We start from the raw sequence: 57,671 nt of genomic DNA on the forward strand, positions 1-57,671 counted from the left end.
CCCTCTCTTCCTTACCCCCGGAATCATCAATCCGATTCTGTGCAAAGGCCTCCTTGTGGGAGAAGGTGGCCGAGCGAAGCTCGGTCGGATGAGGGTGTTCCGGGGACACCAACGTCTCATTCCTTCCAGCACCCCTCATCCGTCTCGGCGCTGCGCGCCGATCCACCTTCTCCCACAAGGGGAGAAGGAGAAGGTTGGCGCGCCTAAAGCGCCTTCACCGCCACCTTCACCGGCTGCTCGATTTCCAGCGGGTTGCGCAGCGGCAGGCCGAAATCCTTGGCCTCGATCTCGAAGACGTCGCCGGCCTCGGTCCTGACGCCGTCTGCGAAGGACAGTGTCGCGGTGCCGAACATGTGCACATGCACGTCGCCCGGCTGGCGGAAGGCCGAATATTTGAAGTGGTGATGTTCGAGATTGGCGATGGTGTGCGACATGTTCGCCTCGCCCGACAGGAAAGGCTTTTCCCACAGCAGCTGGCCGTCGCGGAGGATGCGCGAGGAACCCCTGACGTCGGACGGCAGCTCGCCGATCAGGATTTCCGGCCCGAACGAAGCGTTGCGCAGCTTGGAATGCGCGAGGAAAAGATAGTTCACGCGCTCGGTGACGTGATCGGAAAACTCGTTTGACAGCGTGAAGCCGACGCGGAACGGGACGCCGTCGTCGCCGATGACATAGATGCCGGCGACTTCCGGCTCCTCGCCGGCATCCTCGGCGAAGGCGGGCGACAGAAGTGCCGCACCGGGCGCCACTGCCATGGTGCCGTTGCCCTTGTAGAACCATTCCGGCTGCACGCCGGTCTGGCCCTTGGCCGGCTTGCCGCCCTCCAGCCCCATGCGGAACATCTTCATCGAATCGGTGAGCTGCTCCTCGCCGTCGCTGCTGAGCTTCTTGTGCATGGAATCGCGGGTCGCGGCAGAGCCGAGATGTGTCAGCCCGGTGCCGGTGAGGTGGAGATGCGCCGGGTCGGGATGGTTGATCGGCGACAACAGCCGCCCCTTCTTGTAGGCGGCATCGAGGTCGACCGCTTCACCAAAACCCTTGCGCTCGATGAGGGCGACAAGTCCGGTGCCGGTGCGCGCGGCCTCCATCGCCAGCGAATAGACGCTGCGGGCGCCGTTGATGATTCTGGTCTTGCCGCCGTTGCGGGCGACGACGCGGATGGTCTCCGCCTCGTCGAGGATTTGGGAAATCAGCATGACGTACCCTCTCTCAATTGCCTTGGCCGGCCTGCCGGTCTGGCAAGCTTTTCCTGGCGCAGCTCGGACGGTGTCCGCGCCACGGGTGAAATTCTTCGTCCGGATTGCGCTCGCGGGCCCGGTCCCCTGGGGGACTTCCTTGCGTCGCCCGGCAGCGCCGCGATGTGACCCGTGCCTCCTAAAAGCGCGCCGCGTTTGAAAACGGGCCCGCTTTAATCCTTGCTTTCATGCGTGCCGTTGTCCCAACACGCTGCACATCTTTGGCGACATGTATGAGTTCCCTCGCCCTCAAGCCTTGTTCTTGTTGTAGACGTCGAAGACCACGGCGCCGAGCAGCACCAGGCCTTTGACCACCTGTTGCCAATCGACATTGACGCCCATGATCGACATGCCGTTGTTCATGACGCCCATGATGAAACCGCCGACCACCGCGCCAACAACCTGACCGACGCCGCCCATCGCCGAAGCGCCGCCGATGAACACAGCGGCGATGACGTCGAGCTCGCTGCCGAGGCCGGCCGCCGGCACCGCCTGGCCAAGGCGCGCCGCAATAATCAGCCCGCCGAGCGCCGAGAGCACGCCCATGTTGATGAACACCATCAGGGTCAGCCGCTCGGTCTTGATACCCGATAGCTGCGCCGCCTTGGCATTGCCGCCCATTGCGTAGATGCGGCGGCCCACCGTCATGCGTTTGGTGACGAAGACGAACAGCGCGATCAGCACGCCCATCACCACGAGAACGATTGGCAGACCCCTGTAGGTGGCGAATTGGTAGACCAGAAACAGCGCCAGAGCGCTGGTCACCAGGGTCTTGACGACGAACAGCGAGAACGGCTCGGCTTCGTAGCCGTGCCGCTCGCGGCTGCGCCGTGCCCTGAGCCCGAAATAAGCATAGGCGACCACGGCAATGAGGCCGAGCACGATCGTCGTCATGTGCAGCGTCAGGCCGCTGCCGACGATTGTCTTGCCGGCGGCGTTCACGACCGGCGGGATCAGCGTCAATGAGCCGATCACGTCGGGAATGAAGCCGGAACTGAGCGCCTTGAAGCCGGCCGGAAGCGGCCCCACGGAAGACCCGCCACCCAGCAGCGCCTGGCAGATGCCGCGGAAGATCAGCATCCCCGCCAGCGTGACGATAAAGCTCGGTATTCGGTGATAGGCAATCCAGTAGCCTTGTGCCGCGCCGATTGCACCACCGACGATCAGGCAGATGATCGACACCACCAGCGGATTGCTAAACGGGCCGAGCGGCCAGATGACCATCATCATCGCCGCCAGCGCGCCGATGAAACCGGCGACGGAGCCGACGCTGAGATCGATATGGCCGGAGACGATCACCAGCAGCATACCCAGCGCCATCACGATGATAAAACTGTTCTGCTGCACCAGGTTGCTCAAGTTCACCGGCTTGAACAACGTTCCGGACGTCGTGTACTGGAAGAACACCATGATGGCGATAAGCGCCAGGATCAGGCCGTATTCGCGCAGGTTGGTGACCAGCGCCGAGACGGCAACGCGCGGCCCTTGCTGCACATCTTCGGCGACGCCGCTTTTCGGGACGGGACCGCTTTCGGTGCTCATGATGCTTTTCCTTCTCCGCGAACGATGGCGCGCATGATCTTTTCCTGGCTGGCATCGCTCGCCGCCATTTCGCCGACGATGCGTCCTTCGTTCATGACATAGATACGGTCGGTGATGCCGAGCAGTTCGGGCATCTCGGACGAGATGACGATGATCGCCTTACCCTCCGAGGCGAGCCGCGCGATGATCGTGTAGATTTCATACTTGGCGCCAACGTCGATGCCGCGCGTCGGCTCGTCGAGGATCAGCACCTCCGGATTGGCGAACAGCCATTTCGACAGCACCACCTTCTGCTGATTGCCGCCTGATAGATTGCCGGTCATCTGATAAACGCTGGACGAGCGGATGTTGGTCTTGGCCTTGTAGTCGTTGGCGACGGCGAGCTCGCGCATGTCGTCGATCACGCTGTGGCGCGACACGCCGGGAAGATTGGCCAGCGTGATGTTGTGCTTGATATGATCGATCAGGTTGAGACCGTAGGTCTTGCGGTCTTCGGTGACGTAAGCAATGCCGTGTTCGACTGCCTTGCTGACAGAGGAGACATCGATGGGCTTGCCCTTGAGCAGCACCTCGCCGGTGATGTGGCGGCCATAAGAGCGGCCGAACAAGCTCATCGCGAATTCGGTGCGTCCGGCGCCCATCAGCCCGGCGATACCCACCACCTCGCCCTTGCGGACATCGATATCGATACCCTTGATCACTTGCCGCTCGGCATGGATCGGATGATAGACCGACCAGTTCTTCACCTGCAGCACGACCTCACCGATGTCAGGCTCGCGCGACGGATAACGGTCGTCCAGCGAGCGGCCGACCATCGAGGTGATGATGCGGTCTTCCGAGATGTCCTTCTTCGCCAGCGTCTCGATCGTCCGCCCGTCGCGGATGATCGTGACCTTGTCGGCGACCCGGTTGATCTCGTTGAGCTTGTGCGAGATCAGGATCGAGGTGATGCCCTGCCGCTTGAATTCGAGCAGCAGGTCGAGCAGAGCCTGGCTGTCCTTTTCGGACAGGCTCGCCGTCGGCTCGTCGAGGATCAGCAACTGCACTTCCTTGCTGAGCGCCTTGGCGATCTCGACCAGTTGCTGCTTGCCGACGCCGATATTGGTAATCAGCGTCTTGGGGTCTTCCTTAAGGCCCACCTTCTTGAGCAGGGCGCTGGTGCGCGTCTCGTTGGCGTTCCAGTCGATGATGCCGTAGCTGGCGTGTTCGTTGCCGAGGAAGATGTTTTCGGCGATCGACAGCATCGGCACCAGTGCGAGTTCCTGGTGGATGATGACGATGCCGCGGCGCTCGCTGTCGTGGATGCCTTTGAACTGGCACTCATCGCCGCGATAGACGATTTCGCCGTCATAGGTGCCGGCTGGATAGACGCCCGAAAGCACCTTCATCAGTGTCGACTTGCCGGCGCCGTTCTCGCCGACCACGGCGTGGATCTCGCCTTCCTCGACGCTGAGGTTGACATTCGAAAGCGCCTTGACGCCGGGAAACGTCTTGGTGATGTCACGCATCTCCAAAATCGTCGAGGCCATCGGGAATACCACTCCTGCGAGATCCGGAAACATACCGGGGTCGTTCACTGACGAAAAGGGGCCCTGCGTTGCGCAGGACCCCGGTTTTACGTCTGCGGTTACTTCAGTTCTTCGGCCTTGATGTAGCCGGAATCGACCACCAGGGCCTGGTAGTTCGACTTGTCGACCTCATGCGGCGTCAGCAGGATCGAGGGGACGACCTTGACGTCGTTGTTGTAGGTCTTGGTGTCGAGGCCCTCCGGCTTGCCGCCCGAGAGCACCTTGTCGACGAGCTCGACCGTCGCCTTGGCGAGTTCGCGGGTGTCCTTGAACACGGTCGAGTACTGCTCGCCGGCGATGATCGCCTTGACCGAAGCGGTTTCGGCGTCCTGGCCGGTGACGATTGGCCATGGCTGATCGGCCGTGCCGTAACCAACGGCGCGCAGTGAGGCGATGATGCCGCGCGACAGGCCGTCATATGGCGAGAGCACGCCATCGACGCGGCTGCCATCCGAGTAGTGGGCGGAGAGCAGATTGTCCATGCGGGCCTGGGCGGTGGCTGCCAGCCAGCGGAGCGTGCCGACCTTGTCCATGCCCATCTGGCCGGACTTCACGACGAGGGTCTTGTCGTCGATCAGCGGCTGCAGAACGGACATGGCGCCGTCGTAGAAGAAGAAGGCGTTGTTGTCGTCAGGCGAGCCGCCGAACAGTTCGACGTTGAACGGACCCTTGTTCTCGGGATAGCCGAGGCCCTTGAGCAGCGATTTCGCCTGGATGACGCCGACGCCGAAATTGTCGAACGTGGTGTAGTAGTCGACATTCGGGGTTTTCTTGATCAGCCGGTCATAGGCGACGACGACGACGCCGGCGTCAGCCGCCTTCTGCAGCGCGTCCGACAAGGTGGTGCCGTCGATCGAGGCGATGATCAGTGCCTTTGGGCCCTTGGTGATTTCGTTTTCGAGCTGGCTGAGCTGATTGGGGATATCGTCCTGCGCATATTGCAGGTCGACAGTGTAGCCCAGAGCCTCGAGCTGGGACTTGACGGCGTCGCCGTCGTTGATCCAGCGCTGCGAGGTCTTGGTCGGCATCAGCACGCCGATGAGGCCTTCGCCTGCCTGCGCCGGGACCGTCATGGCCGCGATGCTTAGGGCCGCGACGGCGGCCAGTGTCTTGATGATCTTCACATTAACTCTCCCTGGTTGATGGACGCGCACCCTGGGTTTCGTGGGCCGCGCGATCGTGCAGGAGCGCCAAAACGCGCCGCTGCCGCCATATCGATCTCCGGTATCCTCCCAATCGGCCCTGAGACTCTGGTTCCGGTCGATGCGATTTTTCTCGCTGGCGACGGTCAGGTTTCAGGACGCGCAAAGGTGTGGCGCTTTGCCATAACTGTCAAATGCGATCTTTGGTAGTTGCTATACCCAAACTGGTATACTGAAAGTGGCCAAAAGAATTGAAAGTAGCCAAAAAGATCGGGCCGGGATTGCCGGCCGGCCACCAGCGAGGAGCAAACGGACATCATGGCGGCGCTCCGGGATTTTCACGGACTTTCAGAGGGTTATGGGGAACGTCCCGGCAAGAGTGAGACCTTGCTGCGCAGCGGCCTCAGTCTGCGCCACATGCGCATGATCGCAGCCCTCGACGACCATGGCCGGGTCAGCGCGGCAGCCCAGGTCATGAACATCTCCCAGCCCGCCGCCTCGCGCATGATCGCCGAGATGGAGGCGGTGCTCGACGTCAAGCTGTGCGAGAGGCTGCCGCGCGGCATCACGCTGACGCCCTATGGCAAGGCGTTGGCGAGGCGCGCACGTTCGATCCTGCTCGAGATGCGCGAGGTCGACCGCGAGATATCCGAGCTCAAGGCGGGCAAGGGCGGCTCGGTGTTCCTGGGCGCGGTGACGGCCCCTGCAATCGAGCTCGCCGTGCCGGCGATCCGCGAGATCCGGCGCATCTATCCGCGTATCGAGATCACCATGCAGGTCGAGACCTCCAATGTGCTGGCGCGCGAACTGATCGCCACACGTCACGATTTCATCATCGCGCGCATCCCCGAGGACCTCAATCCGCGGCTGTTCGAGGCCCGCGTCATCGGCGTCGAGAAAGCCTGCCTCATCGTGCGCCGCGGCCACCCGCTGGCCAAGGGCAAGGCGGTGCGGCTTGAGGAGACCGCCGCCTATGACTGGGTTTTCCAGTCGGGCGGCTCGCCGCTGCGCCAGGCGATGGAGAGCAATTTCCTGAACCGCAACATCGCGCTGCCGGACCGCATCCTCAACACCAGCTCGCTGCTGCTCACCCTGGTCATGGTCGCGCAGTCGGACGCCATCGCGCCGGTGTCGATCCAGGTGGCGAAGTTCATCCAGAACCCGGAGGGGCTGGCCGGCGCCATCGACGTCGTCCAGACCGAATTCGACATCGAGGTCAGGCCATACAGTCTGATCACCGTAAAAAATCGCGTGCTTTCGCCGGCGGCCAAGATGCTGCACGACTTCATTTTGCGCGAGGTGGGCTGACGGCGTTAAATCAAGCGATCCATTGCCAATCCACTCTTCGGCCATGTCGCTTCAATCCCGGGTCGCTTCAATCAGAATATCGCTCGAGCGAAGGAACCACACCGGGCCGTGCCGCGTCATAGAAGCGGGCTCCTGTTGCAGGGCCCAGGGAGCTATCGATGATCAGGCTTCTCCTCGTCTTCGCCGCGATGCTTGCCGTCGCGTGCGGCGGGGCGCGTTCGGCCACGCTGGACCTGGCGACCGTCAATCAGGCCCAATTCAGCGCTGGCGAACCGAAGGAGGTCGATCCGACGCTGCTCAAGGCGCAGATTCTTTTGGATCGCGCCCGCTTCTCGCCGGGGCTGATCGACGGTCGCCTTTCAGAGAACTTTGCCAAGGCACTCGCCGCCTTTCAGCAGGCGAACGGACTCCGATCCGATGGCAAGCTCACTGCGGAGACCTGGCGCAAGCTTACGGCGACCTCCGCCGACCCGGTGCTGGTCACCTATGAGGTGACGCGCAAGGATTTGCGCGGACCCTTCACCAGGCGCATTCCGGCTCGCATGGAGAGGATGGCCCGTCTGCGGCGGCTCGCCTATCGCAACGCGTTGGAGAAGCTGGCGGAGCGCTTCCATGTCAGCGAAAAGTTGCTCAGGATGCTCAATCCGGGCGCCGGCTTCAGGAAGCCAGGCAGGACCTTGATCGTGCCTGATGTTGGCCGCGGCGATCCTCCCGCGGCCGTTGCCGGCATTGAGGTCGACAAGGGCGCTCGCCTGGTGCGCGTGCTCGATGCTTCCGGCAAATGGCTCGCAGTCTACCCCGCCTCGATCGGCAGCGATGAAAAGCCGGCGCCAAGCGGCACGGCGGAGGTCAAGCGCGTGGTGCGCAATCCGACCTATCACTACGATCCGGATTTTGCCTTCAAGGGAGTCAAGACCAAGCGTCCCTTCACCATCGCTGCCGGGCCGAACAATCCCGTGGGATCGGTGTGGATCGATCTCTCCATCGAAAGCTACGGCATCCACGGCTCGCCCGAACCTGGCAAGATCGGCACAACCTTCTCGCATGGCTGCATCCGATTGACCAATTGGGATGTCGAAGATCTCGGCTCCATGGTGCAGCCGGGCACGAAAGTCGAGTTCAAGGACGAGATCGCCCGCCCCGTCGACGAGCTTGCTCCGTAGCAAAGCGGACTGGCCCGCCACCTGCTCTCGCAAGGCCCGGGCGCGCGCCGGCGACGGTGCCGGATGACATCATATGGACCAAGCGCGTCATTCAGGCTGGTGGCGACGCTATGTGGTGGTAGAAGACTCGTCCGACGACCCCGGCAAACGATCGCGAATGGCTTCCTCAGTTCTGTTTGCGGTCGATTCCACAACTTTGCCGACCTTGCCTGCTAGGGTGCCTGCACCCGAGCCTTGCCGGTCGGCCTCTTCCTTGACCGTTTCGTAGGCCTCGGCGGCAACTTGCTTTGCTTGCTCCAGGCCCGTTTCGAAAACCTCCTCCGCACTGTCGCGAATTTTGTCGCGGTAGGCGCCAAGTTGCTCGTCCTCTGTGGCTGTGTGGGGCAGCATCACCCCGATGGCAGTGCCCAGCGCAAGGCCGACAGCGGCGATAGCCAGCGGTTCGCGCTCGAAGAGGTCTTGTGCCGATTGGCGCGTCCGAGCCGCTATCTCGCTGGCGCTTGAGCCGAGCTGTCCGGCGGTTTTTGTCATCCTCTCCTTGGCGCCCGTTGCAGCGTTTGCTGCAGCTTCGGCCGCGTCGCTTGCTGCTGATGTAACCGAACCGGCGGTATCGGAGAGCATCGCCCCGATTCCGGACCCTTCGCTGCCCTGGCTGAAATCATCGCCGCGCAAGTTAGAGAAAGCGTCAGGAGCTGTGCCTGTCCGATAGGCGGCGGCAGCTGAGTTGGTTGCCGACGTGCCGTCGCCCAGCATCAGCCAGGCCAGGCCGGCTCCAATCAACGTCAATGGCAACGGGTTGTCCCTGACTTGCGACTTGAGGTTGCCAAGCATGGCAGATCCCTCGCCGCCTGCAAACATTCCGGTAAATTCGTCGAGCAATTGACCCGGTGTCATCTTGCTGCGGATCGATTCGGCGGTGTCTGCTACTTTGGCCCGGGCGATGTCGGCATCGCGTTCAAGCTCGGCTGCGGATTTGTCGCTCATCTCATTTGATCCTTGATCACGCGTGCATCGCGCTTCAGTTGGTCTTGTGTGCGATCGGGCGTCAGCTCGGAAGGAGCCATGCTTTTCGTGCCGGAGCGCAAGAGAATGACCCCCAATACCGCGACAATGATCCCGACCAGCAGCGAGGACCATCCCGCTCCCAGGCCGGCACTCGCCAGGGCGATTACAAGTGCTTGCAAAAGCACCATCAAGGCGGCGAGAAGGCATATTGCGCCGGCCAGAACCTCGGCGGCGCCTGCGCCGGCCTTGCTGATTTTCTCCGACATTTCGGCCCGCAACAGCCTACTTTCGGTTTGAAGCAGGGTTGTGACCTGCTGTGCCAGATCGCTGACGAGGGTTGCGAGGCCGCGACTTTCCTGGTTGTTGATCATGGCTTCCGCTCCGGGCTTTCGCCGGCCCAGTCGCCACCGGCCGGTTTTCCACCGGCCAAGTCATCGCCGGCCCTGTCGTCTCTCCTGTCGTCTCTAGGCTGATTGAAGGGGGGCGGCGTAGTGTCAGGTGCCTCTGCCGATCGCGTAGCGGACTGATCCGAGTTCGAAACCGTTTCTGAACCCCCGTCTGTTTGCGATCGACTCGGTGTCTCGGTCCGGGCAGATGGCGGCGTGCTCTTGATAAACCGCCCCAGCGCCAAGCCTGCCAATACTGAGCCGGCTATCAGCGCCCCTGAGTTTTCGCGGCCGAAAGACCGCATCTCGCCAAGAACATCTTCGAATGGTTTGTCCTTCAACGAAGATGAAAGGCGTTCAAGCGAGCCGGCGGCATCGAGGGTGAACTTCGAAGCGGTCCGTTGATTGTTATTGGCCAGATGCTCGCTTGCTGCTCGCAAGGCTCCGCTAAAGGCCTTCAGGTTGGAGCTGATATCGCGCTGTGTTCCCTCGGCTTTGTCGAACAACGCCTGCTTCGCTTCAGCAGCGTAGTCGCCCGCCCTCCTGGCGAGTTCGTCGCGAGCGTCGTGTAGCGCCTCTGTCGCGGTCTGCGTTTCCTGCTGGAACCGTTCGGACAGTTCGCTTTTGGCTGTTTCGAAATCGGCCGGCTTACGGCCCTGATCGTCTTCGCGCTGCATGGTATCTCCTAATGGAATCCGAGGAAGGAGAGGATCGCAAGCACGACGACGACAAGGCCGATGAGATAAATGACACTGTTCATGGTGGCAATCTCCTCCATTGCCTAACGAACTTGGCGGGGGCAAACAGGTTCCATCACTTCAAGCTAAAATAGCAATCGCTAACCAATCTCTGGGCCGGGTGAAGTCTCTGGGAACTTCGCACGCGCCGTGAGCCAAGACGCGGACCTAGGCGGGCCATGCGGAGCGCCTCGGTGCTCCGGACCTCAAAGGCTCATGGTCGGACTGCATAATGACGCGCCACGCCTAGCTCTCATTAAGGTCAAAGCTCACCGGAAGGTTGTAGTCTATTGCACGATTGGCAATCATGTTCGCCAGGTCGGAATCTGAGACCGAACATGCCGGTACGATCTGTTTGAGCGCCTTAACGGCGAGCCCCGTCGATATGAAACTATGGCGCCGCCTCCGACTATTTACATACTGTTCGATGAGATTTTCGAGCTCACGCATGTGCAATCCTTCTTTGACGTCAACTGTGCCAATTGAAGCCAGCCGTAATCGATCCGGAGCGAGGGCTCATTCACATTGTTTATTTGAAGAGAAATCTTGATGCCGCATCAGTGCGCCGACGCGTCTTGGCCGAGGGCGGTCACCGTGGCTCATGGAAGAGATTTAGGTAAGTCGTATCAAAGTCGGCCAGTAAGGCCAATCGCTGGAAATCAAGGATAACAATCCTGCGGTCTTTCCAGATAACCAGGTCCTTCGCTCGAAGCTCCTGCAGTGTCCGATTCACGTGAACTACAGATAGACCAAGCACGTCCCCCATTTCCGCTTGCGTCAGTGGAATAGCGAACTTCTGGTCAGAGGCCAATCCGACTATCTCTAATCGGACATACAACTCGCAAATTATATGTGCGAGATGCTGTTTGGCGGAGCGACGCCCGAGGCAGGTTATCCAGGTCCTTTGGATCGAGGCGTCGATAGTCGTCGAAAGCCAGAGCATCCGGGTGAGATGTGGACTTCCACCCATTGCTGTAAGCAGGTCTTTGTGTCGAATGAAAACTACATCGCACGAACCCAGCGCGCTCACGCTGTGATCCATCACTTTTAGCAGTAAACTATGCAGATCGACAAAGTCTCCCGGCACGTGAATTGCCGTTATTTGACGCTTTCCTTCCCGAATAGCCTGGTTTCGAACTGCGAACCCATTCGCGACAAGGCAGCTTTCGGTGGGGCGGGATCCCTCCCTGACGATCTCCTCATCGGGTCCGAAAGTTACCGGCCGAACCGGAAGAGCCTCAATGAGCGCGATCTCGTCTGGCGGCAGGGTGTCGCGGCGGTCGAGCATGTGAACCAGGAGGTCTTTGCCGAACATCGCGGTGCCTTTTGAGCAGATCAGGCATCGAGTTCCAGCGGCTCGTGCCAATTGACATGCCGCAGGTCCCGAGCATCTACGACTTGGCCTGTCGGACACAGATAGAAAAGGTCGCTCTCATGTTCGACTTCTTGGCTATGTCGCTTGCCGGTCATGGGCGGCCCTGGTTGTGAAACGTTCGGTCGTCGTTCGAGATCCGTTCTTGTGTGGTCACGGCGTTTCCGAGCTTCCGAGCCTCCCGATACAGGGTCTCGCGATCATTGCCGTGCTTGCCAAAAAGCTCGCGGATCTGCGGTATTGAGAGGCCGAACTTGGTAGCGAAATAGCGGAATTCATAGTCTTGGTCGCGCGCGACGCGGTTTCCGTCGCCAGAACCTCTATTGCTCTTGTCGTCGGCCATTTGGGTTCCTCCCTGGCTGGCCTTCAGATCAAGCGCAAACGCGGATCAGCGTCTTTTGTTGCCGCCGCTTATTAGAATCACGTTATGTTCTATCCGGCTGATGTTTGCCGCTCACCTGATGATGTGGTCCTGTGAGGTGCGGCGCCGGCCGGCCCGACTGGGCAAGCTGGAGCGGGTAGCGGGAATCGAACCCGCGCGTTCAGCTTGGGAAGCTGACAAGCTACCATTACATCATACCCGCGCAGCAGCCTCGTTACCACGCAAGCCGGCATTCGGGCAATCGTTATGCGTATACTCGTGTGCACTCGTGCCTTGCCAGCGGGCCGACTGTTACTCCGTCGTGGCAACGGCATCGTCTGTGGCAAAGGCCGGCCAGTATTTCGAAATGGCCAGAGTGGCCCCGATGGTAGAAAAATGGCCATAGTCGAAATAGAGGAACTGGCCTGCGTCGGCGTAAGAGCAGCGTCCGGCGCTACAGAGGAAATTCAGCGGATCGATAAAGGTGGCGCCTTTGGTAAATGCGCGCACACGGTTGTTGATGTCGGGATCCATGGCCATTGGCCACGACGTATCATCGAGATTTTCGCGCTTTGCGAAGAACGCGATTTTCCGAACATCGGTTATGAACTGCGGGGACTGGCCGATGACAAACACACGCACACCCAGACCACGAACGGTATCGATCGTTTGCTGGAGACCGTCGAAACTTCTGGCCTCATAATCGGTCCACCGACCGCTGAGCACGACCGTCTTGATGCCAGCGTCCTGGATAATCTTCAGGGCTTGCTGATTGAACCGCATGCAATCCGGGCGTCCATAGGAGAAGTAGGAGAGAATCGGGGGACAGCCCGCGTAGGTGTATTCCACGATATTGGCCCGGAGTTGATTTATGTTGGCGTCCAGGCCTGGAACATAGTGGGCGGCGAACGAGTCACCCCACAACAAAACGGTTGTAGGGAAGCCGCGTGTGCGCGTGCAATCCTCGATATTCCAGTTTTCGATCCGGCTGAAGCCCTCGTTGAAACAGGTGCCATTGCCCCAGTCCCCGACAGGAATCCGCTGTTGGACATAGTCTGGAAAGCGTTGCGGAAAGCCGTTGCCGAGCGCCCCCGCCGCCCCGCCAAGGCAAAGAACAGCGATTGCGCCCGCTGAAAAGGCGAAGATGGGCGCCGGGGCGGTGAAGCTCCTTTTCTGCCGAAACGGCTGCTCGACGTACTTCCAGGAAAACGCAGCCAGCGCGAGGCTTGCTACCGTCAACGCAACGGTCATCGACGGGTCGAATTCTTCTAGTGAGAGATAGTGCGCGAACGCATTGATCGGCCAGTGAACAAGATACAGCGAATAGGAGATGAGGCCGATCCATACCAGCGGTCGGACTTCGAGCAGGCGGGTAATCATCGTCGAGGGGCTGTTTTGGCCGACATAGATAAGCAGGACCGTTCCGACGCAAGGATACAAGGCGTTGTAGCCCGGGAACGGATCGCTCTCCGAAATCGTGAAGAACCCGATGGCAAGAAGGCCAAATCCGGCCAACCCGAGCAGTTCCATAACAAACCGGCTGCTCAGGGGCGGGGGGCGTTTCAGCATGAGCACGGCGCCCAGCATGAGCTCCCAGATCCGTGTCGGCAGCAGGTAGAATCCCGCGTTTGGCGCCAGCCACGTCGCCATGACCGCCAGCACGAAGCTGCCGAGGATGATCGGCAGGAGTATCGTCAGCCAGCGTTTGCCAAAATAGCGATAGATCAGGAACATCAGGATCGGGGCAAAGATATAGTACTGCTCCTCGACCGAAAGCGACCACGTATGCAACAGCGGTCGGAGCTCAGCATCGATCGAGAAGTAATTTGACGTTTTCCAGAAATAGATGTTCGACCAGAAAGTCGAAGCCGCTATGACGCTGAGACTGAATTCATGCAGATCCGACGGTAGAAGAATGAACAAGGCCGCAATACAGGTGAGAAGCGTGACAAAGATCAGCGCCGGCAGGATGCGCCGGGCGCGGCGCCAGTAGAAGCTGACGATCGAAAACTGGCCGCGTTCAAGGTCGTCCAGCAGGCTTCCGGTGATCAGGTAACCAGATATGACGAAGAAGATATCGACGCCGGTAAAGCCGCCTGGAATTGCCGAGATGCCGAAATGGAAGAGTACGACCGGCAGTACCGCAACGGCCCGAAGACCATCGATATCGCGCCTGTACTTCATTCAAGAAGCCCTGTGTTCGCAAGTCGCGGTGAGGCAGCGCAGTCCGTCCATCACCGGGCGATGAGTCTGGCAGTTCGATATCAACTGGTTACCCTCTGTCGCCCAATTTTGCTGCACTGCAACATAAGTGTCAAGAGCACAATTCGGCAAAGCGCCGCCCAGAGCAACTGAGTAGCAACTGAGCGATCGCCTTGATGCCGGGCGGCCAAGTGCGTATTTCTGGAGTTGTGCCCGAATCGGGGCAACCGAATCTGGAGACACGCCTTGTCCGCACTGACGCGCTTTCTCGGCGACACGCCGCTCCGGGTGCTCCTGAAGCTGCTGGTGCTGTCGTTCCTCGTCGGCCTTGTCATGAACGCTTTCGGCTGGTCGCCGATGGATGTGCTCTACGGCATCCGCAATGCCTTCGTCGATCTCTGGAACCTGGGCTTCCGCGCTATTGACCGTTTCCTCGGCTACATCCTGCTGGGTGCGGCGATCGTCATTCCAGCCTTCATCCTGCTCAGGATCGCCAACTACCGGAAATAGAGCAGACGCCGAACCGAAGGTCAGCGTGCGTCAGGCGAAGCCTGAGGCCGTTTCGAACAGGATGGCGTGGCGCGCGGCCAAAGCCGCCACGTCAGTCGAATAGCCGCCGCCGATAACGCCGCAGACCGGGATGCCGAGCGCGCGGAAATGACGGATCGCCATGTCGTCGCGCGCACGCAGCCCGTCGTTCGACAGCGACAACCTGCCGAGCCGGTCCTCGGCATGAACGTCGACCCCGGCATTGTAGAAAACGATGTCCCAGCGCGCCCTGGCGGTGAGTTCCGGCAGGATGCCGCCCAACCTTTCGAGATAGGCCGCATCGCCGATGCCGTCGGGCAGGGCGATATCGAGGTCGGAAGCGGTCTTGCGCGTCGGATAGTTACGATCGCCATGCATTGAAAAGGTGAAAACGCGCCTTTCAGCGCCCAAAATGTCGGCCGTGCCGTCACCCTGATGCACGTCGAGATCGACGATCAGGATATTGCCGGCGGCTGCTTCGGCAAGCAGCACCAGTGAAGCCACCGCAACATCGTTGAAGGTGCAGAAGCCGGCGCCTTGCGCGCGCCGCGCATGATGGCTGCCGCCGGCGGTATTGCAGGCGATGCCGTTCAGCAACGCCAGCCGCGCCGCCAGCACGGTGCCACCCGTTGCGAGCTGCGCCCTGAGCGAGACGCGCGGGCCTACCGGAAAGCCGATCTCGCGCTCGATTTTTTCTGGCACTTCGCAGGTCAGCACCTGGTCGACATAGCCGGCGGCATGGGCAAGCTTCAGCCATGATGCCGGGGCCGGCTCGGGCATGTTGAGCGCGGCGGGGCCGGCCAGTCCGCGCGCGCCCAAGGCTTCCATCAGCAGCTTGTATTTGCTCATCGGAAAACGATGGTTGACGGCAAAACCGGCGTCGTAGTCGGGATGATGAACGATCTGCAGGGGCATGAGCGGCAGCTTTTTAGAGCGACTTCGGGTTAGAGCGGCTTGGATGCCCATCGCTCGAGGCTGGTATCGCGCAACTCGCGCAGTGATTTGAGCCGTTGCATGTCGGCGAACCGGACCATACCCGCAACAATGCGGCCCGGCAGTGCCGGCCCGGCATAGATCATGCCGGTGTAGAGCTGGACGAGATCGGCGCCGGCGCGGATCTTTTCGAGTGCCGTCTCCGCGGAATCGACGCCGCCGACGCCGATGATGGCGGGGTCCGGGCCAAGCAGTTTGCGCATCTTTGCCAGCACGATGGTCGAGCGCTCGAACAGCGGTTTTCCCGAAAGCCCGCCGGTCTCGCCGGCAAGATCGGCGCTGCGCAGCCGCGGCCGCGCGATGGTGGTGTTGGAGACGATGACGCCGTCTATTGCTTTCTCGGTGACCTCGGCGGCGATATCCTCCAGCTCGGCCTCGACCAGGTCCGGCGCGATCTTCAGAAAGATGGGCGGCTGCGCGGCCGCTGCCGCACGTGCGGCCATGACGCGCGACAGCAACTCGCCAAGCTGTTCACGCGCCTGCATGTTGCGCAGGCCCGGCGTGTTCGGCGAGGAGATGTTGACCGTCAGATAGCTGGCGTGTGGCGCAAACCTGGCAACGCCGCGTTCATAGTCACCGACGCGGTCGGTGCTGTCCTTGTTGGCGCCGATATTGACGCCGACGATGCCGGCGCGGCCCTTGCGGGCGGCAAGCCGTTGTTCGGCGGCCGCGTGACCCTCATTGTTGAAGCCCAGCCGGTTGATCACCGCTTCGTCAGATGTCAGCCGGAAAATGCGCGGCTTCGGGTTGCCGGCCTGCGGCAGCGGCGTGATCGTGCCGATCTCGGCAAAGCCGAAGCCTAGGCCAAGCAGCGCATCGGGAACCTCGGCGTTCTTGTCGTAGCCGGCGGCCATGCCGAGTGGATTGGGGAAATCGATGCCGCAGACGCTGACTTTCAGCCAGTCGTCGCGCACGGGTCTCCCGCCTGTCGGCAGCCCGCATTTCAGCGCCGCGATCGACAGGCCGTGGGCGGCTTCCGGATCGAATGCGAACAGGAACCTCTGGCCGAGCCGGTCGAGCACGCTCATTCGGCCTCCAGTGTCGGGAATTGGTGCCGGCCATCGGTGCCGAGCGGCAATGGTTGCACCCAGACGACGGCGTTGAGGTCGAGCGGGCCGTAAAGATGCGGGAACAGCGCACCACCGCGCGAGACCTCGTATTTCAGCGCATCGCCCAGTCTGGCGTCATCGACGGCGACCAGCAGCAGCCCGGTCTGGCCGGCAAAGTGTTTTGCCGCGGTTTCCCTAGCCTGGCCGGCGGTGGAAAAATGAATGAAGCCGTCGGCGACATCGATCGGCGCGCCGGTGAAGCGGCGATTTCTTTCGGCCTCGCGCCACAGCGGTTCAGGCACTATCTTGTAGATAAGCTGAGACATGGTTGCGCTATAGTCCGAACCAATCGTACGGGGAAGAGGCAAGCAGGTTCCGGAAAAGTGTCACACGGTTTTCCGACAGGAACCTGCGTCAAGGTAAAGGCCAGGGTTCTTCCCCATTTCCGGCGCAAACATGCGATAAGATTGCGCTTACTGGCCTATGGAGGACAAACAATATGCGTCCGCAGCACGTCTTGATCCCTGCAGCCCTCGTCTCGCTCGTCGCGGCATCAGCCTTTTCCGAGGAAGCCGACCGCTACCGGTTGGAAAAGTCGGCGACCGGCTATGTCCGCATGGACACGCAGACCGGTGCGATGTCGATCTGCGAGGAGCGTTCCGGCCAGCTCGTCTGCAAGATGGCGGCCGATGAACGCGCCGCCTTCCAGGACGAGATCGACCGGCTGCAAAATTCGGTGAAGGCGCTCGACCAGCGCGTCGTCAAGCTCGAGAACTCGCTTGCCGCCCGCTTTGAGTCGACATTGCCCAGCGAGGAGGATTTCAACAAGACGATGAGCTACATGGAGCGCTTCCTGCGCGGCTTCATGGGCATCGTCAAGGACATGGAAAAGGACAGCGGCGAGGATGGCCTCAAGCCCAATTCGCAAAAAACCTGAGCACCGTTCACCGGGGAAGCCCGGCGCACCGGCTTGCCGCTTGAAAACGGCTGATATCGCCGCATAATCGTTCGACTGATCCCGCAAGAAGCAGACAATCATCAATGGGATTCGGGGAGGGCCATGTGCCGTCAGGCTATACTTTCGTCATCGCTGACGATCATCCGCTTTTTCGCGGTGCGCTGAGAGAGGCGCTTGCCGGCATCGGCGACGTCGCCGGCATTCATGAGGCCGGCGATTTCGAAAGCGCCAAGGCGCTGGTCGTGGCCAATGAGGACGTCGATCTGGTGCTGCTCGACCTGTCGATGCCGGGCGCGAGCGGCCTTTCCGGCCTGATCTCGCTGCGCGGCATCCATCCGACGGTGCCGCTGGTGGTGGTGTCGGCGCATGACGATCCGGTGACCATCCGGCGCGCGCTCGACCTCGGCGCTTCGGGTTTCATCTCCAAATCGGCCAGCATGGAGGAGATCCGCAGCGCTGTGCAGTCGGTGCTTGCCGGCGACATCGCTGCGCCCACCGGCATCGATCTCGGCGTCGAGCGCGATCCCGAGATATCCGATCTGATCAAGCGGCTGCAGACGCTGACGCCGCAGCAGACGCGCGTGCTCGGCATGCTGGCCGAAGGTCTGCTCAACAAGCAGATCGCCTACGAGCTCGGTGTCTCCGAAGCGACGATCAAGGCGCATGTCTCGGCCATTCTGCAGAAGCTTGGCGTCGACAGCCGCACCCAGGCGGTGATCCTGCTGTCCAAGATCGGCAGCGACCCGCTGGCGGCGGCCGGCTGACCCTCCGGCGCTACTCGGCTGCCGACGCCAGCGGTCTGACCCTCGCCATCATCGAGCGCAGCACCGCTGGTTTGAGCGGCTTGTTGATCACCGGCACGTCGAGCCTGCCGGCGCTGGCGCGCACCTCGCTCGAGCGGTCGGCGGTGACCAGCACCGCCGGCATGTCATGGCCATGAATAGCGCGCAGTTTGGCGATCGCGTCAAGGCCGGTCTCGCCGTCGAGATGATAGTCGGCAAGCACGATGTCGGGTCGACGCATGCCGGACCCCTCGAGGTCCCCCGAGCCGGCAAACGTGTCGACGCTGCAGCCCCAGCCTTCGAGCAGCAGCCGCATGCCGTCGAGGATGCGGGCGTCGTTGTCGATGCAGAGCACGCGGAGCCCGGCAAGCGAAGCAGCCGTGCGGACCGGCGCCTTGGCCTCGATCTCGCGCCGCGGCTCCTGCACTGCCGCGACCGGCAGGACGACGGAAAAGCGTGTGCCCTTGCTCGGGCTTGAAAATATCTGGAGTTCGAGGCGCAAGACGCGAGCGATGCGGTCGACGATCGAAAGGCCGAGCCCCAGGCCTTCGGCTTCGCGGGCGCCCTCATCGAGCCGGGTGAATTCGTGAAAGACCGTGTTCAGCTTGTCGGCGGCAATGCCGATGCCGGTGTCGATCACCTGTATCTCGGCCAGTTCGCCGCGCCGCCGCACGCCGACCAGGATGCGGCCATGGCGGGTGTATTTGATGGCATTGGATACGAGGTTCTGGATCAGGCGGCGCAACAGATTGCGGTCAGTCGTCACGCTGAGCGACGATGGCATGATCGTCAGGCTGAGTTTCTTCTCGGCGGCAAGCGGCTGAAAGTCGTTGCCGATCTGGCGCAGCAGTCCGTCCAGGCTGAAGGCCGTGTCGTCCGGTTTCATCGCGCCGGCGTCGAGACGGGAAATGTCGAGGACTGCGCCGAGAATGGTCTCGACCGATTCCAGCGAGGATTCGATGTTGATCGCGGCCTTGCCCGCAGGTCCCTTGCCGGCCTTTTCGATCAGCGACGAGCAATAGAGACGAGCAGCGTTCAGCGGTTGCAGGATGTCATGGCCGGCGGCAGCGAGGAAGCGGGTCTTGCCGAGATTGGCCTCCTCCGCCAGCATCTGCGCCTGTGCCAGCTCCTCGTTGACGCGGGTCAGTTCGACGGTGCGGTTCTTGACGCGCTGTTCGAGCGTTTCATTGGCGCGCTTCAGCGCCAGGTCCTGTTCAACGCGCCCGGAAATGTCGGCATAGGTGGCAACGATGCCGCCATCCGGCATCGGGTTGGAGCGCAATTCCAGGATGCGGCCGCTGGTCTTCAGCTCCATCTGCCAGGGGCTGACGAAGCTGGTGAGGCGGTTGAGCATCACCACCCGCTGGTCGGCCGGAATGTCGCCGCGCTCGGCAAGGTGGCGCAGGATGCGGTCGAGCGAGACGCCGACCTGGCCCATCTCGTCGGGCAGGTCGAACAGCGCCCGATATTGGCGGTTCCAGCAGATCAGCCGGAAATCCCTGTCGAAGACGGTGATGCCCTGTTCCATCTGGTCGAGCGCGATCTGCAGCAGGTCGCGGTTGTGCTGCAGCGCTTCGGTGGCGTCGTCGAGCAGGCGAAAGGCGTCCTTCGCCTCTCGATCATTGCGGCGCAGCAGCAGCGACAGGATGAGCCGCGCCGAAGAGGAGCCGACGGCACTTGCCAGAAGCTGCTCGGAGAAACGGATGACGTCCATGCTGGCCTGCTCGTTGCCGTGCAGCGAAGCGCCGTTGCTCTTTTCGAACGACTGAAACGACCGTTCAGTGCGTTCGACGCCGAGATAGCGCGCGATGGTGTCCTTGAGGTCGTTGACGGTGACGGTGGTGCGGAAGCGGCGCAGGCTCGGCATCGGGCTCGCCTCGCGCGGCACGAAAATCGACGCCTGGATGCGCTCCAGCGGCACCGACGCGCGCGACAGCGAACCTAGCACGAAGAACAGCGTGTTGACCGACAGGCTCCACAGGACACCGTGGTTCAGCGGCTCGGCGACGGTGCCGAACAGAGCTTGCGGCCGCAACGCTTCGAAACCGAACAGGCCGTGGACGACGATGCCGGTATCGGACGCGGCGAGCGAAGGAAGCAGCAGCGTATAGCTCCAGACGACGATGCCGGCGACCATGCCGAGCGCCGCCCCCCTGCCGTTGGCGCCGCGCCAGATCAGTCCGCCGATCAAGGCCGGCGCGAACTGCGCGATCGCGGCGAACGACATCAGGCCGATCGAGGAGAGCCGCGCGCTGTTGGTGCTCTCGCGATAATAGAGGAAGGCGACGAACAGCATGATGAAGATCGCCGCCCGTCGCACGTTGAGGATGAGCGCTGACCAGTCCTCGTTCTCGGATGTCGTGGTCTTGAGCAGGCGACGCACAAACAGTGGAATGACGAGATCGTTGGAGATCATGATCGACAGCGCGACGCTTTCTACGATCACCATCGCGGTCGCCGCCGACAGGCCGCCGATGAACGCCGCCATGGCCAACACATCGTGACCGCTGAGCAGCGGCAGCGACAGGACATAGAGGTCGCTGCTGGTCCTGGTGCCGACCAGCGCCAGGCCGGCGAGCGCGATCGGCAGCACGAAAAGGTTGATCGCCACCAGATAGAGCGGAAACACCCATGTCGCGGTGCGCAGTTCGGCCTCGCTGCGGTTCTCGACGATGGTGACATAGAACTGGCGCGGCAGCATGATGATGGCGAAACCGCTCAAACACGTCAGCACCAGCCAGGTTGCGAGCGAGGTGCTGTAGCTCATCGCTTGCTGAACTTGCGAATTCTCGGCGAGCTTGTCGACCATATCGCCCGGGCCGCCGAAGATCAGGAAGGTCACCATCAGGCCGATTGCCAGGAAGGCGGCGAGCTTGACCACAGTTTCGACCGCTACCGCCAGCACCAGCCCGTCCTGGTGTTCGGTGGCGTCGGCGTGGCGCGTGCCGAACAGCACCGCAAATAGCGCAAGCAGCGTGGCGACGACCAGCGAGATGTCGCTGACGAATGGATCGAACGAAGGCGGCGAGCCGGTATAATGCTCGACCATCAGGCTGACCGAGCCGGAAATCGCCTTCAACTGCAATGCCATGTAAGGCACCGCGCCGATCGTCGCGATCAGCGTGGCGATCGCTGCCACGGCAAAACTCTTGCCGTAGCGGGCGCCGAGGAAGTCGGCGATCGAAGTGATCTTCTCTGTCTTGGCCAGCCTGACGATGCGCCGAAGCAGCGGAAAGCCGAACACGAACACCAGCACCGGGCCGATATAGATGCCGAGGAATTCGAGGCCGCGCTCGGAGGAAAGGCCGACCGAACCGAAGAAGGTCCAGGAGGTGCAGTAGATCGCCAGGCTGAGCGCATAGATGAAGGGCCGGGCCCGGTCAGGCCCGGATGTCGTCGAGCGTTGGTCGCCGAGGCTGGCGATGACGAACAGCAACGTCACATAGGCGATCGCGATGATGACGATGAACCAGCCCTGCACGGCCTAAAAATCCTCCCTTGCCGGTTTTTGCATCCGGCATGCTGAGACGCAATCACAGCTTGGCGATCAAGTCCATCGCGGCTTTCGGCGCAGGATGGCTGCGGCTTCGGGAAATTTTGGCCGGAACCGGTCTTTTGCCGATGCTGCAACCGCAGGTTTTTGCTATTGTGCCAGTTGGGGGTACGAAGCGGGGCCGAACGAAGCGGGCAGAGGCGGCGGCCTGACCCGTCAGGACAAGGAGGGTCGGATGCTGAAAGAATTCCAGGAATTCATTTCCAGGGGCAATGTCATGGACCTGGCCGTCGGCGTCATCATCGGCGCCGCCTTCGGCAAGATCGTCGAATCCCTAGTCAACGACATCATCATGCCGATAATCGGGGCGATTTTCGGCGGACTCGACTTCAACAATTATTTCCTGCCCTTGTCCTCAGCGGTCAACGCCACATCGCTGGCGGAAGCCAAGAGGCAGGGCGCAGTCTTCGCCTATGGCAGTTTCATCACCGTGGCGCTGAACTTCATCATCCTCGCCTTCATCATCTTCCTGATGGTCAAAGCGGTGAATGATCTGCGCAGGCGGCTGGAGCGTGAGAAGCCCATTGCGCCTGCTGCCGCTCCGCCGGCCGATGTCGCGCTGCTCACCGAAATTCGCGATCTCCTCGCCAGGAAATAGCGCAGGGGCAAGATCTCTGGACCAAAACCCCGGTCGATTTCGGCCGGGGTTTTCTATTTTCGCCTGTCGCAAAACACGCTAGCTGTCCGGAAGGCGAAAAACGGATCCATCCATGACCCTGATCGAGAATTTGCGCGCCGAGGCCCGGGCCGCGCCCGAAAGCGGCATTGTCGCCGTCATGAACCGCGGCCGCGACCGCGACGGCATGATCCCGCTCTGGGCCGGCGAGGGCGACCTACCGACGCCCGCCTTCATCACCGATGCCGCTGCCCGGGCGCTGGCCGGCGGTGAAACCTTTTATACCTGGCAGAAAGGCATCCCCGAACTGCGGCAGGCGCTCGCCCGCTATTACATCAGGCATTTCGGCAAGAGCGTCGCCGAGCAAGAATTCATCGTCACCGGCTCTGGCATGCATGCCATCCAGCTTGCGCTCGACGCTGTCGCCGGCAATGGCGACGAGGTCGTCTATCTGTCGCCGGCCTGGCCGAACTTCGCCGCAGCCGCCGGCGTGGCGGGCGCCGTCCCGGTCGCAGTCACGCTCGACCAGTCCGGCAATGGCTGGTCCTGCGACATCGGCAAGATCGAGGCGGCGATCACGCCAAGGACAAAGGCGCTGTTCGTCAACACACCGTCCAACCCGACCGGTTGGACCGCCGACAGGCAGACGCTGCAGGCGATCCTCGACCTTGCCCGCGAACGGGGGCTGTGGATCATCGCCGACGAGATCTATTCGCTGTTCCACTACGGCGACAGCCGCGCGCCGTCCTTCATCGACATCATGGCCGACGAGGATCGCATCCTGTTCGTCAACAGTTTTTCCAAGAACTGGTCGATGACCGGCTGGCGGGTCGGCTGGATCAAGGTCCATCCCTGCCTGCAGCAGGTGTTCGAGAACCTGGTCCAGTATTCGACCTCGGGCGTTGCCCAGTTCATGCAGCGCGGCGCGGTCGTCGCCCTCGACGAAGGCGACGCCTTCATCGTCGAGCAGGTGGAGCGGGCGAGGGCGGCGCGTGACCTGGTCTGCGGCATCCTGGCTGCGACCGGCAGGGCACGCTTTACCGTGCCGCAGGGCGCGTTCTATCTGTTCTTCGCAGTTGACGGCATCACCGATTCACGCGCCGCCGCTTTCGACATCGTCGACCGCGCCAATGTCGGCCTGGCGCCCGGAACCGCGTTCGGTCCCGGCGGCGAAGCCTTCCTCAGGCTATGCTTCCACCGCCGCCTCGACCAGCTCGAGGAGGCCGCGCACCGGCTGGCGAAGTGGATGAAAAGTGTGTGAGGTTGTTGAGGTCCGCGCCAAGCCGGACAGCTGCGAACCGTTGCACTCCTTGGCCAACGTAACGGCATGGATGCTAGGGTCTGCGCCGCGTCGCTTCGCTCCTTGCTACGCCCTAGGAAGACGAAGGTAGCGGAAGCTCAGCCGCCGGACTTCGGCACCAGCAGCGGAATGACGCGGTCGCTTTCCCTCACCGCCGGCCGGCCCGCAGAACCGTAAGAGATGCCCAAGGCATCCCAGGTCTCGACCAGCGCGTCCTGAAGCGCCGCGATCAGCTGATCCGAATGGAATGGCGTCGGGGTGATGCGCAGCCGTTCGGTGCCGCGCGGCACGGTCGGGTAGTTGATCGGCTGGATGTAGATGCCGTGGACGCCGAGCAGGCGGTCGCTGGCCATCTTGCACAGTTCGGGATCGCCGACGAGCAGCGGCACGATGTGGGTAGCGGAGTCCATCACCGGCAGGCCCGCGGCGGTAAGAACCTGCTTCGTCCGCGTCGCCTGGCGCTGCTGCGCGGCGCGTTCGGCCTGTGAGCGCTTGAGATGGCGGATCGACGTGGTCGCCGCGGCGGCAATGGCCGGCGGCAGCGCCGTGGTGAAGATGAAGCCCGGCGCATAGGAGCGCACGGCATCGATCACCGCACTTGTGCCGGTGATATAGCCGCCGAGCGTGCCGAACGCCTTGGCCAGTGTGCCTTCGATGATGTCGATACAGTCGGCCAGCCCTTCGCGCTCGGTGATGCCGCCGCCGCGCGGTCCGTACATGCCGACGGCATGCACCTCGTCGATATAGGTCATGGCGTTGTAGCGCTCGGCAAGTTCGACGATCTGTTTGATCGGCGCGACATCGCCATCCATCGAATAGACGCTCTCGAAGACGATCAACTTGGCGCGCTCGCGGCCCGCCGCCTGCAGCAGGCTTTCGAGATGCGCAACGTCGTTGTGGCGGAAGATCTTCTTCTCGGCGCCCGAACGCCGCACGCCCTCGATCATCGAGGCGTGGTTCAACTCGTCCGAGACGATCAGGCAGTTGGGCAGCAGCCGCGCAATGGTCGAGATCGAAGCTTCGTTGGAGACGAAGCCGGAGGTAAAGACGAGCGCGGCTTCCTTGTCGTGCAGGTCGGCCAGCTCCAGTTCGAGCTCGACCAGCGGATTGCTGGTGCCGGAGATGTTGCGGGTGCCACCGGCGCCGGATCCCATCTTGCCGGCGGCGTTCTGCATGGCGGCGATGACGTCGGGATGCTGGCCCATGCCGAGATAGTCGTTGGAGCACCAGACGGTGATTTCCTGGGCGCGGCCGTTGGCGCGCCAGATGGCGCGTGGGAAGTTCCCCACGATGCGCTCGAGGTCGGCGAAGATGCGATAGCGACGCTCGGCGTGGAGCTGGTCGATCGCGTCTTCGAAGAACCGCTGATAGTTCATTTCGGCTTCCCAATTTTTGCGTGGGATCATAATCATTGCCCTATTCGCCGTCTACTTGGCCTTTTTGGTCAAAATGCCACGCCCCAAGCCTGTTCCTAACGGCCACGGATCATGGCCTATTCCCTTGATGTGGATCAATTTTGTTTCAGGACGATGCCATGCGCCGATGAGACTGGTTACCGCAGGCACTGATGGACATGGACTAATGGCCTGGTGGCAGGCTTTCCAGTAAGGCGGGTGTTGAGACAGCTTCCGACAAATCTTGAGCAGCGAGGACACGGATGACGGTTTTGGTGACAGGCGGCGCCGGCTATATCGGCAGCCATATGGTCTGGGAACTGCTGGACGCGGGCGAGAGCGTTGTCGTCCTCGACCGGCTTTCGACCGGCTTCGAATGGGCCGTGGCGCCGGAGGCAAAGCTTGTCGTCGGCGATGTCGCCGACAAGGAGCTGGTTGGCGGGGTCATCCGCGACAATCATGTCGATGCGATCATCCATTTTGCCGGCTCCATCGTGGTTCCCGAATCGGTCGCCGACCCGCTCGGCTATTACGAGAACAACACCTGCAAGACGCGCACGCTGATCGAGACCGCGGTGCACGAAGGCGTGCCCAATTTCATCTTTTCCTCGACCGCCGCCGTCTATGGCGGCGCCGGGCTGGAGCCGGTGCGCGAGGATGCGCGCCTTGCACCGGAATCGCCCTATGGCCTGTCCAAGCTGATGAGCGAATGGATGCTGCGCGACGCCGCAATCGCCCACGGCTTGCGCTATACGGCGTTGCGCTACTTCAACGTCGCCGGCGCCGATCCGAGGGGCCGCACCGGCCAGTCGACGCCGGGCGCCACGCATCTGATCAAGGTCGCCTGCGAGACGGCGCTCGGCAAGCGGCCCTTCATGAAGGTGTTCGGCACCGACTATCCGACGCCCGACGGCACTTGCATGCGCGACTACATCCATGTCAGCGATCTGGCGGCGGCGCATCGGCTGGCGCTGGAACGGCTGCGCGCCGGGGGGAAAAGCCTCGTCGCCAATTGCGGCTACAGCCACGGCTATTCGGTGCTCGAAGTTATCGACAGCGTGCGCCGCGTCTTTGGCCGTGATTTCGACGTGCGGATCGGCGAGCGCCGTGCGGGCGACGCGGCGGCGGTGGTCGCCAATTCGGAGCTGGCGCGCCGCGAGCTCGGCTGGACCCCGCAACGCGATGACCTCGACCGGATCGTCGCCGACGCGCTGGCCTGGGAGCGTATCCTGACCGGCAAGAATTCGGCGCGGAGCTGAAGTCCCGGTTTTTTCTCCGTGGGCTCGTAGGTCGAGCGTGGAAGCGCTATTGAAGGAACTGCGCGGCTGAAACGTGGAGGCGTTTCGGCCGCGTCTGATCCTTGGGGGCGGCATGAAGATATTGGTCCTTGGCGCTGGCGTCGTCGGCACGGCGGCGGCCTACTATCTGGCGAGCGACGGCCACGAGGTGACCGTGATCGAGCGCCATCCGATGGCGGCGCGCGGCACCAGCCAATCGAATGCCGGCCTGGTGTCGCCCGGCGACGCCACCGCCTGGGCCTCGCCCGCTGCGCTGAGGACGTTTTTGCGCGCGCTCTACAACCACGATCTCGGCATCAAGGTGCGGCTGCGCTTCGATCCCTATTTCTTCGCCTGGAGCCTGCGCTTCCTGCGCCAATGCACGCATGCGCGACTGCGCGCCAACACCGACATCAAGCTGCGCCTGGCGCTTTATTCGCGCGACTGCATCAACGCCATCTCGGCCGACACCGGCATTCACTATGACGAGCGCAAGAAGGGCATTCTCTATTTCTTCCGCTCGCAGCAGAGTTTTGATACCGGCACCGACAATTACCGCTATCTCGCCGAGCACGGTCTGCCGATCGAGATCGTCGGCCGCGACCGGCTGGTCGAGATCGAGCCCGGCCTTGCCGGGGCCAGGGACAAAATAGCCGGCGGCGTCTATTCGCCGATCGACCAGACCGGCGACTCCAGCCAATTCACCCGAAACCTCGCTGCCTATGCCGCCGAGAAACTCGGCGTCCAGTTCCTCTACGGCACGACGGTCGAAGGCCTCGACATCGAAGGCGATCGGGTGCGCGCGGTGATGACCTCGGCCGGCCCGATAACAGGCGACGCCGTGGTCATCTCGATGGGGCCGGAGAGTGGCCTGCTCGGCCGCCGCTACGGCATCGACCTGCCTGTCTATCCGGTCAAGGGCTACACCGCGACCGTGCCGCTGGAGGACGAGGGCAAGGGGCCGACCATGGGCGGCGCCGACGAGGATCAGCTTATCGGCTATTCCAGGCTCGGCAACCGGCTGCGGCTTGCTTCGACCGCCGAGTTCACCGGCTTCGACCGCAGCCACAAGCCGAGCGATTTCGCCGCCATGTTCAGGACCGGCAAGGAGCTTTTCCCGGGCGCCTTCGACGAGAACAAAGCCGAGCTCTGGGCCGGTCTGCGGCCGATGATGCCGAACTCGGTGCCGGTCATCGGCCGGGCGCGCTATAGCAATCTCTATCTCGATACTGGCCACGGCCATGTCGGCTGGACCATGGCCTGCGGCTCGGGAAAATTCCTTGCCGATGTGGTCGCCGGCCGCAAGCCGGAGATCGACCCGCAAGGGCTGGTCTACGTCAATTGAGGGAGAATTAATCGTCGTGTCGGCACCGGATCCATTCTCCCAGCACCCATTGGGCAAGCCAGCCGCATTCAAGCTCTCCAATCTGCGTCAGATTAGCTTGCCTGGCGGTGAGGTGCCTGAAGCCGACAACTTCGAAATCTTCGCAGTCTGCGAGATGATCGTGCTCGCCACAGGTTAGTTGCCACTCCCCATCGAGATGACGAATGACCAATGTGACTGGCCTCTCTGAGCGAAAGACATGCCCACACACAAGAGCCCTGGTTTCCGGCATGAACACGACCTCAATGCGGATTCATATTGATTGTCGCCAGCTAGGCGACGCCGAGAAGATTAATGCGTCTAATACCGTGCACAAATTCTGAGTAGAAAAATGTCGGGACCGCAAGTCGCCATCGATCTTGGCCGCATCGAGCGCAACGCGCGCACCGTCGTCGACCGCTGCGCCCTGTCCGGCATCAGGGTATTCGGCGTCACCAAGGGCACCTGCGGCATGCCGCAGGTGGCGCGTGCCATGCTGCGCGGCGGCGTCGCCGGCATCGCCGAATCGCGGTTCGAAAACATCCGCCGGCTGCGTGACAGCGGCATCACCGCCCCGATCATGCTGCTGCGCAGTCCGCCGATGGCACGCATCGAGGAGGTGGTGCGCACTGTCGACATCAGCCTGCAATCCGAGCTCGCCACCATCCGCGAACTATCGCGCATCGCCGAGCGCATGGGCCGCGTCCACGACATCATGCTGATGATCGATCTTGGCGACCTCAGGGAAGGCATCTGGCCGAACGACCTCATCCCCACGGTCGAGCAGATACTGGCGCTCAGCGGCGTGCGCATCGCCGGCATCGGCACCAATCTCGGCTGCTTCGGCGCCATCATGCCGACGCAGGAAAATCTCGGGCAGCTCGTCGCCCACGCCTACAAGACCGAGCGCCTGTCCGGCGCAAGGCTCGACTGGATCTCTGGCGGCGCGTCATCGTCGCTGACGCTGCTGCTCGAAGGCAGGCTGCCCGCCGGCATCAACAATCTGCGGGTTGGCGAGGCGATCCTGCAGGGTGGCGTCGAGACTTTTCGCGATACGCCATGGGCCGAACTCGAACCCGATGCCTGCCGGCTGACCAGCGACATCATCGAGGTCAAGCTGAAGCCGTCGCGGCCGATCGGCCAATCCGGCTACGACGCTTTCGGCAACCAGCCGGTGTTTGCCGACGATGGCGACAGGTTGCGCGCCATCGCCAATATCGGCCGCGAGGATGTCTTGATCGAAGGTTTGACGCCGATTGCCAAGGGCGTGCGGGTGCTCGGCGCCTCCAGCGACCACCTGCTTCTCGACGTGACCGATGCCGAGCCGCCACCCGCCGTCGGCGACCGTGTCGCCTTCCGCATGAGCTATGGCGCCATGCTGCTGGCGATGACCTCGGAATATGTCGAAAAGGCGCCAATGCACGATGTCGAGGATTTCTCCGGCCGCAAGATGGTGTCGATATCTGCCGAACCGGCGGCGGCCGGCATCCTCGCCAGGGAGGCGACCGGCGCCCGGCTGGAGGCGATGAATTTCGATGTCGTCGAACTGGCCGATATCGAGCGGCCGCCGTCCGGCCTGGTCCGGCTCACCGCCGGCAGCGACCGGCGCATCGCCCACAAGGCGCTGACGGCGACAGCGCGGGCGACGCACTCGTTTGGCCTGATCTGGATCGATTCCATCGCCGCGCTGATGCCCGAGGACGAAGACGGAATCGACCTGCCGGAACGTTCGGTGCTGGCGCGGGCGCTGGGTCTCGATCACAAGCCCGGCGCGCTGCAGCCACAACTGTCACCGGAAAACGTCGTCATTGTCGGTTTGCGCCATGCCGATCCGGCCGAGGCCCGGGTGCTGAAGGATTCGCGCGTCTGCGCCTTCACCATGACCGACATCGACGCCATGGGCATGCGCGACGTGATGCACGAGGCGATCCGCATCGCCTCCTCCGGCACGCAAGGCTTTCATGTCAGCTATTCGCCTGAGGTGACCGAATTCGCCGGCTGGGCGGCAGGCTCCGGCGGCATTACGGTGCGCGAAACGCATCAGACCATGGAGGCGATCGCGTTGTCCGGCGGGCTGTTGTCGATGGACGTTTCCGGCCTGACATCAGCTCTGGAACCGCGATTGGCGGCGGAAACGGTCAATTTCGTCATGTCGGCGTTTGGCAAGCGGATTTTGTGATCAGCCCTGTGCGTCGACCGCCGCGCGCCATGAACGTGCATAATCCGCCCAGGCCGGGTCGACCGGCGGTTCGAACCTTTCGCCGGCGCCTTGTACCGTTCCTTGGTCCGACGCCAACAGGGCGGCGCCGATGCTGGTGCCTGTTGCGGCCTCCGACGCGATGACGGCACGTGCGGTGGCTGCAGCGAGCATGCGCGTGAAAAGCCGATTGCGGGCGAACGGCCCCTCGACGGTCGTCGGGCCGCCGGCGTCGATCAGGTCGAGGCAGGTCGCGGTCATCAGCGCCAGGTAGAAAGAGATGGCGGCAAAGCGCTGGCCGCCGTTGATGCCGTCCGCGCCGAGCCAAGCGGCGCTGTGATGCGGGAACGGCCCCGAACCCTGTTGGGTCGAAGGCAGCAGGGACGTCTTCCGCGCGAGCACTGTGGCGATATCCGCTTCGGTCCAGTCTTCCGATTGGCCGTCCGTCAGCAGCGAAAACTCACGGCCGCCCATGAAGCGTGCCGAGGGCACTGGATCACCGAGCGCGTTGACGTTGACCAGCGTGTCGCGGGCCGGGTCGAGCGTGACCTTGTTGCCGCCAACCGCCATCGACACCACCCAGGTGCCGGTCGAGACGACCGAGAACGGCGGCGTATCGGACAGGAGATGCGGCAGCAGCGAGGCGTTGGAATCGTGCAAGCCGCAAAACACCGGCGTTTGCGGATCAAGCCCGGTCCGTATCGCAAGCGCGGGCAGGATCGGGCCAAGGCGATCTTTCGCCGGCCGCACCGGCGCCATCAGATGGCGCCATTGCATCTTGTCGACCAGCGACGAAAAATCGGCCTTCCACGGGTTCCACAGATCGGTGTGGCAGCCAAGCGAGGTCACTTCATTGGCGGTGACGCCGGTCAGGCGCAAGGCCCAGTATTGCGGGTACATCAGCATCGCGGCGGCCTTCGCGAACTCCGCCGGGAAGCGCTTCTGCTGCCAGAACAGCTGCGCGCCGAGATTGAGGCCGACCGGCAGGCGCGGCGTGCCCGTCTCGGCGAAGGCCGGACGGTTCGTGTCATAGTCCTCGGCAAGGGTGTCGGGCCCGGCAAATTCATAGTCGAGCACCGGCAGTGCCAATTCGCCGGAAGTGTCCACCAGCACGCCCGTCGCGCCATGGGTGGTGATCGATATCGCGTCGATGCGCTGTTCGCGATTGATCTCGGCGAGGCTGTCGAGGATGAACGACCACAGAAGCTCGACATCGTGGTGCGGGTAGCGACCGTCAAGGACAGGCGCGTTCGCCATGCGGCGCAGCGCAACTTCGCGCAGATCGGCGAGATCGACCAGCGCCACCTTGGCGTTGGTCTTGCCGATATCGATGACGGCGACGTGGCGGGTCATTCCATATGGAACATTGTTTCCAGCGGCACCGCCACCGGCTCGTTATCAGGCCTGGTCTTCATGATGTTGGCCATTTCAGCCCACCAGCGCTGCATCACCTTGTGCTTCGGCAGGTCGTCCATGCCGTGGCCGTCGCGCCGCCACAGCACGCCGAACAAGGTGTTGGTCTCATCGTCGAGATGGATCGAATAGTCGGAAACGCCGGCCTGTTTCAGCAGTGCGACCAGCGACGGCCAGATGTCGTCATGACGCCTTTTGTATTCGGCCTTCATGCCGGGATTGAGCTTCATCTTGAACGCGTATTTCTCGGCCATCAGGTAAAACGCTCCCGCCGCACCCGCCGCCAGACGATGGGCAGCGCGATGACGATGATCAGCAGCAGGCCGATGAAGATCGACATGACGATGCCGGGCACATTGAGCAGCCCCAGGCCGAAAGTCACCAGCCCCATGATGAAGGCAGCGAGCACCACGCCCAAAATGCTGCCGGCGCCGCCCAGGATGCTGACGCCACCCAGCACCACCATGGTGATGACTTCCAATTCATAGCCTTGCGCGATCGATGGCCGGGTCGAGCCGAGCCGCGAGGTGATCAGCACCGAGGCGATGCCCGCCATCAGCCCGGTCAGGCAGAACAGGATGAACTTGATGCGGCCGACACGCACGCCGGAAAACTGTGCCGCGACCGGGTTGTTGCCGATGGCGAAGACGCGGCGGCCGAAGCTGGTCCGGTGCAGAAGGAACCAGTAGATGACCGCCGCGACGAGGAACAGCGTCAGCTCGAACGACACCACCCACCAGACATAGCCCTGGCCGAAGAAGGCGAAGCTGGAGGGATAGCCTTTGTATGCCTGGTCGCCGAGGACGATGAAGGCGATGCCGCGAAACAGGCTCATCGTGCCGATGGTGACGACGATCGACGGCAGGCCGAGCCTGGTGACGAGCAGCCCGTTGAAGGCGCCGCAGCCGAGCCCGACCAGGATGCCGATCGCCACCAGCACCGGCGTGCCGGCGCCGGCCTGCACCGCCATGCCCATCATCGTCGAGGCCAGTGCAATGATGGCGGCGACCGACAGGTCGATCTCTCCGGAAATGATCAGCAGCGCCATGGCGAGCGCGATCAGCGCCTTCTCGGTGAAGTTGAAGGTCAGGTCCGACAGCGACCACGCGTCGAGGAAATAGGGCGAGGCGAAGCTGTTGACGGCAAAGATGGCGACCGCCACCGCGACCAGCAGCGCCTCCCACGAGAAGATCGCCGAGTTGAGCGGCGTGTCGAGCCGGTCGGGAATGTGGCGCGGGGCTGGGGTGTCGGTCATGCCGCTTCCGCCTTCTTGAGAATAATGCGGCCTTGCCGGCGTTCGCCGCGCGCATTGAGCACCACGGCCAGGATGATGGCGCTGCCCGAAATCGCCATCTGCCAGAACGGCGAGATGTTGATGACCGGCAGCGCGTTGGAGATGATGCCGAGGAACAGCGCGCCAAGCACCGCGCCGCCGACCGAGCCGATGCCGCCGGCGATCGAGATGCCGCCGATGACGCAGGCGGCGATGATGTTGAGCTCGTAGCCATTGGCGACCTCGACCGAGGCGATGACATAGCGTGAGATCCAGAGATAGCCGCACAGACCGGCGGCCATCCCCGAGATGCAGAAGACAATGAACTTGGTGCGGCCGACATCGATGCCGGCGTAGATCGATGCTGTCGGATTGACGCCGATGGCATAGATCGAGCGGCCGAGCGCGGTGCGCGTCATCAACAGGAAGAACAAGGCGATGACCAGTATGGCGATCCACGACAGCACTGGAATGCCGAGAAAGGCCGCGCGCTGCAGGCCGATGAAATCAGGGCTCATCTGATCGGCATTGACCCAGGCGCCGCCTGAAATGACGAAGGTGGCGCCGCGATAGATGGTGAGCGTGCCGAGCGTCACCACGATCGAGGGAATGTTCAGCCGCCATACCAGCAGGCCGTTGATCGCGCCGAGCACCAGGCCGACCAGAAGTGCGACGACGATCAGCAGCGGGATCGGGATTGCCGGATGCGCGGCGTTCAGCATCGCCACCACCATGCCGGTGAAGCACAGGTTCGACGCCATCGACAGGTCGATCGAGCGGGTCAGGATCACCACCATCTGCCCCAGCGCCAGGATCATCAGGATCGAGGTGTCGTTGAACACCTGGCGCAGATTGGCCGGATTGGCAAAACCCGGAAAGCGCATCGAGATCAGCCCGATCAGCACGACGATTGCCGCGAGCAGCCAGACTTCGCGATACTTCAGAAAAGCCTTCATGCTGCGATCCCTGCTGCCGTCTTGACCAGCGTCTCGGCGTCGAGCTTCTTGTTGTCATAGATCGAGGCGATGCGGCCCTCGCGCATGACCACAACCCGGTCGGACATGCCAAGGATCTCGGGCAGTTCGGACGACACCATGATCACCGACAACCCTTGAGCGACCAGCTCGGCCATGAAGCCGTGCACGGCGGCCTTCGAGCCGATGTCGATGCCTTTGGTCGGCTCGTCGAGGATGATCACCTTGGGCGCGGTCGCCAGCCATTTGGCGATGACGATCTTCTGCTGGTTGCCGCCCGACAAAGTGCCGACGTCCTGGCTGAGCGAGGCGGCGCGCAGATCGAGCCGCTCGGTATAGGAACGGGCTAGCGCGAACTCTTCGGCCAGCTGCAACACACCTGACTTGGATGTGCGCTTGAGCGAGGGCAGCGAGATATTCTGGAAGATCGGCAGGCCGATCACCACGCCTTGCTTGCCGCGTTCTTCCGGCACGTAAACGATGCCGGCGTCGATCGAATCCGCCGCCGATTTCGGCATGATCGCCTTGCCTTCCAGCGTGATGGTGCCGCTGCTGGTGCGGGTGATGCCTGATATCGCCTGCATCACCTCGCTGCGCCCGGCGCCGACAAGGCCGTAGAAGCCGAGGATCTCGCCTCTGTGCAGCTCGAAGCCGATGTCGTCGAACTCGGTCGGGTGCGACAGGCCGGAGACGGCAAGCACCGGCGCGCCGATCTCGGCCTTGCGCTGCGGAAAGATGTGGTCGACGGCGCGGCCGACCATCATGCGCACGATCTGGCTCTGGCCGGCATCCCTGATCAGGCCTTCGCCGATCATCTCGCCGTCGCGGAACACCGTGTAACGGTCGGCGATGCGATAGATCTCGTCGAACTTGTGGCTGATGAACAGGATCGCCTTGCCTTCGCTCTTCAGGAACTCGACCAGCAAAAACAGCTCCTCGATCTCCTTCAGCGACAGCGCTGCGGTCGGCTCGTCCATAATGACGATCTGGGCGTCGATCGACATGGCGCGGGCGACTGCGACGAGGTGCTTGTTGGCGATGCCGAGATCCTTCAGCCGCGCATCGGCGTCGATGTGGCCGGCGCCCATGGTGTTCAGTACTTCACGGGCATTCTTGCGCATGGTGCGCCAGTCGATGGTGCCGACGCGCGATCGCGGCGCATGGCCGAGAAAGATGTTCTCGGCCACCGTCAGGTCGTCGAACAGCACGGTTTCCTGGTGGATGGCGGTGATGCCGTGCCCGAAGGCGGCATGCGCGCTGGGCAAGGTCACGGCCTGGCCATCGATGCTGATCGTGCCTGTATCAGGCTGGTAGATGCCTGTCATGATCTTGACCAGCGTCGACTTACCGGCGCCGTTCTCGCCGATCAGCGCGGTCACCTGGCCTGGGTAGAGCGACAGGCTGACATCATGCAGCGCGCGCACGCCGGGAAAACTCTTCGAGATGCCGGCCAGGGTCAGGCGCGGAGCCGCAGCCAAAGGCTGCTCAGTGGTCGGGTCGAGTTGGGCTGTCGTGTCCATAGTCGTATCAAGCCCTTAAGCAAGGTCCGTTTGAGGACGCGGCGGAACTTGAGCTCCGCCGCGCCGGCTTGAAGGGCTCCAGGATCAATAGATCTTGGAGAACTCTTCGATGTTCGACTTGTCGAACTTGAAGGGCGGAGCCATCGCGGCCGAGTTGGTGTCGTCGAGGGTGACCTTGCCGACACGGCCGATCGACAGCGTCGCACCCGGCTTGGCTTCTTCCTTCTTCACCGCCAGATCATGGGCGAGGTAGACGGCCGAGTAGCCGAGATCGATCGGGTTCCACAGTGCGACAGCCTGGCTGGCGCCGTTGTCGATGAACTTCTTGAACTCCGACGGCAGCGCCAGGCCGGTGACATTGACCTTGCCGATCAGGCCCTGGTCGGTCACCACCTGGGCGGCGGCCACGACGCCGACGGTGGTCGGTGCGATGATCGCCTTGAGGTTCGGATAGGATTTCAGCAGGCCCTTGGCCTCGTCCGTGCTCTTGGCCGAGTCGTCGTCGCCATAGACGGTGGCGACGAGATTGATCTTGGGGAATTTCTCCGGCAGCACCTTCTTGGCCGCTTCGATCCAGGCGTTCTGGTTGGTCGCGGTCGACGAAGCCGACAGTATGGCGACATCGCCGCCTTCCGGCAAATAGTCGGCGGCAAGCTTGATGATGGTTTCGCCGATCAGGTTGGTGTCCGACGGGTTGAGGTGGAGCTGGCGGCCTTCCGGAGCGACGCCGGAATCCCACGAGATGACGGTGATGCCGCGATCCATCGCCTTCTTCAGCGCCGGCACCAGCGCGTCGGCGTCATTGGCCGAAATGGCGATCGCGTTGACCTTTTGGGCGATCAGCGAATTGATCACCTCGATCTGCGCTTCGGCGGTCGCCTTGGTCGGGCCGGTGTAGATGATATCGACGTCGCCGAGTTCCTTGGCCGCCTCTTCGGCGCCCTTGTTGGCGGCATCGAAGAAGCCGTTGCCGAGCGACTTCACCACCAGCGCGATCTTGACGTTCTCGGCATAGGCCGCATTCACGAAGATGGCGGCGGAGAACGCCGCCGTAACCATCAATTTCTTCAGAAAGCTCATCGAATATCCTCCCTTGAGTGTTGCATTCCATCGCCGCTGCGAACCCTCAGGCCTGCAGCGAAGATTCTTCCCTATTGCCTGCCGTTGTGCGGGCGACGACCAGCGTCACACCGGCGGCCTCCAACATCTTGGCCTCGCGATCCTCGATGCCGTCGTCGGTGATGACCGTGGCAATGCGCGACAGGCCGCACAGGATCAGGCTCGAGCGTTTGCGGAATTTTGACGAGTCGACCAGCACCACCAGTTCGTCGGCCTGATCGATCAGTTTCTGCTCGGCCTGGATCAGCAGCGGATCGCCTTCCATCAGGCCGAGTGGCCCGAGCCCTTGCGCGCCCATGAACATGCGGCGCGCATAGAAATTGCGCGTCACGTCATTGTCGAAGGGCGACAGGATGATGTTCTGCTCGCGGTAGATGGTGCCGCCCGACAGCATCACCGTGTTCTTGGAGTGCTTGAGCAGGTGCTCGGCGATCGGAAAGGAATTGGTGAAGATCGGCATGCGGCGACCGGTCAGGAAATGCACCATCTGGAAGGTGGTGGTGCCGCCATTGATGATGATCGGCTCGCCGTCCTTGCACAGTTCCACGGCGTCCCGCGCGATCGCCCGCTTCTGCGCAGCGTTGATCGTCTCGTTGACGGAAAAAGGCCGGCCGGCAAGGCCGATGAATTGCGGCGGGGTGATCGCCTCGGCGCCGCCACGCACCCGGCGCAGGCGCTTTTGCACATGCAGTGCGGCGATGTCGCGCCGGATCGTCGCCTCGGATGAATCCGTCAGGTCGACCATCTCCTGCACCGTCACCACAGGCTTTTCCTGGACGGCGGACAAAATGATCCTGTGGCGCTCTTTTTCGTGCATGGTTCCTCCCTGCCAGCACATCTAGGCACTCAAAACGCGCAGTGTCAATCATTTCCAATCAGATAAATTCATTGTGCAGTGCAATATGATCGATGTTGATCGTTTGTGATTGACAACGCCGCCGCTTGCGTAGAAATTCGGCCCAAAGGGACCGCACCGTTTGCGCGTCTCACGTCACGGGAGGATTACCTATGCTTGACAAGCGCTCCGGCACGCGCCTCGCCAATCTTTGGGATGAGGCGACAGCCCTGGGAATGAGCGAGCCGGAACGTCTCGTCTATCGCTCGAATGTTCTTGGCTCCGACAAGCGCGTCACCAACTATGGCGGCGGCAACACCTCTTCCAAGATCTGGCAAAAGGATCCGCTCACCGGCGAAAGCGTGGAAGTGCTTTGGGTGAAGGGATCCGGCGGCGACAGCGCCTCGATTAAAACAGACGGTTTCGCCACCCTCTACATGGACAAGTTGCGCGCACTTAAGGGTCTCTATCGCGGCCTCGTGCATGAGGACGAGATGGTCGCCTATCTGCCCCATTGCACCTTCAATCTTAACCCACGCGCGGCCTCGATCGACACGCCGCTGCACGCCTTCGTGCCGAAGCCGCATGTCGACCACATGCATCCCGACGCCATCATCGCGATTGCCGCCGCCAAGGATTCGCAGGCGCTGACCAGGGAGATCTTCGGTGACGCGATCGGCTGGCTGCCATGGAAGCGTCCGGGCTTCGAGCTCGGCCTGTGGCTGGAAAAATTCTGCTCCGAAAACCCTGAGGCCAAGGGCGTTGTGCTGGCAAGCCATGGCCTGTTCACCTGGGGCGACACTCCAAAGGAATGCTACGAGACGACGATCTCGGTGATCAACCAGGCGATCGACTGGTTCGAGCGCAAGTCTGAAGGCAAGCCGATCTTCGGCGGCGAAGTCGTCAAATCGCTCGACGCGCCGGCGCGTCGCGCCGTGGCGGCAAGGCTGATGCCGAGGATCCGCGGCCTGATCTCGGAGAAAAGCCACAAGCTCGGCCATTTCGACGATTCGCCGGCCGTGCTCGAATTCGTCAATTCGAAGGATTTGCGCCCGCTGGCGGCGCTCGGCACCTCCTGCCCGGATCATTTCCTGCGCACCAAGATCCGGCCGCTGGTCATCGAATTCGACCCCAAAAATCCTGATGTCGACGCCGTCATCGCCCGTCTCGCCGACGATTTGGCAGAGTATCGCGATGGCTACCAGGCCTATTATGACAGGTGCAAGCATGCGGATTCGCCGCCGGTGCGTGATCCGAACGCCGTGGTCTATCTGATGCCCGGCGTCGGCATGTTCACCTTCGCCGGCGACAAGGCGACGGCGCGCATTTCGGGCGAATTCTACGTCAATGCCATCAATGTCATGCGCGGTGCCTCGACAGTGTCGACCTATGTCGGCCTGCCCGAGCAGGAAGCCTTCGACATCGAATACTGGCTGCTCGAAGAGGCGAAGCTGCAGCGCCTGCCCAAGGCGAAAGCGCTTGCCGGCCAGATCGCGCTGGTCACCGGCGGCGCCGGCGGCATCGGCCGGGCGACGGCCAACCGGCTGCTGCGCGAGGGCGCCTGCGTCGTGCTGGCCGACATCGACGAGACCGCCCTTGCCAGCGCCAATGACGAATTGGCCAAGGCCCATGGCAAGGATTTCGTGCGGCCGGTGGTGATCGACGTCACGTCAGAGGACCAGGTGATCTCCGGTTTCGCCGAGACGGCTGTCGAGTTCGGCGGCATCGACATCCTGGTGTCGAATGCCGGCCTGGCAACCTCGGCGCCGATCGAGGAGACGACGCTGGCGCTGTGGAACAAGAACATGGACATCTTGTCGACCGGCTATTTCCTCGCGTCGCGAGAAGCATTCCGGCTGTTTCGGGCGCAGAAGATCGGCGGCAATGTCGTCTTCGTCGCCTCCAAGAACGGGCTTGCCGCCTCGCCCAATGCCGCAGCCTATTGCACCGCCAAGGCCGCCGAAATCCATCTGGCGCGCTGCCTGGCGCTGGAAGGCGCGGAAGCGCAGATCAGGGTCAATGTCGTCAATCCCGACGCCGTGCTGCGCGGCTCGAAGATCTGGACCGGCGAGTGGAAGGAACAGCGCGCCGCCGCCTACAAGATGTCGACTGACGACCTTGAGGAACACTACCGCTCGCGCTCGATGCTGAAGCGTTCGGTGTTCCCCGAAGACATCGCCGAGGCGATCTATTTCTTCGCCTCCGACATGTCGGCCAAGTCGACCGGCAATATCGTCAATGTCGACGCCGGCAACGCCCAGAGTTTTACGCGCTAGGCGATCATTTTTTGAGGGTGGCGCTGCCCCTCACCCTTACCCTCTCCCCGCGAACAACGGGGAGAGGGGGTCGCCAATGCCGGACACGCTTGTCCTTCTCCCCGTCGCTATACGGGGAGAAGGTGCCGGCAGGCGGATGAGGGGCAGCGCCAACCGAACGCATTTGGGAGGAAGCACCATGTCCGAAACCATCATCTCAGCCGACGTCGTCGACAAGGACAATCTCGCGCGCGCGGCCGAGCTCAAGCGCGATTACGATGCGCTCGGCGAACGCCTCGACCGCCGCGGCATCGCCGTCGACGCCATCCGCGGCAAGGTCGAAAAATTCGCCGTGGCGATCCCGTCCTGGGGCGTCGGCACCGGTGGCACCCGCTTTGCCCGCTTTCCCGGCGCCGGCGAGCCGCGCGATATCTTCGACAAGATCGAGGACTGCGCCGTCATCCGGCAGTTGACGCAGGCGACACCCACCGTCTCGCTGCACATTCCGTGGGACACGGCCGACCCGAACCGGCTGAAACAGGCGGCCTCGCGCTTCGGCCTTGGCTTCGACGCCATGAACTCCAATACCTTCTCCGACGCCAGTGATCAAAAACTGTCCTACAAGTTCGGCTCGCTGTCGCATGCCGACGCCGGCACCCGCCGGCAGGCGGTCGAGCACAATCTCGAATGCATCGAGATCGGCAAGAAGCTGGGCTCCAAGGCGCTGACGGTGTGGATCGGCGACGGCTCGAATTTCCCCGGCCAGGTCAATTTCGCCAAGGCGTTCGAGCGTTATCTCGACGCAATGAAGGAGATCTACGCCGGGCTGCCGGACGACTGGAAGCTGTTCACCGAGCACAAAATGTACGAGCCGGCCTTCTATTCGACGGTCGTGCAGGATTGGGGCACCAACTACATCATCGCCAAAGAGCTCGGCGACAAGGCATTCTGCCTGGTCGACCTCGGCCATCATGCGCCCAACGTCAACATCGAGATGATCGTCTCGCGGCTAATCCAGTTCAAGAAACTCGGCGGCTTCCATTTCAACGATTCGAAATATGGCGACGACGATCTCGACGCCGGCTCGATCGATCCCTACCGGCTGTTCCTCGTCTTCAACGAACTGGTCGATGCCGAGCTTGCCGGTGCCGAAGGTTTTGATCCGGCTCACATGCTCGACCAGAGCCACAATGTCACCGACCCGATCGAAAGCCTGATGCTGTCGGCGGTCGAGGTGCAGCGCGCCTATGCGCAGGCGCTGCTGGTCGATCGCCAGGCGCTGGAAGGCTATCAGGACGCCAACGACGCGCTGATGGCGACGCAGACGCTGAAAGCCGCCTATCGCACCGACGTCGAGCCGATCCTCGCCATGGCGCGGCTGAACACGGGCGGCGCCATCGATCCGGTCGCCACCTATCGCGCCGCCGGCTACCGAGCCAAGGTCGCGGCTGAACGGCCGGCGGTTGCCGGCGGCGGCGGTGGGATTGTTTGATGTCGGCCTGAAACAAAAAACCCGCCTGAGGCAAACAGGCTTGCGTGCCTTCAGCGTTGGAAGTTGGCGAAAACCGAAGGCGAAATCCGATCTCCCCCCTTGCGGGGGAGATGTCCGGCAGGACAGAGGGGGGTGGGAAGGATCGCCAATTTTCGACGTCTGCTTTCCTAACCGTCGGAGGGACAGCACCCCCCTCTGCCCTGCCGGGCATCTCCCCCGCAAGGGGGGAGATCGGCAGCTTCGCCGACGGCGCATGACAGCATACCCGAATCTTTCCCCTCACAGCCATAGACTCAACCGCTCCAAACGGCTTTTCTAGGCGCACCCCACGCCCCGGAGAACGGCCATGCACCGCCGCACCCTAATCGCACTCAGTCTTTCCCTCACCTTGACCTTTGCGCCGCTGGCGGCCGCATTGGCCGCCTCGCCGCAGCCGGCGAAGGGCGAGCATGGCATGGTGGTGACCGCCCAGCATCTGGCGTCTGAAGTCGGCGTTGAGGTGCTGAAGAAGGGCGGCAACGCCGTCGATGCCGCAGTCGCCGTCGGCTACGCACTGGCTGTGGTCTATCCAAACGCCGGCAATATCGGCGGTGGCGGCTTCATGACCATCCGCTTCAAGGACGGCCGCTCGACGTTCCTCGATTTCCGCGAGCGCGCGCCGCTCGCCTCGACGAAAACCATGTATCTCGACAAGGACGGCAAGCCGGTGAAAGGCGCCAGCCTCGACGGCTATCTCGCTGTCGGCGTGCCGGGCTCGGTGGCAGGCTTCGAGACCGCACGGGAAAAATACGGCACCCTGACGCGGCAGGACTTGATGGCGCCGGCCATCCGCTATGCCAAGGACGGTTTTGTGCTGGAGCAGGGCGATGTCGCCTCGCTCGAAGGCGGCGCCGCGCGGCTGGCCAAGGACCCGGCCGCGGCCGCCATCTTCCTGAAGCCTGACGGCAAGCCCTATGCCGTCGGCGAGCGCCTTGTCCAGGCCGATCTCGCCGCCTCGCTCTCGGCCATCTCGGAACGAGGTCGCGATGCCTTCTACAAAGGACCGATCGCCGACGGCATCGTCAAGGCGAGCGCGCAGAAGGGCGGCATTCTGGCCAAGGCGGATTTCGAGACCTACGCGGTCCGCGAGCTCGAGCCGGTGACCTGCAATTACCGCGGCTATGAGATCACCTCCTCCCCGCCGCCGAGCTCAGGCGGCGTCATCATTTGCGAGATACTCAACGTGCTGGAATTCTACCCGCTATCCTATCTCGGCGCGGGTTCTGCCGAAACCATCAAAGTCATGGTCGAGGCGATGCGTCACGCCTATGTCGATCGCAATTCGGCGCTCGGCGATCCCGACTTCGTCGACAATCCGGTCGAAAAGCTGCTCGACAAGAACTATGCGAAAGAAATCCGCGAAAAGATCGATCCGTTCCGGGCCGGCGTGTCGCAGGATCTGATGCCGAAGGGTTTTGGCGAGAGCCAGGAGACGACGCATTATTCGATCGTCGACAATGACGGCAACGCCGTCGCGGTGACCTATACGCTGAACGGCTCGTTCGGCGCCGCCGTCGTCGCCGACGGCACCGGCATCCTGCTCAACAACGAGATGGACGATTTCACCCAGAAACCGGGCGTGCCCAATCTCTACGGCCTCGTCCAGGGCGAGGCCAATGCGATCGCCCCGAGGAAGACGCCGCTGTCGTCGATGAGCCCGACCATCGTCGCCAAGGACGGCAAGCCGTTCATGGTTATCGGCAGCCCCGGCGGATCGCGCATCATCACCATCACGCTGGCAGCGATCGTCAATGTCGTCGATCACGGCATGAACATCCAGGAGGCGATCGACGCGCCGCGCATCCACCACCAATGGCTGCCCGACACGGTCTATGTCGAACCGTTCGGCCTGTCGCCCGATACCGAAAAACTGCTTGCCGGGATGGGCTACCGCCTCGACGTCACCGATGCGACCTGGGGTCAGGCGGCCGGTATCCTGGTCGGCGGCAAGAGCCTGGCCGAGATCGAAAAGGGCGGCGGCGCCCGCTACAATGGCGCCATCGACAGCCGCGCCGCGTCCGGCGAGGCGATCGGATATTAATTTCTTTCGGTCAGATGACCAGCGTGATGGTGGACGCAATCAGCATCACCGCCGCGATGCCGACGAACAAGGCATAGATACGCGGCCGATCGAGCAGCAGCGCATTTCCCGATATCCACGCCGCGGTGGCGCCGCCAAGCGCGTACAGGAAGCCGTTACGGTGCCCCAGGGCAAGGTTTGCGGCCATCAAGCCGCCAATGATGAGGGCGCCGAACACGATGATCACGGCGACCGCGTATTTCTCGAAATCGTTGCTGGCCACACCCGGACCCATCACGTTCAACGTCGTCAGGTCGTCCGGGTCGAAGGGGCTGGCCGACCCATATTCGTCTTGACCGGCAGGCTCGTGCATCATTCATTCTCCTTGAAGCGGCAACAAATCATCAAGCCTTGCCGAGTGCAACCGGATCGCGACACGTTCAATGCCATCGACACGGTCTTCAACACTTTCTGGCCGCGGCTTGCTACCGTCTTTTTGAATTTAATGCATGTCGCGCACAAGCTTGCCTCGGGCCTGACCCGAGGGTGTGCAGCGGTTTTGCGGTAACGACATGCAAAAAAACAACAACCTGAAGCGCGTCGCCGCTCAACGCGACGCGCTTCAGGTCGGATCGTGCTGCCGCTCCAGGCGATCTGTCGCACTGGAATCGCCAGGCAGGGCGTTTTGACATGAAGGGCCGCCGCTCTGGAGCAGAACCGCTGTCCTGGCTTCGGCCTGACCGCGCGTGAAGTTGCCGGTGGCGAAGATTGGGCCGGTGGCCAAAATTGGGCCGGCGGCGAAGATTGGGTTGGTGGTGAAGAGTGGCCGGCGCCACTTTGGGGGGGCGTTGGGGTAGATTGCCTGATGGGCGCCGGCCAAGCGGAAATCAGGTCCGCCGCGAGCAAACATAGCAAGGAATGGCGCGGTATGGCAGTGGTGTGATCGCGGAAGATGGTTCGCGCTTTCCCGGTGCGGTGTCCCATTATCGGTCAACCCGTCTGGCACCTGAATTGCACAGTAAGCAATGCCGGGGCAACGGCCCGGAAGTCGTTCCCGAATATCGGGCCTCGCCGCTTCGCAAATGGAGCGGCGGGCCTTTTTGGCTAGAGCATCGGCCCTGAACGTGGCTACCGGTTGCGGCAGCGTTTCGCAGCCCGCCGAGATTTGTCAGGCGGCGGGAGCCGGCGGCAGTTCGAACAGTTGGGCGCCATTCTCCTGGCCCCGCTCGACATAGCCGATTATCCGGAACCATTTTGCGACGTCCGGTCTCTGGAGCCAGCTGCGCGAGTGAATGGGGAGGTTGCCCGCAAGCGCCTGGATATGGCGAATGTGCCGCTTGCAGAAGCGAACGGTCGCGGCGCTGAAGAAATCTTCCTGCGCGGCGAACAGCGTATCGGCAGCGTCGCTATTCTCGTGCCAGGCGATGAGCGCTACGGTTTTTTCGCCCTGCACGAGCGCATGAGCACGGCCTTCCTTCAAGTTCATCATCAGATTGTCGTAGGCGATCTTGCTGTCCTTGCCGGCCGCGACGTACTCGTCCGATATCCGCTTGGACAGATCACGGAAAACACTTTCCAGATCTCCAACCGTTGCTGCGCGTGCTCTCATTTCGCCTCCTGGAGCCCCAACGGGCAGTTTGCCCTAAGGATAGGGGATCACCAAGCAAATCAAATCCGTCATTCGCCCAATGCGAGCAAACGGTTTCGCCAGTGCCGGCCCTGTCGGGCGCGGGAAAAATGATTGGAGGTCGCCGAGAACCGCTACGCAACCTGCCGCAACACGGCGACCTGAATTCCCCCAACCGATTTCAGCCAAGCGGGCGTCATGCGCAACTTGCTGAAATTGCCCCCCGAGAAATGGGTGAAAAATGGTGCCCAGAGGCGGATTCGAAGCGAAGGAAATCTGGCTTTGTTTCCAAATAGTTGACGCCCACACAAGAGCAGGGATAGCCAACAAAAATACCAACAAAATATTTCTGTGGATTGGTTCGGTTCCCGGAAATCGCTCTATTCGCTCAATGCCATCGCATCCCAACCTTATCTCAGAAGCGGAGCGTTGAGCAAGTCGCAGGTCCGCTGCTGCCTCCAATTTCCCCGAGATCTGATCGCCCTTACCACTTGAAGATGGCGGCGAGAGCGTCTTTCGACTTGACGCTTACGTCCTTGAAAATATTGAACTTTTCGCGGCATTTGTTACACAGTCTGTTACACGGCTACAGCGTTAATTTAAGCTCTCGGCATCTGAGCTCGCGCGCCCGAGCATCGACCTAATCCGATACTGGCTCGGGGCATCGTTGCTCCCGGAGCTTCAGCGTAGTCTCGCAAAAATTCCCAAGCCGCTTCGGGGCTGACGAGTCTGCGAAGCCGACGAGCGATAGGCAATACCGAGACGCAGACATTACGTGACGGCACTTGATATTGCAGTGCAGCAAGCGTAGAGCACCGCCCGCTTATGGGAGTGTCGTCCATGGCCCTTACCAATGCTGGTAACGAGGCAGAACCTGTCGAACAATCGAGCCATTCTGAGGTCGAGCAGCACAGCACCAAGGTGCTGATGCTGGGCGCGTTGGGCGTGGTTTACGGCGATATCGGCACCAGCCCGATCTATGCATTCCGAGAGGCGTTGCACGCATCGGCCGGTGGCAACGTCGCCAACCGTGGCGACATCCTCGGCGTACTCTCGCTGATCATCTGGTCGCTGACGATCACCGTCACCATCAAATACATCATGTTCGTGCTCCGTGCCGACAATCGCGGCGAGGGCGGGGTGCTGTCGCTGATGGCGCTGGCGCGCAACAGTTTCCCGACGCGCTCGGCGGTGATCCTCGGCATCGGCATTGTCGGCGCGGCGCTTTTTTTCGGCGACGCAGTCATTACGCCGGCGATCTCGGTGCTGTCGGCGGTCGAAGGTATGAATGTCGTCACGCCGACCTTCCAGCCCTATGTGGTGCCGCTGACACTGGCCATTCTGGCGGTCGTGTTTGCGGTACAGCGGTTTGGCACCGGCGGCGTAGGATTGGTGTTCGGGCCCGTTACCGCGCTGTGGTTCCTGGCCATCGGCCTTTCCGGCCTCAACCACATCATGGACGACCCGGAAATCCTGCTGGCAATCAGCCCGCATTATATCGTGTCATTCCTGATCAACTCGCCCGAAGTCGCCTTCGTCACGGTTGGTGCGGTTTTTCTCGCCGTCACCGGCGCTGAGGCGCTCTATGCCGACCTCGGCCATTTCGGGCGCAAGCCGATCGTGCTTGCCTGGCTGGCCATCGTGTTTCCTTGCCTGTTGCTCAACTATGTCGGGCAAGGCGCCTTCGTGCTGGCGAATGGCGGTGTCGTCGGTCATCCCTTCTTCGAGATGAACGAAGGCCGGATGCTTATCCCGATGGTGGTGCTGGCGACGGCGGCGACCGTGATCGCCAGCCAGGCGGTGATCTCCGGCGCTTTCTCGCTGACCAGGCAAGCAGTGCAGCTCAACATGCTGCCGCGCCTGGAAATCCTGCATACGTCGGAAAGACAATCCGGCCAGATCTATATGCCGCGCGTCAACATGCTACTGGCGCTCGTGGTGATGCTGCTGGTGGTCGGCTTTGGCGAATCCAGCAAGCTTGCCTCGGCCTACGGCATTTCGGTGACAGGCAACATGCTGGTGACGAACATACTGCTTTATGTCGTCATGACGCGCATCTGGAAATGGCCGCTCGGCGTCGCGATAGCCTTAATGGCGGTGTTCGTCTTCATCGATACCGGCTTCTTTGCAGCCAACATCGTCAAGGTATTCGAAGGCGGCTGGGCCTCGCTTGCCATTGCCGCAGTGATCGTGATGACCATGTGGACTTGGATAAGAGGCACCAGGTATCTATTCGACAAGACGCGCAGGAACGAGATTCCGCTCGATTCCCTTGCAGGCAATCTGTTGAAGAGGAAACCGCAGCTGATGTCCGGTACGGCCGTGTTCCTGACCAGCGATCCCGCCAGCGCGCCGACCGCGTTGATGCACAGCCTGAAGCACTACAAGGTGCTGCACGAACAGAATGTCATCCTCTCGGTGGTGACGGCGCAACAACCCGTCGTGCCCGACAGTGACCGGGTCAAGATGGAAACGATCAACGAGCTGTTCATGCGGGTGACGCTGACCTTCGGCTATATGGAGCAGCCCAATATCCCGCGCGCGCTGGCGATCTGCCGCAAGCAGGGCTGGAAGTTCGACATCATGACGACCTCTTTCTTCCTGTCGCGGCGCTCGCTCAAGGCCTCGCCCAATTCCGGCATGCCGGTCTGGCAGGACAAGCTGTTCATCGGGCTGGCGCGCACGGCGGCCGACGCAACGGAATATTTCCAGATCCCGACCGGACGCGTCGTCGAGATCGGAACACAGGTGGCGATTTAGTGCATGCCGCAGTTCAGCAGCTGAGAAGCCACTTGAGCGTGTCCATAGAAAGCGCCTCACTGAATACCAAACATCCCCATCCTCTGTTTGGTACGTTTCCAACTCTTGATATCTTGGAATTGACCAAGGATCGCTGCTTGGGTTCTGTCTCGGGAGGCGCGACTTCGGTGAGCAGAACTCTAGCAGCCCTTTCCCAGACTCTCCGCATGAATCGGAGTAGCCTGCTTCCATCGGCGATTTACATGTGGCATCGCCGTTGAGCGACGGCCACCCTTCCGCCCTAATGGGAGGAACAGCTATGGTCAGTAACACCAGCTCAATGAGTGGCATTGCCTATCCCAGCGACCTGGCTTTGTTGAAGCAGGTCTTTGATCGTGTCTGCGCCGAGGCAGGTATCTCCGTTAGTAGCATGCAGGCGGAGCGCCTGAGCGTGAGCGTAATGGCACTGTTCTCGGACGGCGAGTTCGATGAGGCCGTTCTTTATGAACGCCTTAAGCTTGATGCCCGCTCCTTGCCCAGAACGGGCAGCGTATGACCTCCGATCATCAGGAAGTCCTCACGAGCCTTGTAGCTCGTTATGAAACCGTAGTGTCGATACAGGACCGGATCGTTGAGCACGACCGGCGTTTCGGGCCTAGCATCCGAATTGGATGAAGTCCTACTGGAGCGGCTGCTCGTCTCGTTACGGAAGGCCCGCGTCGCCCTGGAGCTGGGCGGTGATCAGGGTGGATTTGCGGCGATAGCGTTCCTCGACGATTTCGAACAGATGGAAGCGCTGTTGGTCGGTGAGGCTGTGAGTTCCGAAGTCATCGAGGATGAGCAGTTGCGCGCGGGTGAGTTTGTCGATGAGGCGTGGGAAGCGGCCATCGAGACGAGCGAGCGCCAAATCCTCGAACAGGCGCGGCACGCGCACATAGAGCACGGAATGATCGAGCCGTGCCGCTTGCCGTCCGAAGGCGCAGGCCAGCCACGACTTGCCGGTTCCGGTCTGGCCGGTGACGATCAGGTTCTCATGAGTTTTCAGCCATTTGCCCTGGGCGAGCGCCATGGTGCTGCGCCGGTCGAGTCCGCGCGGCGCGGCAAAGTCGATGTCCTCGATGCAGGCTTCGGGAAAGCGCAGCCTGGCTGACGCGAGCCGGTTCCGGACGCGCTTGTCGGCCCGCATGGCGACCTCGCGGTCGAGCATCAGGCCGAGCCACTCGTCACGGCTGAGTTCGTTGGCGTTGTTGCGTTCGGCCAGTTCGCGCCAGGCGGCAGCCATGCCGGCCAGACCGAGGGCCTGCATCTGGTCGAGGGTAGGGTTCGTCAGCATTCTTTCTTTTTCCTTCACGGTAATAGGTGGAGCCGCGGATGTTGGCGTCTGGGGTGTCGGCTTTGCCGGTTCTGCGGAGCTGGCCCGGTCGAGGCCGGCTTTGAGGATGGCGGTGACGGAGGAGTAGGCGATCGCGTTGATCAGCAGCGCCCGCTCGCAGGCGGCATCGAGACGCTCCGGCCCATAGCGCGGCGCCAGCGACAGGATGCCCATGGCCGAGCGATATCCCTGTTCCGGATGCGGCCGGTCGCGCATCATGCGCTCGACCAGGATGGCGGCGTTGGGGCCGATCCTGGCCGCCCTGCTGATCAGGCTGGCCGGCGTGGTGTTGGCGTAGCGCTGGTGCGCCTTGGGCATGTGTTCGTTGACGGTGACATGGCCGGAACGCTGCGAGCGACGGACATGGCTGGCGACACGCTGGTGATCGTGGAAGATCTCGACCACTCCATGCGTGAGCCGCACCTCGACGGTGCGCCCGATCAGCCGGTGCGGCACCGAATAGAAGGTCTTGTCGACCTCGACATGGTAGTCAGGATGCACCTTCGCCGACTTCCACTCGGCGTATTCGAACGGTGCCGCCGGCAGCGGCTTCAAGGCAGCCCGCTCGATCTCCTCGAACGGTTCGCGGCGGCTTTGGCCGATATGGCGCATCGGCCGGTTGTTCAGCTCCTCGAGCAGTTCGGCGATCGCCGCGTTGAGCTCGGCGATCGAGAAGAAGGATCGGTTCCTCAGCCGCGCCAGAATCCAGCGCTCGACGATCAGCACCGCGCCTTCGACCTTGGCCTTGTCGCGCGGCTTGCGGCTGCGGGTCGGCAGGATGGTGGTCTGCTAGTGCTCGGCCATCGCGGCAAAGGTCGCGTTCAGCGTCGGCTCGAACCACAGCGCCTTGACGACACCGGCCTTCAGGTTGTCGCACACGATCGCTCTGGTGACGCCGCCGAAGAAGGCGAGCGCTCGCACCTGGCCCTCGATCCAGTCCGGCAGCTTCTGGCTGGAGCTGGCAAAGGCGAAGGTCAGATTGGAGGCGCCCAGCACCGCGACAAAAATCTGCGCCGGGTAAATGATGCCAGTCGCCGGATCGATCACCGGCACCGTCTGCCCGGCATAGTCCGTCTGCATCACCGCGCCCGCCGCATGCCGATTGCGGAATGTCGCGCTCGTCCGGCGCTCGAAAGCGGCGAAGTGCTCGCAGAACCAGGTGTAGCCGTAGCCGTCGGGGTTGGCGGCGCGATACTCCTGCCACAACAGCGTCAGCGTCACCCCCTTGCGCTTCAACTCCCTGGCGATCAGCGCAAAGTTCGGTTCGCTTAGGTCTTGCGGCGGACGACCGGCACGGCCAAACAGCAGCCGCTCAAGTGTCGCGTCGTCGTGCGATATCGCTGGCTCGCCTCGTGACCGATCGGGATAGGAGCGATGCAGTCTTTCTGGGGCGGATGAAGGAACCTTTGACACGGTTCGGAATACACCGCGTCGTGACGCAATATGCCGCCATGGCGAGAAAAACCGTGCCGACCGTGGCCACGAAGCGCGTCAGGCCGTGGCCACGAAGCGCGTCAGCCCCATACGATTCGTCACACGACAGCCGTCCACCTCCTGCGTGCCGGCGTCGATATCGACACGATCCGCGCCTGGCTCGGCCATGTGTCGTTGGACACCACGCACATCTACGCCGAGGTTGATCTGGAAATGAAGGCAAAGGCGTTGGCCAAGGTTGAAGTCAGCGGCTTGAAAGAGCCCCCACGGCAGCGATCTCTGCCGTCATTAATGGCATTCCTGAAAGCCCTGTAGCGAACTACCATCGCCGTTCTTCTTATGTGGCGGCTTGGGCCAAGGAAATCACTGACATCCTTGGCTCATCCCCCGGAGACGCAACATAAATTTGGCCGCAACATAACAGGTGAAGTGTTATGCCGAACATATTAGCCGCTTCTGCGAACTCTTTCGCAGTTTCGAGCAGCGGCTTTCGCCGATGATGCGCCAGGAGCATGCGGCCGGCGACAAGGTCTTCGTCGACTATTCCGGCAAGAAGATCCCGATTGTTGATCGCAAGACCGGTGAGATCCGCGAGGCAGAGATCTTCGTGGCAGTGCTCGGCGCATCCAGCTTCACCTTTGCGGAGGCAACTTGGACGCAAACGCTCCCGGACTGGATCGGCTCGCATGTCCGGATGTTTCGTTTCTTCGGAGGCGTTCCCCGGCTGATCGTTCCCGACAATCTGAAGTCGGGCGTCAGCAGCGCCAGCTTCTACGACCCCGAGATCAACCGCAGCTAGGGGAGGGGATTTCGTTGACCATCGGCCGGCAGAGGAGCGGGCCGAGCGTTTCGTGACATGACCGAACGGAATTTCGTCCGGCTGCGCAAAAAGGTGCCCTGTCGAGACTTACTTGTTAGCAGGGACGAACTCGTGAAGAGTTAAACGACTGATAAGGCAACATTATCATTCGTTTTATGATGCCGACAAGCACAGCGCTTTCTGCGCAAATAGATTGCTAAAAGCGCCGTCATGACTCATCGTGCTTGCGATGATTCTGCGGCCCAACCCCTCTCTGTCTCGCCGTGGCGTGCTTGGCGGCGCCTCTTCGATCGCACCGATGGCAACGGTGCCGACCTGGGTTGCGCGGGGCCGCCCTCGACACCCAAACGGTTGCGGGACAAGGCATCGAGGACATTGCAGTCACGGCCGGCGCCGCCATCGGCGCGCTCGATGCGGTGGTCCGCCGGCAGGAGCGGTGGGCCGGCGCCTGGCGGCAGCGCCTGGCGCTTTCGGCGGCTGCGGTCACGGCACGGCAGGCAGGGCGCGTCGAGGACGAAGCGGCCTTGCGCGATGCCGTATTGCTCACAAGACCGGGCGGCAATGTCGGTCCCGCCGGCCTTTTCTTTCTTGCTTGGCGGCGGCTGGCATCTCGGCCAGCGGACGATCTGCTAACGGAGAAAAATGTCGCGGCGGTGCTGGAAGATCTAGGTCTCACGCTCAACGATGAGGCGGTCAGCGATCTGACGGACGATCTGCGACAGCTTGCCGCCAACACCGGCACGGTCGAAACGCTGGTCGGGGCCTTCGCGGCCGCGGAGCGTTACGGCCTCCGGCGCGTTCTCGGAGCCTGGCTTGCCGATGTCTTGCTCGCGCAGCGGCTAGGCTGGACACATGCAATCCCTTTGTTGGGCGCCAAAGCGACCTTAGTTGTGGGTACGTGCCGGGCGCGTCGACCAGTGACTGCCGCTCTGGCTGCCGGCGCCGAAACGGAAGCCGATTGGGCCAAAAGCCTGCTGGCCGCGCAGGCGCGCGCTGCGCTGCGCGCCATTGATCTTTTCGCCGAACTTGAGCGCCGGGCGGACCGGCTGCTTGCGGTTGCGCCGAAACTCAGGGCCAAGGCGGCGGACGTCGTCGTGGAAAAAGCTGCTCTCTGACGACGCGATCGTCGCCTCAGAACAAATCGCCGGCATGAGCGATCGCGGCCTGCGCCGCCTGTTCGACCGGCTGGTCGAGCTCGGTGCCGTGCGTGAATTGTCCGGCCGCGCTACCTTCCGCATCTACGGGCTGTGAAGACAATGGCGGAGAGTGCACGTAGGCGAGGAGGGAGCCGGCCAGATGACCGTCGATCAGCTGACCAGCTGTTTGACCGGGAACTGGATCATCTGCCGCCGGAAGCGCGTTGGCGTGAATGGATGCACCGGGTCGAAGCAACGATCTTCGCCGCTAGCGAGCCGGTCGACCGCGAAATGCTCGCCCGCATCGTCGGGAAAAGCTGCAGCATTGATCTTCTCATCGACGACATCCGCGAGGAGCTGCGCGGCCGCCCTTACGATCTGGTTTCGGTCGCCGGCGGCTGGAAACATTTGACCCGGCCTGCCTATGCAGACGCCATCCGTGCTGCTGTAGGTGGAAGTGGGAAGACGGCCGACCTTACGCAGTCGGAGGTTTTGGTGCTGATGTGCATCGGCTACTTCCAGCCGATCACCCGCGCCGAACTGTCGTCTTTCTTCGGCAACGAGATCAGTCGCGATTTTATTGGTCATCTGCGCGGTGCCGGCCTGATCGCTTCCGGTCCGCGCAGCCCAACGCCGGGCGCGCCCTACACCTATGTGACGACAAAAGAATTCCTGCTGGAGTTCGGGCTCGACACGCTGCGCGACCTGCCGGATTTCGAAGCCCTCGAGGACGCTGGACTGCTCTCGAAGGAGAAGCTACTCGCAGGTGATATCATGCCAGGATTATACAACGACGAGGAAGAGCATGCTTAGCGTCGGCACTGATGAATAATACGCTGCCTGGCCGGTGGCCGCAGTTCGCGGCGTCCTCAACAGGATCTACGACCGGGGTTCGCGAGATGACGTGAGGAGACGCTGTCGGGCGTGGGGCGTTGCCTAGAAAATGGTGGGGGGAAATATGCCTGTAGCTCGTATTGAACGTGTCATTGGCGGTTTGGTAACCGCGTGGGCCGAGCCCGGTTCTGATGGCTACTTTGCCTGCCATCACTTTGGATCTAACGTGCATCCAGCCCACCTCTCCAGTTTGGATGAGGTGGCGGATTTCCTACGTTCGCATCTCGGCAGCGGTGTTCGCATGAACCCCGGCTGGGTCAAGATTGTACGGAACATCCACATCGATGGGGTTTTGCTCCGCTGATCGGCGCGAGCCGTTCTGGAGAGCCAAAAACGCCGGTGGCGGTGAATGATGGGTCACTCGCAGGCGCGCTGCCTGGTGTGAAGTTGTATCCATCGAGAGTGCTATTTAAGCCGCCGGACGGACCCTGGATAAGCAAATCATCCCAAGAAAAATCCTAGACAAATCATGAGACGGCGCTTCTAATTGCTGAGCCGACCGAAATAGCGGGTTGCGCATGTCTCTCAGTGCTTTGGGGGTTATTGCGAGAGACAGATTGCAATTCTGAACTCTGTTATAACGGCAAGGATACCCAGGGTTTGGGGGAGGGGATTTCGTGATTATCGCGGATAATGAAACCGCCATCGACTACCTGTATTACGAGACGGTCGCTAAAACGGTCGTCAAGCTGATCAGGCAGAAGTCGAAGGAACCGTTGACGATCGGGTTGCACGGCGACTGGGGAGCGGGCAAATCCAGCACGCTGCTGATGATTGAGTCGGCATTCAAGGGACAGACAGACACCCTGTGTGTCCGGTTCAACGGCTGGCTGTTTGAGGGATACGACGACGCGAAGGCGGTGCTGATCGAGACGATCGTCGCAGCCCTCCTCAAGGAGAGGTCCGGGATCGCCAAGGTGGCGGACAAGGCCTGGGACGTCCTGAAGGCCGTCAACTGGATGAAGGCCGCCCGCACCGCAGGCAGCCTGGCGTTCACCATGGCGACCGGGATCCCCGGTCCGGACCTGATCCAGGGGATTGGTTCGATCGCGGGCAAGGTGATTAGCGATCCCAAGGCCTACCTGACCGGCGACGTGTTCAACAAGGTCATGGACGGTGCGGCGGAGCATTTTAAGGAGGCCGCACCTTCCGAGACGACGCCGCAACGGATGCACGCCTTTCGCGAAGACTTCGAGGAGCTGCTGGAGCGCGCCAAGGTCGACCGGCTGATCGTCTTGATCGACGACCTCGATCGATGCCTCCCGCAGACGGCGATCGCCACGCTGGAGGCTATCCGCCTGTTCTTGTTCGTGCCGAACGCGGCGTTCGTCATCGCCGCTGACGAGGGCATGATTGAATATGCCGTGCGCAACCACTTTCCCGATCTCCCGGCGGCGGCGGGGCCTACAAGCTACGCGCGCAACTACTTGGAAAAACTGATCCAGGTTCCGTTCCGCATGCCGGCACTTGGCGCGTCGGAGACCTTGGTCTATCTCACCTTGCTGCTCTATCTGGCCTCCGGCGTCAGCGACAGTTCGGTGGAGTTCAAGAGCCTGCTCGAGGTGGCGCGCAAGGCCTTGCAGCGGCCCTGGCTGGGCACCGGCTTCGACCGAGACAAAATCAAGGCGAGGCTGGGGTCCATACCCTCCGATCTGGATGCCGCCCTGCAGCTTGCGGCGGAGATTACGCCGATCCTAACCGAGGGCGCCCACGGCAATCCCCGGCAGATCAAACGCTTCGTCAACACCATGGCCCTGCGCGTCGAGATCGCCAGCGAGCGCGGCTTCCAGGACGATATCAAGCAATCCGTCTTGGCCAAGCTGATGTTGGCGGAGCGATTCGCCCCGGAACTGTTCAACGCGATCGCCCGCGACGCGTCCGCTGACGGCTCCAAGACCATCTCGATCCTCGAGCGGAAGGTGACCTCGAAGGGTGGCAAGGACGCCGATGATGATCCCATGGCCGACTGGCCCAACATCGAGTGGGTCAAGCGCTGGGCGGCGATCACCCCGCCGCTGAACGGCATCGACCTGCGGCCCTACGTGTTTGTCAGCCGCGACCGCAGGACGTCCGCCGGCATCGGTGTCGCCGGCGGCCCCGTGGAAGCCATGATCGAGCGGCTGGCGACGTCGACTCTCGGCGTCACGCAGGTGACGAAGGCCGAGGTGGCTGCGCTCACGCCCGAAGATGCCAACCGGGTGTTCCAGGGCCTCGTGACGAAGATTGATCAGACCGAAGATCTCGGCAAACGGCCGCCGGCGGCCGAGGGTCTGGCGCGCCTTTGCGGAGACCGGCCGGAACTGCGCGAACCGCTGGTTGCATTCCTCGGACGACTGCCGGTGAGCAAGATCGGCGGGTGGGTGGTTAGCGGCTGGGGTGTGGCGGTTGAGGGTCCGCAGGCGCAAGAGTTCGCCGAGCTCGTGGGAGAGTGGGCAACGCAGACCTCGAACAAGCCACTGAGCGTCGTCGCGTCGCTGCAGCTGAACCCGAAGTCGAAGAGAAAGTAACATGGGAACCTCCGGCACCAAGCCCAGTTCCCCCCGGGCGCTGCTCCCAACCTGGGTGGACGACGTCGCCGCGTCGACCCCGTCGGCCCCGCCCCTTCCGACACCGCTTCCCGTGCCCGCCCCGCCGGGGCAGCCCGGAGCAACTCCGGTTCCTGCCCCGTCGGGCACACCGCCGAACCCGGTTCCCGTGCCACAGCCGCTGCCCCCGCTGGCGTCACCGGCGGCGGGCAAGCCACTCGGCTCCGCTCGCTCGGATTTCTCCCGTGCGGCCCGCTCGCGCGGGGGTGGCGGCAGGGACCTGAGGCGCGCCGCCGGCAAGTACGTCAGAGCCATGGGCGGTGCACGCAACGCTGCCCGTGCCATGGCGCCGTCCCGCAGGGTGATGACTGGCCTGGGACAGCTGTTGGGTCAGGTGGCGCAGAACGGCCCGGCTGCGGCTCTGCGGTTCTTCAACCTGCAGAGCCTCGTCGGCGCCCCGATAGCCGACGTCTTCCTCGCCCTCACGGACCTCCTGTGCCCTGACGGCGGGACGATTGATGAGGCCATTGCGAGGAACGCGATGCTCGAGACCGTGGGCGAGCTCGGCGCGGCGGGAGATCTGCCTTTCGATGGCGCCACGCCCGACGTGCTGGACGCCGTGTTCACCGGTGCGCTCGCACGCTCGATCGAGACCAAGCTGTTCAACGAGATCGGGGGCAGGTCCATACGGCTCCCGACCGACGTTGCCGCGGTCGAGATCATTCAGAGGACGCTGCACGACTTCATCCAGGGCACCGTCCGCGATCGCTTCGCGGCTGCGGGCGGCACGCTGGCGTCAGTTCCCTACGCGGGCGTCGAGGCCTTCGTCCAGGCCATCTACGAGCAGTCCTTCGAACTGATCCGCATCCTGGGGGATAGCGCATGAGACGTTTCGTGTTTGTCGGCCGCCTGGGTGCGGCGGATAACGGGGCCGTGCCGGTCGTCCAGCCGGACGCGACGCCGGTGACGGTCCAGTTCGTGGCCGCGAACAAGCGGCTCGATTACGGCATCGGCAACGCGCTGCAGACGTTGGCCGACCTCGGTCTCCGGCGGACGGAAACCGCGATCGACCTCGTCATCGTCGCCGCCATGGTCAACGCGGCCGACACCCGCGTCTCGCGCTCCGCGAATGCACAGGACGGCTGGACCCGGGAGCTGGACCTAGTGGTGCCGGTGCGTGAGCCTGACTTGTGGGCGGCGCAGGGAGCGTTGCTCGCCCGCACTCTCAGGTTCTTGACGGGCGACCATTGGCGTATCGTGTTCAGGGCACGGCCCGCACCCTTTGCGACGATCGCAACGGCGCGGCCGTCGCTGGGCCTCGCCGAGCCGGACGAAGTGTGTCTGTTCTCCGGCGGTCTGGACAGTCTCGTCGGGGCGTTGGATTTCCTGGCCGGGGGCGGGAAGCCGCTTCTGGTGAGCCATTACTGGGATTCGGAGACGAGCAAGGCGCAGACGTTGCTGCTGGACTTGCTGCGCAAGAATTACAAAACAAACGAGCCGTTGTCCCTGCGGGCGCGCCTCGGCTTCGACCGCAACCATGTCGACACCGGCGAGGTGGAAAACAGCCAGAGGGGGAGATCCTTCCTGTTTTTCGCGTTGGCCATTTTGGCGGCTTCGGGGCTGACGTCTGACGCCCCGGTCCGCGTGCCCGAGAACGGCCTGATCGGCCTCAACGTACCCCTCGACCCGCTCCGCCTCGGTTCGCTCAGCACCCGCACCACTCACCCATTCTACATGGCGCGCTTCAACGAGTTGATGCGGGGGCTTGGCATCGCCCGGCGTCTGGAAAACCCCTATCGCCACGTGACCAAGGGTCAGATGGTCAGGGATTGCGAGGATCCGGCGCTGTTGCGACGGGCCATTCCCTCGTCGATGTCGTGTTCCTCGCCGGCGAAAGCCCGCTACAGAGGCCTGCCACCGCAGCACTGCGGAACGTGCGTCCCCTGTCTGATCCGCAGAGCATCCCTGGCAGCCGGCCTGGACGCGAACGAGTCGGATACGACACCCTATGTGGTGAAGGATTTGGCGGCGCGTCGTCTCGATACGCTCGAGGCCGAGGGCGAACATGTGAGGTCGTTTCAGCTGATGGCGGAGCGGTTACGGCGGAATCCGCGGGCCGCAAAGGCCCTCGCGCGCATCCCCGGTCCGCTGAC

The 57,671-nt window shown here is 62.4% G+C and carries 46 protein-coding genes, 1 tRNA gene and 4 pseudogenes (1 of these 51 running past the window's edge); 24 read left to right on the forward strand and 27 right to left on the reverse strand.

Annotated features, from left to right (window positions below; genetic code table 11):
* Positions 1-203: 203 nt before the first annotated feature.
* From araD1 to chvE, 4 genes are all read right to left on the reverse strand, one after another.
* Positions 204-1,196, reverse strand: a complete 993-nt coding sequence (araD1, locus tag BLT09_RS30420; RefSeq protein WP_023802192.1) for an AraD1 family protein — start codon at positions 1,194-1,196, stop codon at positions 204-206.
* 288 nt (positions 1,197-1,484) lie between these two features.
* Positions 1,485-2,777, reverse strand: coding sequence for a multiple monosaccharide ABC transporter permease (gene mmsB / locus BLT09_RS30425; RefSeq protein ID WP_091600226.1), 1,293 nt, complete (start codon positions 2,775-2,777; stop codon positions 1,485-1,487).
* Entirely contained in the window at positions 2,774-4,306 is a 1,533-nt protein-coding gene (gene mmsA / locus BLT09_RS30430) for a multiple monosaccharide ABC transporter ATP-binding protein (protein WP_091600227.1), read from the reverse strand. The genes mmsB and mmsA overlap by 4 nt, the downstream gene beginning before the upstream one ends.
* A 98-nt stretch (positions 4,307-4,404) precedes the next feature.
* Positions 4,405-5,469, reverse strand: coding sequence for a multiple monosaccharide ABC transporter substrate-binding protein (gene chvE, locus BLT09_RS30435; protein WP_091600228.1), 1,065 nt, complete (start codon positions 5,467-5,469; stop codon positions 4,405-4,407).
* A gap of 336 nt (positions 5,470-5,805) precedes the next feature.
* Between chvE and BLT09_RS30440 the strand changes: the two genes are divergently transcribed.
* Together BLT09_RS30440 and BLT09_RS30445 are read left to right on the forward strand one after the other, a co-directional pair.
* Entirely contained in the window at positions 5,806-6,795 is a 990-nt protein-coding gene (locus tag BLT09_RS30440) for a LysR family transcriptional regulator (protein ID WP_091600229.1), read from the forward strand.
* Between the two features lie 158 nt (positions 6,796-6,953).
* Positions 6,954-7,958, forward strand: a complete 1,005-nt coding sequence (locus BLT09_RS30445) for a L,D-transpeptidase family protein (RefSeq protein WP_091600230.1) — start codon at positions 6,954-6,956, stop codon at positions 7,956-7,958.
* Positions 7,959-8,066: 108 nt separating this feature from the next.
* On the opposite strand, the gene BLT09_RS30450 is transcribed toward BLT09_RS30445, so the two are convergent.
* From BLT09_RS30450 to BLT09_RS30485, 7 genes are all read right to left on the reverse strand, one after another.
* On the reverse strand, positions 8,067-8,942 hold the full coding sequence (locus BLT09_RS30450) for a hypothetical protein (RefSeq protein WP_091600231.1): 876 nt from the start codon (positions 8,940-8,942) through the stop codon (positions 8,067-8,069).
* On the reverse strand, positions 8,939-9,334 hold the full coding sequence (locus tag BLT09_RS30455) for a phage holin family protein (protein WP_208602564.1): 396 nt from the start codon (positions 9,332-9,334) through the stop codon (positions 8,939-8,941). Before BLT09_RS30455 ends, BLT09_RS30450 begins: the two co-directional genes overlap by 4 nt.
* Entirely contained in the window at positions 9,331-10,026 is a 696-nt protein-coding gene (locus tag BLT09_RS30460; RefSeq protein ID WP_208602565.1) for a hypothetical protein, read from the reverse strand. The genes BLT09_RS30455 and BLT09_RS30460 overlap by 4 nt, the downstream gene beginning before the upstream one ends.
* Positions 10,027-10,675: 649 nt before the next feature.
* Positions 10,676-11,401: a Crp/Fnr family transcriptional regulator gene (locus BLT09_RS30470; RefSeq protein ID WP_287345642.1), complete on the reverse strand. Its 726-nt coding sequence runs from the start codon at positions 11,399-11,401 to the stop codon at positions 10,676-10,678.
* A gap of 151 nt (positions 11,402-11,552) precedes the next feature.
* Positions 11,553-11,801 (reverse strand): DUF3606 domain-containing protein, encoded by a 249-nt coding sequence (locus BLT09_RS30475; RefSeq protein ID WP_023802203.1) that lies wholly within the window; start codon positions 11,799-11,801, stop codon positions 11,553-11,555.
* Positions 11,802-11,968: 167 nt separating this feature from the next.
* Positions 11,969-12,042 (reverse strand) — tRNA-Gly (locus tag BLT09_RS30480).
* 89 nt (positions 12,043-12,131) lie between these two features.
* Complete coding sequence (locus BLT09_RS30485; protein WP_091600232.1) at positions 12,132-14,003, reverse strand: acyltransferase family protein; 1,872 nt, start codon at positions 14,001-14,003, stop codon at positions 12,132-12,134.
* A 264-nt stretch (positions 14,004-14,267) separates the two neighbouring features.
* Between BLT09_RS30485 and BLT09_RS30490 the strand changes: the two genes are divergently transcribed.
* The gene (locus BLT09_RS30490; protein ID WP_091600233.1) at positions 14,268-14,531 is read left to right on the forward strand and encodes a DUF6460 domain-containing protein; all 264 of its coding nucleotides are present in this window, start codon (positions 14,268-14,270) and stop codon (positions 14,529-14,531) included.
* 30 nt (positions 14,532-14,561) lie between these two features.
* Here BLT09_RS30490 and BLT09_RS30495 read toward each other — a convergent pair whose 3' ends face one another.
* Genes BLT09_RS30495 through BLT09_RS30505 form a run of 3 tightly spaced genes read right to left on the reverse strand, consistent with a single transcriptional unit; the run spans position 14,562 to position 16,917 of the window.
* Entirely contained in the window at positions 14,562-15,464 is a 903-nt protein-coding gene (locus BLT09_RS30495; protein ID WP_091600234.1) for a histone deacetylase family protein, read from the reverse strand.
* 29 nt (positions 15,465-15,493) lie between these two features.
* Complete coding sequence (locus BLT09_RS30500; protein WP_091600235.1) at positions 15,494-16,570, reverse strand: quinone-dependent dihydroorotate dehydrogenase; 1,077 nt, start codon at positions 16,568-16,570, stop codon at positions 15,494-15,496.
* The gene (locus BLT09_RS30505; RefSeq protein ID WP_091600236.1) at positions 16,567-16,917 is read right to left on the reverse strand and encodes a DUF952 domain-containing protein; all 351 of its coding nucleotides are present in this window, start codon (positions 16,915-16,917) and stop codon (positions 16,567-16,569) included. The genes BLT09_RS30500 and BLT09_RS30505 overlap by 4 nt, the downstream gene beginning before the upstream one ends.
* A gap of 173 nt (positions 16,918-17,090) precedes the next feature.
* On the opposite strand from BLT09_RS30505, the gene BLT09_RS30510 reads away from it, so the two are divergent.
* The gene (locus BLT09_RS30510; RefSeq protein WP_091600237.1) at positions 17,091-17,528 is read left to right on the forward strand and encodes a hypothetical protein; all 438 of its coding nucleotides are present in this window, start codon (positions 17,091-17,093) and stop codon (positions 17,526-17,528) included.
* 125 nt (positions 17,529-17,653) lie between these two features.
* The gene (locus tag BLT09_RS30515) at positions 17,654-18,313 is read left to right on the forward strand and encodes a response regulator transcription factor (protein ID WP_023803301.1); all 660 of its coding nucleotides are present in this window, start codon (positions 17,654-17,656) and stop codon (positions 18,311-18,313) included.
* A 10-nt stretch (positions 18,314-18,323) separates the two neighbouring features.
* On the opposite strand, the gene BLT09_RS30520 is transcribed toward BLT09_RS30515, so the two are convergent.
* Positions 18,324-21,812 (reverse strand): hybrid sensor histidine kinase/response regulator, encoded by a 3,489-nt coding sequence (locus BLT09_RS30520; RefSeq protein WP_091600238.1) that lies wholly within the window; start codon positions 21,810-21,812, stop codon positions 18,324-18,326.
* Between the two features lie 247 nt (positions 21,813-22,059).
* On the opposite strand from BLT09_RS30520, the gene mscL reads away from it, so the two are divergent.
* The gene (gene mscL, locus BLT09_RS30525; RefSeq protein ID WP_091600262.1) at positions 22,060-22,482 is read left to right on the forward strand and encodes a large conductance mechanosensitive channel protein MscL; all 423 of its coding nucleotides are present in this window, start codon (positions 22,060-22,062) and stop codon (positions 22,480-22,482) included.
* A 112-nt stretch (positions 22,483-22,594) separates the two neighbouring features.
* Positions 22,595-23,761 (forward strand): pyridoxal phosphate-dependent aminotransferase, encoded by a 1,167-nt coding sequence (locus BLT09_RS30530; protein ID WP_091600239.1) that lies wholly within the window; start codon positions 22,595-22,597, stop codon positions 23,759-23,761.
* A gap of 137 nt (positions 23,762-23,898) precedes the next feature.
* On the opposite strand, the gene hemA is transcribed toward BLT09_RS30530, so the two are convergent.
* Complete coding sequence (hemA, locus tag BLT09_RS30535; protein WP_091600263.1) at positions 23,899-25,176, reverse strand: 5-aminolevulinate synthase; 1,278 nt, start codon at positions 25,174-25,176, stop codon at positions 23,899-23,901.
* A 281-nt stretch (positions 25,177-25,457) separates the two neighbouring features.
* Between hemA and galE the strand changes: the two genes are divergently transcribed.
* The 3 genes from galE to BLT09_RS30550 all read left to right on the forward strand — a co-directional run bounded on the left by galE (position 25,458) and on the right by BLT09_RS30550 (position 30,013).
* Positions 25,458-26,453, forward strand: coding sequence for a UDP-glucose 4-epimerase GalE (gene galE / locus BLT09_RS30540; RefSeq protein ID WP_091600240.1), 996 nt, complete (start codon positions 25,458-25,460; stop codon positions 26,451-26,453).
* Positions 26,454-26,565: 112 nt separating this feature from the next.
* The gene (locus BLT09_RS30545) at positions 26,566-27,816 is read left to right on the forward strand and encodes a D-amino acid dehydrogenase (RefSeq protein ID WP_091600264.1); all 1,251 of its coding nucleotides are present in this window, start codon (positions 26,566-26,568) and stop codon (positions 27,814-27,816) included.
* Between the two features lie 370 nt (positions 27,817-28,186).
* On the forward strand, positions 28,187-30,013 hold the full coding sequence (locus BLT09_RS30550) for an alanine racemase (RefSeq protein ID WP_091600241.1): 1,827 nt from the start codon (positions 28,187-28,189) through the stop codon (positions 30,011-30,013).
* Here BLT09_RS30550 and BLT09_RS30555 read toward each other — a convergent pair whose 3' ends face one another.
* The 7 genes from BLT09_RS30555 to BLT09_RS30585 form a co-directional block, all read right to left on the reverse strand.
* Complete coding sequence (locus BLT09_RS30555; RefSeq protein WP_091600242.1) at positions 30,014-31,384, reverse strand: FGGY-family carbohydrate kinase; 1,371 nt, start codon at positions 31,382-31,384, stop codon at positions 30,014-30,016.
* On the reverse strand, positions 31,381-31,698 hold the full coding sequence (gene rhaM / locus BLT09_RS30560) for an L-rhamnose mutarotase (RefSeq protein ID WP_091600243.1): 318 nt from the start codon (positions 31,696-31,698) through the stop codon (positions 31,381-31,383). Before rhaM ends, BLT09_RS30555 begins: the two co-directional genes overlap by 4 nt.
* Entirely contained in the window at positions 31,698-32,699 is a 1,002-nt protein-coding gene (locus BLT09_RS30565) for an ABC transporter permease (protein WP_023803290.1), read from the reverse strand. Before BLT09_RS30565 ends, rhaM begins: the two co-directional genes overlap by 1 nt.
* Entirely contained in the window at positions 32,696-33,673 is a 978-nt protein-coding gene (locus BLT09_RS30570) for an ABC transporter permease (RefSeq protein ID WP_091600244.1), read from the reverse strand. The genes BLT09_RS30565 and BLT09_RS30570 overlap by 4 nt, the downstream gene beginning before the upstream one ends.
* Positions 33,670-35,211, reverse strand: coding sequence for a sugar ABC transporter ATP-binding protein (locus BLT09_RS30575; RefSeq protein ID WP_091600245.1), 1,542 nt, complete (start codon positions 35,209-35,211; stop codon positions 33,670-33,672). Before BLT09_RS30575 ends, BLT09_RS30570 begins: the two co-directional genes overlap by 4 nt.
* An 84-nt stretch (positions 35,212-35,295) precedes the next feature.
* Positions 35,296-36,291 carry a rhamnose ABC transporter substrate-binding protein gene (gene rhaS / locus BLT09_RS30580; RefSeq protein WP_023803287.1) on the reverse strand — a complete coding sequence of 332 codons (996 nt, stop codon included), beginning with the start codon at positions 36,289-36,291 and terminating at the stop codon, positions 35,296-35,298.
* Positions 36,292-36,337: 46 nt separating this feature from the next.
* Positions 36,338-37,147, reverse strand: a complete 810-nt coding sequence (locus tag BLT09_RS30585; protein ID WP_027155512.1) for a DeoR/GlpR family DNA-binding transcription regulator — start codon at positions 37,145-37,147, stop codon at positions 36,338-36,340.
* A gap of 191 nt (positions 37,148-37,338) precedes the next feature.
* On the opposite strand from BLT09_RS30585, the gene BLT09_RS30590 reads away from it, so the two are divergent.
* From BLT09_RS30590 to ggt, 3 genes are all read left to right on the forward strand, one after another.
* Positions 37,339-39,441 carry a bifunctional rhamnulose-1-phosphate aldolase/short-chain dehydrogenase gene (locus tag BLT09_RS30590; protein WP_091600246.1) on the forward strand — a complete coding sequence of 701 codons (2,103 nt, stop codon included), beginning with the start codon at positions 37,339-37,341 and terminating at the stop codon, positions 39,439-39,441.
* Between the two features lie 178 nt (positions 39,442-39,619).
* The gene (gene rhaI / locus BLT09_RS30595) at positions 39,620-40,912 is read left to right on the forward strand and encodes an L-rhamnose catabolism isomerase (RefSeq protein ID WP_091600247.1); all 1,293 of its coding nucleotides are present in this window, start codon (positions 39,620-39,622) and stop codon (positions 40,910-40,912) included.
* Between the two features lie 346 nt (positions 40,913-41,258).
* Entirely contained in the window at positions 41,259-42,992 is a 1,734-nt protein-coding gene (gene ggt / locus BLT09_RS30600; RefSeq protein ID WP_091600248.1) for a gamma-glutamyltransferase, read from the forward strand.
* A gap of 10 nt (positions 42,993-43,002) precedes the next feature.
* On the opposite strand, the gene BLT09_RS30605 is transcribed toward ggt, so the two are convergent.
* Positions 43,003-43,347, reverse strand: coding sequence for a hypothetical protein (locus BLT09_RS30605; RefSeq protein WP_036263803.1), 345 nt, complete (start codon positions 43,345-43,347; stop codon positions 43,003-43,005).
* Between the two features lie 792 nt (positions 43,348-44,139).
* A complete protein-coding gene (locus BLT09_RS30615; RefSeq protein ID WP_091600250.1) occupies positions 44,140-44,580 on the reverse strand; it encodes a hypothetical protein in 441 nt (146 codons plus the stop codon).
* An 858-nt stretch (positions 44,581-45,438) separates the two neighbouring features.
* Here BLT09_RS30615 and BLT09_RS30620 point away from each other — a divergent pair.
* Positions 45,439-47,358 carry a potassium transporter Kup gene (locus BLT09_RS30620; protein WP_091600265.1) on the forward strand — a complete coding sequence of 640 codons (1,920 nt, stop codon included), beginning with the start codon at positions 45,439-45,441 and terminating at the stop codon, positions 47,356-47,358.
* Positions 47,359-47,656: 298 nt separating this feature from the next.
* Entirely contained in the window at positions 47,657-47,893 is a 237-nt protein-coding gene (locus tag BLT09_RS30625) for a hypothetical protein (RefSeq protein WP_091600251.1), read from the forward strand.
* Between the two features lie 171 nt (positions 47,894-48,064).
* Here the strand turns inward: BLT09_RS30625 and BLT09_RS30630 are convergent.
* Together BLT09_RS30630 and istA are read right to left on the reverse strand one after the other, a co-directional pair.
* A pseudogene (locus BLT09_RS30630) lies at positions 48,065-48,670 on the reverse strand (ATP-binding protein); the annotation flags it as partial.
* A gap of 16 nt (positions 48,671-48,686) precedes the next feature.
* Positions 48,687-50,035 (reverse strand): annotated as a pseudogene (istA, locus tag BLT09_RS30635) (IS21 family transposase); the annotation flags it as partial.
* 117 nt (positions 50,036-50,152) lie between these two features.
* On the opposite strand from istA, the pseudogene BLT09_RS35305 reads away from it, so the two are divergent.
* From BLT09_RS35305 to qatC, 9 genes and pseudogenes are all read left to right on the forward strand, one after another.
* Positions 50,153-50,290: pseudogene (locus BLT09_RS35305) on the forward strand (hypothetical protein); the annotation flags it as partial.
* A gap of 27 nt (positions 50,291-50,317) precedes the next feature.
* Entirely contained in the window at positions 50,318-50,458 is a 141-nt protein-coding gene (locus BLT09_RS35310) for a hypothetical protein (RefSeq protein WP_236473399.1), read from the forward strand.
* Positions 50,459-50,591: 133 nt separating this feature from the next.
* A pseudogene (locus tag BLT09_RS30645) lies at positions 50,592-50,939 on the forward strand (IS21 family transposase); the annotation flags it as partial.
* Positions 50,940-51,283: 344 nt separating this feature from the next.
* Positions 51,284-52,078 (forward strand): DUF1403 family protein, encoded by a 795-nt coding sequence (locus BLT09_RS30650; RefSeq protein WP_329608779.1) that lies wholly within the window; start codon positions 51,284-51,286, stop codon positions 52,076-52,078.
* A gap of 34 nt (positions 52,079-52,112) precedes the next feature.
* Positions 52,113-52,214, forward strand: a complete 102-nt coding sequence (locus BLT09_RS35755; RefSeq protein WP_329608780.1) for a DUF1403 family protein — start codon at positions 52,113-52,115, stop codon at positions 52,212-52,214.
* Positions 52,215-52,219: 5 nt separating this feature from the next.
* Positions 52,220-52,912 (forward strand): SMC-Scp complex subunit ScpB, encoded by a 693-nt coding sequence (gene scpB / locus BLT09_RS30655; RefSeq protein WP_091600266.1) that lies wholly within the window; start codon positions 52,220-52,222, stop codon positions 52,910-52,912.
* A gap of 698 nt (positions 52,913-53,610) precedes the next feature.
* On the forward strand, positions 53,611-55,500 hold the full coding sequence (qatA, locus tag BLT09_RS30660) for a Qat anti-phage system ATPase QatA (RefSeq protein WP_091600253.1): 1,890 nt from the start codon (positions 53,611-53,613) through the stop codon (positions 55,498-55,500).
* Between the two features lie 331 nt (positions 55,501-55,831).
* Positions 55,832-56,404 (forward strand): Qat anti-phage system associated protein QatB, encoded by a 573-nt coding sequence (qatB, locus tag BLT09_RS30665; protein ID WP_126089958.1) that lies wholly within the window; start codon positions 55,832-55,834, stop codon positions 56,402-56,404.
* Positions 56,401-57,671, forward strand: partial view of a Qat anti-phage system QueC-like protein QatC gene (qatC, locus tag BLT09_RS30670; protein WP_091600255.1) — the 5' portion only. It continues 100 nt past the right edge of the window; the window shows 1,271 of its 1,371 coding nt (coding positions 1-1,271); it begins with the start codon at positions 56,401-56,403; its stop codon lies off the right edge, out of view. The genes qatB and qatC overlap by 4 nt, the downstream gene beginning before the upstream one ends.

Source organism: Mesorhizobium muleiense (assembly GCF_900099905.1).
Taxonomy (GTDB): domain Bacteria; phylum Pseudomonadota; class Alphaproteobacteria; order Rhizobiales; family Rhizobiaceae; genus Mesorhizobium; species Mesorhizobium muleiense.

Bases quoted from the DNA above. Each gene is read 5' to 3' on its own strand.
- araD1 (WP_023802192.1), bottom strand. From the start codon at position 1,196: ATGCTGATTTCCCAAATCCTCGACGAGGCGGAGACCATCCGCGTCGTC.
- mmsB (WP_091600226.1), bottom strand. From the start codon at position 2,777: ATGAGCACCGAAAGCGGTCCCGTCCCGAAAAGCGGCGTCGCCGAAGAT.
- mmsA (WP_091600227.1), bottom strand. From the start codon at position 4,306: ATGGCCTCGACGATTTTGGAGATGCGTGACATCACCAAGACGTTTCCC.
- BLT09_RS30440 (WP_091600229.1), top strand. From the start codon at position 5,806: ATGGCGGCGCTCCGGGATTTTCACGGACTTTCAGAGGGTTATGGGGAA.
- BLT09_RS30445 (WP_091600230.1), top strand. From the start codon at position 6,954: ATGATCAGGCTTCTCCTCGTCTTCGCCGCGATGCTTGCCGTCGCGTGC.
- BLT09_RS30450 (WP_091600231.1), bottom strand. From the start codon at position 8,942: ATGAGCGACAAATCCGCAGCCGAGCTTGAACGCGATGCCGACATCGCC.
- BLT09_RS30455 (WP_208602564.1), bottom strand. From the start codon at position 9,334: ATGATCAACAACCAGGAAAGTCGCGGCCTCGCAACCCTCGTCAGCGAT.
- BLT09_RS30460 (WP_208602565.1), bottom strand. From the start codon at position 10,026: ATGCAGCGCGAAGACGATCAGGGCCGTAAGCCGGCCGATTTCGAAACA.
- BLT09_RS30470 (WP_287345642.1), bottom strand. From the start codon at position 11,401: ATGTTCGGCAAAGACCTCCTGGTTCACATGCTCGACCGCCGCGACACC.
- BLT09_RS30475 (WP_023802203.1), bottom strand. From the start codon at position 11,801: ATGGCCGACGACAAGAGCAATAGAGGTTCTGGCGACGGAAACCGCGTC.
- BLT09_RS30485 (WP_091600232.1), bottom strand. From the start codon at position 14,003: ATGAAGTACAGGCGCGATATCGATGGTCTTCGGGCCGTTGCGGTACTG.
- BLT09_RS30495 (WP_091600234.1), bottom strand. From the start codon at position 15,464: ATGCCCCTGCAGATCGTTCATCATCCCGACTACGACGCCGGTTTTGCC.
- BLT09_RS30500 (WP_091600235.1), bottom strand. From the start codon at position 16,570: ATGAGCGTGCTCGACCGGCTCGGCCAGAGGTTCCTGTTCGCATTCGAT.
- BLT09_RS30505 (WP_091600236.1), bottom strand. From the start codon at position 16,917: ATGTCTCAGCTTATCTACAAGATAGTGCCTGAACCGCTGTGGCGCGAG.
- BLT09_RS30510 (WP_091600237.1), top strand. From the start codon at position 17,091: ATGCGTCCGCAGCACGTCTTGATCCCTGCAGCCCTCGTCTCGCTCGTC.
- mscL (WP_091600262.1), top strand. From the start codon at position 22,060: ATGCTGAAAGAATTCCAGGAATTCATTTCCAGGGGCAATGTCATGGAC.
- BLT09_RS30530 (WP_091600239.1), top strand. From the start codon at position 22,595: ATGACCCTGATCGAGAATTTGCGCGCCGAGGCCCGGGCCGCGCCCGAA.
- hemA (WP_091600263.1), bottom strand. From the start codon at position 25,176: ATGAACTATCAGCGGTTCTTCGAAGACGCGATCGACCAGCTCCACGCC.
- galE (WP_091600240.1), top strand. From the start codon at position 25,458: ATGACGGTTTTGGTGACAGGCGGCGCCGGCTATATCGGCAGCCATATG.
- BLT09_RS30545 (WP_091600264.1), top strand. From the start codon at position 26,566: ATGAAGATATTGGTCCTTGGCGCTGGCGTCGTCGGCACGGCGGCGGCC.
- BLT09_RS30550 (WP_091600241.1), top strand. From the start codon at position 28,187: ATGTCGGGACCGCAAGTCGCCATCGATCTTGGCCGCATCGAGCGCAAC.
- BLT09_RS30555 (WP_091600242.1), bottom strand. From the start codon at position 31,384: ATGACCCGCCACGTCGCCGTCATCGATATCGGCAAGACCAACGCCAAG.
- rhaM (WP_091600243.1), bottom strand. From the start codon at position 31,698: ATGGCCGAGAAATACGCGTTCAAGATGAAGCTCAATCCCGGCATGAAG.
- BLT09_RS30565 (WP_023803290.1), bottom strand. From the start codon at position 32,699: ATGACCGACACCCCAGCCCCGCGCCACATTCCCGACCGGCTCGACACG.
- BLT09_RS30570 (WP_091600244.1), bottom strand. From the start codon at position 33,673: ATGAAGGCTTTTCTGAAGTATCGCGAAGTCTGGCTGCTCGCGGCAATC.
- BLT09_RS30575 (WP_091600245.1), bottom strand. From the start codon at position 35,211: ATGGACACGACAGCCCAACTCGACCCGACCACTGAGCAGCCTTTGGCT.
- rhaS (WP_023803287.1), bottom strand. From the start codon at position 36,291: ATGAGCTTTCTGAAGAAATTGATGGTTACGGCGGCGTTCTCCGCCGCC.
- BLT09_RS30585 (WP_027155512.1), bottom strand. From the start codon at position 37,147: ATGCACGAAAAAGAGCGCCACAGGATCATTTTGTCCGCCGTCCAGGAA.
- BLT09_RS30590 (WP_091600246.1), top strand. From the start codon at position 37,339: ATGCTTGACAAGCGCTCCGGCACGCGCCTCGCCAATCTTTGGGATGAG.
- rhaI (WP_091600247.1), top strand. From the start codon at position 39,620: ATGTCCGAAACCATCATCTCAGCCGACGTCGTCGACAAGGACAATCTC.
- ggt (WP_091600248.1), top strand. From the start codon at position 41,259: ATGCACCGCCGCACCCTAATCGCACTCAGTCTTTCCCTCACCTTGACC.
- BLT09_RS30605 (WP_036263803.1), bottom strand. From the start codon at position 43,347: ATGATGCACGAGCCTGCCGGTCAAGACGAATATGGGTCGGCCAGCCCC.
- BLT09_RS30615 (WP_091600250.1), bottom strand. From the start codon at position 44,580: ATGAGAGCACGCGCAGCAACGGTTGGAGATCTGGAAAGTGTTTTCCGT.
- BLT09_RS30620 (WP_091600265.1), top strand. From the start codon at position 45,439: ATGGCCCTTACCAATGCTGGTAACGAGGCAGAACCTGTCGAACAATCG.
- BLT09_RS30625 (WP_091600251.1), top strand. From the start codon at position 47,657: ATGGTCAGTAACACCAGCTCAATGAGTGGCATTGCCTATCCCAGCGAC.
- BLT09_RS35755 (WP_329608780.1), top strand. From the start codon at position 52,113: ATGAGCGATCGCGGCCTGCGCCGCCTGTTCGACCGGCTGGTCGAGCTC.
- scpB (WP_091600266.1), top strand. From the start codon at position 52,220: ATGGCGGAGAGTGCACGTAGGCGAGGAGGGAGCCGGCCAGATGACCGT.
- qatB (WP_126089958.1), top strand. From the start codon at position 55,832: ATGGGCGGTGCACGCAACGCTGCCCGTGCCATGGCGCCGTCCCGCAGG.